The organism is Winogradskyella vidalii (genome assembly GCF_013403955.1).
GTDB lineage: Bacteria > Bacteroidota > Bacteroidia > Flavobacteriales > Flavobacteriaceae > Winogradskyella > Winogradskyella vidalii.
Genome location: NZ_JABFDG010000003.1, coordinates 1 through 57,671 on the forward strand (window position 1 = coordinate 1; position 57,671 = coordinate 57,671).

General features: G+C 33.9%; 45 protein-coding genes (1 of these 45 running past the window's edge). 15 read left to right on the forward strand and 30 right to left on the reverse strand.

Features of this window, described 5'->3' with window-relative positions; translation table 11 throughout:
* Positions 1-50: 50 nt before the first annotated feature.
* Both HM982_RS08975 and HM982_RS08980 read right to left on the reverse strand, forming a co-directional pair.
* Positions 51-5,783 (reverse strand): T9SS type B sorting domain-containing protein, encoded by a 5,733-nt coding sequence (locus HM982_RS08975; RefSeq protein ID WP_179352825.1) that lies wholly within the window; start codon positions 5,781-5,783, stop codon positions 51-53.
* A 226-nt stretch (positions 5,784-6,009) separates the two neighbouring features.
* Positions 6,010-6,960 carry an endonuclease/exonuclease/phosphatase family protein gene (locus tag HM982_RS08980; protein ID WP_179352826.1) on the reverse strand — a complete coding sequence of 317 codons (951 nt, stop codon included), beginning with the start codon at positions 6,958-6,960 and terminating at the stop codon, positions 6,010-6,012.
* 73 nt (positions 6,961-7,033) lie between these two features.
* Here HM982_RS08980 and hflX point away from each other — a divergent pair, with 73 nt between their 5' ends.
* Positions 7,034-8,245: a GTPase HflX gene (gene hflX / locus HM982_RS08985; protein ID WP_179352827.1), complete on the forward strand. Its 1,212-nt coding sequence runs from the start codon at positions 7,034-7,036 to the stop codon at positions 8,243-8,245.
* Positions 8,246-8,259: 14 nt separating this feature from the next.
* Entirely contained in the window at positions 8,260-10,530 is a 2,271-nt protein-coding gene (locus HM982_RS08990) for a transglycosylase domain-containing protein (RefSeq protein WP_179352828.1), read from the forward strand.
* 72 nt (positions 10,531-10,602) lie between these two features.
* Here the strand turns inward: HM982_RS08990 and HM982_RS08995 are convergent, their stop codons facing one another.
* The 14 genes from HM982_RS08995 to HM982_RS09060 form a co-directional block, all read right to left on the reverse strand.
* Positions 10,603-11,538, reverse strand: a complete 936-nt coding sequence (locus HM982_RS08995) for a DUF3078 domain-containing protein (protein WP_179352829.1) — start codon at positions 11,536-11,538, stop codon at positions 10,603-10,605.
* 207 nt (positions 11,539-11,745) lie between these two features.
* The gene (locus HM982_RS09000; RefSeq protein ID WP_179352830.1) at positions 11,746-12,252 is read right to left on the reverse strand and encodes a DUF2480 family protein; all 507 of its coding nucleotides are present in this window, start codon (positions 12,250-12,252) and stop codon (positions 11,746-11,748) included.
* Positions 12,253-12,273: 21 nt separating this feature from the next.
* Entirely contained in the window at positions 12,274-14,109 is a 1,836-nt protein-coding gene (locus tag HM982_RS09005) for an ABC transporter ATP-binding protein (RefSeq protein WP_179352831.1), read from the reverse strand.
* Between the two features lie 12 nt (positions 14,110-14,121).
* Positions 14,122-14,448, reverse strand: coding sequence for an iron-sulfur cluster assembly protein (locus HM982_RS09010; RefSeq protein WP_179352832.1), 327 nt, complete (start codon positions 14,446-14,448; stop codon positions 14,122-14,124).
* 92 nt (positions 14,449-14,540) lie between these two features.
* Complete coding sequence (locus tag HM982_RS09015) at positions 14,541-14,963, reverse strand: SufE family protein (RefSeq protein WP_179352833.1); 423 nt, start codon at positions 14,961-14,963, stop codon at positions 14,541-14,543.
* Between the two features lie 33 nt (positions 14,964-14,996).
* Entirely contained in the window at positions 14,997-15,818 is an 822-nt protein-coding gene (locus HM982_RS09020) for an META domain-containing protein (protein ID WP_179352834.1), read from the reverse strand.
* A 50-nt stretch (positions 15,819-15,868) separates the two neighbouring features.
* Positions 15,869-17,083, reverse strand: coding sequence for an aminotransferase class V-fold PLP-dependent enzyme (locus HM982_RS09025; protein ID WP_179352835.1), 1,215 nt, complete (start codon positions 17,081-17,083; stop codon positions 15,869-15,871).
* Positions 17,084-17,237: 154 nt separating this feature from the next.
* On the reverse strand, positions 17,238-18,551 hold the full coding sequence (gene sufD / locus HM982_RS09030; protein ID WP_179352836.1) for a Fe-S cluster assembly protein SufD: 1,314 nt from the start codon (positions 18,549-18,551) through the stop codon (positions 17,238-17,240).
* Between the two features lie 145 nt (positions 18,552-18,696).
* Positions 18,697-19,449: a Fe-S cluster assembly ATPase SufC gene (gene sufC / locus HM982_RS09035; protein ID WP_179352837.1), complete on the reverse strand. Its 753-nt coding sequence runs from the start codon at positions 19,447-19,449 to the stop codon at positions 18,697-18,699.
* Positions 19,450-19,453: 4 nt separating this feature from the next.
* Positions 19,454-19,861: a hypothetical protein gene (locus tag HM982_RS09040; RefSeq protein ID WP_179352838.1), complete on the reverse strand. Its 408-nt coding sequence runs from the start codon at positions 19,859-19,861 to the stop codon at positions 19,454-19,456.
* A 66-nt stretch (positions 19,862-19,927) separates the two neighbouring features.
* On the reverse strand, positions 19,928-21,376 hold the full coding sequence (gene sufB / locus HM982_RS09045) for a Fe-S cluster assembly protein SufB (protein WP_179352839.1): 1,449 nt from the start codon (positions 21,374-21,376) through the stop codon (positions 19,928-19,930).
* Positions 21,377-21,415: 39 nt separating this feature from the next.
* Entirely contained in the window at positions 21,416-21,811 is a 396-nt protein-coding gene (locus HM982_RS09050) for a four helix bundle protein (protein WP_179352840.1), read from the reverse strand.
* A gap of 35 nt (positions 21,812-21,846) precedes the next feature.
* Positions 21,847-22,176 carry a HesB/IscA family protein gene (locus HM982_RS09055; RefSeq protein WP_179352841.1) on the reverse strand — a complete coding sequence of 110 codons (330 nt, stop codon included), beginning with the start codon at positions 22,174-22,176 and terminating at the stop codon, positions 21,847-21,849.
* 135 nt (positions 22,177-22,311) lie between these two features.
* On the reverse strand, positions 22,312-22,551 hold the full coding sequence (locus tag HM982_RS09060; protein WP_179352842.1) for a hypothetical protein: 240 nt from the start codon (positions 22,549-22,551) through the stop codon (positions 22,312-22,314).
* Positions 22,552-22,857: 306 nt separating this feature from the next.
* On the opposite strand from HM982_RS09060, the gene thiL reads away from it, so the two are divergent.
* Complete coding sequence (thiL, locus tag HM982_RS09065) at positions 22,858-23,910, forward strand: thiamine-phosphate kinase (protein WP_179352843.1); 1,053 nt, start codon at positions 22,858-22,860, stop codon at positions 23,908-23,910.
* On the opposite strand, the gene HM982_RS09070 is transcribed toward thiL, so the two are convergent.
* The 3 genes from HM982_RS09070 to HM982_RS09080 form a co-directional block, all read right to left on the reverse strand.
* Positions 23,894-24,124 (reverse strand): hypothetical protein, encoded by a 231-nt coding sequence (locus tag HM982_RS09070; protein ID WP_179352844.1) that lies wholly within the window; start codon positions 24,122-24,124, stop codon positions 23,894-23,896. The two genes, thiL and HM982_RS09070, sit on opposite strands and share 17 nt — an antisense overlap.
* Before the next feature lie 82 nt (positions 24,125-24,206).
* On the reverse strand, positions 24,207-24,449 hold the full coding sequence (locus HM982_RS09075) for a hypothetical protein (RefSeq protein ID WP_179352845.1): 243 nt from the start codon (positions 24,447-24,449) through the stop codon (positions 24,207-24,209).
* A gap of 79 nt (positions 24,450-24,528) precedes the next feature.
* A complete protein-coding gene (locus tag HM982_RS09080) occupies positions 24,529-25,305 on the reverse strand; it encodes an alpha/beta fold hydrolase (RefSeq protein ID WP_179352846.1) in 777 nt (258 codons plus the stop codon).
* Between the two features lie 93 nt (positions 25,306-25,398).
* Between HM982_RS09080 and HM982_RS09085 the strand changes: the two genes are divergently transcribed.
* The 3 genes from HM982_RS09085 to HM982_RS09095 all read left to right on the forward strand — a co-directional run bounded on the left by HM982_RS09085 (position 25,399) and on the right by HM982_RS09095 (position 29,700).
* Positions 25,399-26,952 (forward strand): serine hydrolase, encoded by a 1,554-nt coding sequence (locus HM982_RS09085; protein WP_179352847.1) that lies wholly within the window; start codon positions 25,399-25,401, stop codon positions 26,950-26,952.
* The gene (locus HM982_RS09090) at positions 26,953-28,248 is read left to right on the forward strand and encodes a branched-chain amino acid transport system II carrier protein (protein ID WP_179352848.1); all 1,296 of its coding nucleotides are present in this window, start codon (positions 26,953-26,955) and stop codon (positions 28,246-28,248) included.
* Positions 28,249-28,362: 114 nt separating this feature from the next.
* Positions 28,363-29,700 (forward strand): aspartate kinase, encoded by a 1,338-nt coding sequence (locus HM982_RS09095; RefSeq protein WP_179352849.1) that lies wholly within the window; start codon positions 28,363-28,365, stop codon positions 29,698-29,700.
* Between the two features lie 71 nt (positions 29,701-29,771).
* Here the strand turns inward: HM982_RS09095 and HM982_RS09100 are convergent, their stop codons facing one another.
* The gene (locus HM982_RS09100) at positions 29,772-31,064 is read right to left on the reverse strand and encodes an aminopeptidase P family protein (RefSeq protein WP_179352850.1); all 1,293 of its coding nucleotides are present in this window, start codon (positions 31,062-31,064) and stop codon (positions 29,772-29,774) included.
* A 339-nt stretch (positions 31,065-31,403) separates the two neighbouring features.
* Here HM982_RS09100 and HM982_RS09105 point away from each other — a divergent pair, with 339 nt between their 5' ends.
* From HM982_RS09105 to HM982_RS09125, 5 genes are all read left to right on the forward strand, one after another.
* Positions 31,404-33,020: an aspartate:alanine exchanger family transporter gene (locus HM982_RS09105; protein ID WP_179352851.1), complete on the forward strand. Its 1,617-nt coding sequence runs from the start codon at positions 31,404-31,406 to the stop codon at positions 33,018-33,020.
* Between the two features lie 201 nt (positions 33,021-33,221).
* Positions 33,222-33,884 carry a succinate dehydrogenase cytochrome b subunit gene (locus HM982_RS09110; protein WP_179352852.1) on the forward strand — a complete coding sequence of 221 codons (663 nt, stop codon included), beginning with the start codon at positions 33,222-33,224 and terminating at the stop codon, positions 33,882-33,884.
* 12 nt (positions 33,885-33,896) lie between these two features.
* A complete protein-coding gene (locus HM982_RS09115; protein ID WP_179352853.1) occupies positions 33,897-35,909 on the forward strand; it encodes a fumarate reductase/succinate dehydrogenase flavoprotein subunit in 2,013 nt (670 codons plus the stop codon).
* Positions 35,910-35,919: 10 nt separating this feature from the next.
* Positions 35,920-36,666, forward strand: a complete 747-nt coding sequence (locus HM982_RS09120; protein WP_179352854.1) for a succinate dehydrogenase/fumarate reductase iron-sulfur subunit — start codon at positions 35,920-35,922, stop codon at positions 36,664-36,666.
* A 114-nt stretch (positions 36,667-36,780) separates the two neighbouring features.
* Complete coding sequence (locus HM982_RS09125) at positions 36,781-38,553, forward strand: MutS-related protein (RefSeq protein ID WP_179352855.1); 1,773 nt, start codon at positions 36,781-36,783, stop codon at positions 38,551-38,553.
* Between the two features lie 68 nt (positions 38,554-38,621).
* Here HM982_RS09125 and HM982_RS09130 read toward each other — a convergent pair whose 3' ends face one another.
* The 5 genes from HM982_RS09130 to rplU form a co-directional block, all read right to left on the reverse strand.
* On the reverse strand, positions 38,622-39,635 hold the full coding sequence (locus tag HM982_RS09130; protein ID WP_179352856.1) for a phytase: 1,014 nt from the start codon (positions 39,633-39,635) through the stop codon (positions 38,622-38,624).
* Between the two features lie 6 nt (positions 39,636-39,641).
* Positions 39,642-42,473, reverse strand: coding sequence for a TonB-dependent receptor (locus HM982_RS09135; protein ID WP_179352857.1), 2,832 nt, complete (start codon positions 42,471-42,473; stop codon positions 39,642-39,644).
* Between the two features lie 155 nt (positions 42,474-42,628).
* Entirely contained in the window at positions 42,629-44,200 is a 1,572-nt protein-coding gene (locus HM982_RS09140; RefSeq protein WP_179352858.1) for a tetratricopeptide repeat protein, read from the reverse strand.
* A gap of 145 nt (positions 44,201-44,345) precedes the next feature.
* Positions 44,346-44,606, reverse strand: a complete 261-nt coding sequence (rpmA, locus tag HM982_RS09145; RefSeq protein WP_013869859.1) for a 50S ribosomal protein L27 — start codon at positions 44,604-44,606, stop codon at positions 44,346-44,348.
* A 42-nt stretch (positions 44,607-44,648) separates the two neighbouring features.
* The gene (gene rplU, locus HM982_RS09150) at positions 44,649-45,293 is read right to left on the reverse strand and encodes a 50S ribosomal protein L21 (RefSeq protein WP_179352859.1); all 645 of its coding nucleotides are present in this window, start codon (positions 45,291-45,293) and stop codon (positions 44,649-44,651) included.
* Positions 45,294-45,595: 302 nt separating this feature from the next.
* Between rplU and HM982_RS09155 the strand changes: the two genes are divergently transcribed.
* The 3 genes from HM982_RS09155 to HM982_RS09165 all read left to right on the forward strand — a co-directional run bounded on the left by HM982_RS09155 (position 45,596) and on the right by HM982_RS09165 (position 49,638).
* Entirely contained in the window at positions 45,596-46,915 is a 1,320-nt protein-coding gene (locus HM982_RS09155; protein ID WP_179352860.1) for a M16 family metallopeptidase, read from the forward strand.
* A gap of 13 nt (positions 46,916-46,928) precedes the next feature.
* Positions 46,929-49,004, forward strand: coding sequence for a M16 family metallopeptidase (locus HM982_RS09160; RefSeq protein ID WP_246296687.1), 2,076 nt, complete (start codon positions 46,929-46,931; stop codon positions 49,002-49,004).
* 220 nt (positions 49,005-49,224) lie between these two features.
* Positions 49,225-49,638: a cation transporter gene (locus tag HM982_RS09165; RefSeq protein ID WP_179352861.1), complete on the forward strand. Its 414-nt coding sequence runs from the start codon at positions 49,225-49,227 to the stop codon at positions 49,636-49,638.
* Between the two features lie 117 nt (positions 49,639-49,755).
* Here HM982_RS09165 and HM982_RS09170 read toward each other — a convergent pair whose 3' ends face one another.
* The 3 genes from HM982_RS09170 to HM982_RS09180 all read right to left on the reverse strand — a co-directional run bounded on the left by HM982_RS09170 (position 49,756) and on the right by HM982_RS09180 (position 54,617).
* Positions 49,756-50,118, reverse strand: coding sequence for a hypothetical protein (locus HM982_RS09170; protein WP_179352862.1), 363 nt, complete (start codon positions 50,116-50,118; stop codon positions 49,756-49,758).
* A 182-nt stretch (positions 50,119-50,300) separates the two neighbouring features.
* Positions 50,301-51,743, reverse strand: a complete 1,443-nt coding sequence (locus HM982_RS09175) for a DUF5689 domain-containing protein (RefSeq protein WP_179352863.1) — start codon at positions 51,741-51,743, stop codon at positions 50,301-50,303.
* A 78-nt stretch (positions 51,744-51,821) separates the two neighbouring features.
* Positions 51,822-54,617, reverse strand: coding sequence for a TonB-dependent receptor (locus HM982_RS09180; RefSeq protein ID WP_179352864.1), 2,796 nt, complete (start codon positions 54,615-54,617; stop codon positions 51,822-51,824).
* Positions 54,618-54,755: 138 nt separating this feature from the next.
* Here HM982_RS09180 and HM982_RS09185 point away from each other — a divergent pair, with 138 nt between their 5' ends.
* Positions 54,756-55,814 carry an endonuclease/exonuclease/phosphatase family protein gene (locus tag HM982_RS09185; RefSeq protein WP_179352865.1) on the forward strand — a complete coding sequence of 353 codons (1,059 nt, stop codon included), beginning with the start codon at positions 54,756-54,758 and terminating at the stop codon, positions 55,812-55,814.
* Between the two features lie 83 nt (positions 55,815-55,897).
* Here the strand turns inward: HM982_RS09185 and HM982_RS09190 are convergent, their stop codons facing one another.
* Both HM982_RS09190 and pbpC read right to left on the reverse strand, forming a co-directional pair.
* Entirely contained in the window at positions 55,898-56,341 is a 444-nt protein-coding gene (locus tag HM982_RS09190; protein WP_179352866.1) for a hypothetical protein, read from the reverse strand.
* Between the two features lie 53 nt (positions 56,342-56,394).
* Positions 56,395-57,671, reverse strand: the 3' portion of a protein-coding gene (gene pbpC, locus HM982_RS09195; RefSeq protein WP_179352867.1) for a penicillin-binding protein 1C. Its footprint extends 1,072 nt past the window's final position; 1,277 of the gene's 2,349 nt are visible here — the last part of the coding sequence; its start codon lies off the right edge, out of view — the gene reads right to left on this strand; its stop codon occupies positions 56,395-56,397.

The following is a 57,671-nucleotide window of genomic DNA, read 5'->3' on the forward strand; positions in this document are numbered from 1 at the left end:
CGCTATAATAGAGAGTTTTTTCATTATAATAAGTTGAATCTGTTAATTTATTATCTGTTAATATATACCCAAGCACTCTTAGATTTTGTACCACCTTCGTAAACAACCGTATAGAAGTAAGTTCCTACTGGCAATTCTTCACCATCATTAGTTTGTCCTTCCCATTCGTTTGTATAATTGTCTTTTGAATAGACAAGTGTTCCATATCTATTAAATATTTCTAGTTTAGTTACATTGAAGCTACTTAAATCAAAATAATCATTTTGTCCCGGTGATACGCCCGGTGAAATACCTTCAGGGAAGATACAAGACTCGGCTTCTTCTACGGTTTTAGTAATTTCATTTGTACAACCAGAATCGTTAAATTCTATAATAGCTGTATAATCACCAGGTAAAAGAACGGTATCTAAAGTTAATCCACTTCCAGGTATAGAAACGCCATCGAGTTCCCAACTTACAGAAACATCAGAAGCTGTAAAGTTTTCAGGACTTATACCGATAGTAATAGGAACAGTTGCTTCAGGACAAACAATATAACTATATTGCTCTTCATCAAAAGTTGCTAATGGTGGAAGGTTAACTTCTATATCAAAAGATGTCGTCTCGTAACAACCTGTTGCTGTATCTTCTACTCTTATGAAAATTGTTTGACCTTCACTTTCGTATGGACTAACTAAAGCATTAGTTGCAGTGTTAGCATTTTCTTCAGACGTATAGTAAGTTACTGTTAAGCTTGTGTCTGTTGTAACTTCAGTACTTATAGAGTTTAAATTAAATTCCGTTAGTCCATCAATTGCTCCATCTAAGTCATCACAAACTCTTAATGGCTCTGGTTGATTTATAACAGGTGTTGCATTTAATATTAATTCTACCTGAGTTAATGCAGGACAACCCAAATAACCATCAGCTGCTGCATTAGCATCTTCGATTCTTATAATTAATGTTTCACCAGCAGATTCGTAAGGTGAAGTAACTGCGTTAATGGCTTGATACGCATCATTAGTATTCGTGTAGTAGCTTAAAACAAAGTCTTCACCTAAGCCTATAGAAGTTGTAAGTGCATCTAAGTCATATGTTCCAACACCTTCTCCAGATTCATCACATAAATTAATTTCTTGAGGTTCTACTGATGGAGCCTCATTATATAAATTAATAATAATATACTGAGAATCTGCACTAGAACCGCATTGATTATCAGTTGCTGTTACATAATAGTTATCAGATTCTGTAACAACTAAAGTAGATGACGTTTCTCCTTCTATTATGAATCCATCTCGATACCATACGAACTCATCTGCAAAAGGTGAATCAGCTATAAGTGTCACGGAATCATACCCACAAACACTTGCTTCTTGTATTAATGGATTGTCTGTGTCAACTAATAAAACGTCATCACTTGTAATCTCGGCTGTAATCTCAGCTTCAATTGTACCATTGTCTGTATCATCTATATTGGTTTGGTCTATAGTAATATTACCAGCACCACCATTAAAGTTGGTTACGAGTAGTAAATAGATTTCACCTTCAATAGCATTAGGAATAGATAAGTTCTCTATTGATGCTCCAGAATAACTACAGTCAACGATATTTCCAAAAGGATAAAAACCGGTGTCTGGTACATTAGAGAAAGGACAAGTAGGACAATCTTCTAATAGTATATCTGTACAACCATCTTCCACGGAATCAAAAGGGCCCCAAATTACGAAATCGACATCTAAGCCAACACCGGCATCATTTGTTTGCTCAATTTGAATATCAATAGGTCCAGATTCTCCAACTTGGATGATATTCCATGTTGGATTTGGTATAGATCCTAAACAAGCTACAGGTCCTGTACTAGGAATACCAACTATATTAGGCGTAGTCAATGCACCGCCTAAAGCACAGAAGTTTTCTGCGTTATCACAAACAGTATTTGTTGGTGCAGGTCTAATACAAAGATCAAATGTTGAAGTTTCAGGATCACTACCACCACTAAATACTCTTACGTAATAGGTATTACCTACAATTAAGTCTGGTGTTACAGCAGTTTCATCTCCAGAACAATATATTTCAGTTAAGTTACCACATTCACCTTCGTAAAGCCCATGACTTAAATCAAATATACCACCTGTAATATTCAATAATGAGATGATTTGTACTTCATTAAGTGCTGTAAACTCAAACCAAACATCGTCATCTGGGTTACCTGGACAACTACCTGCTGGTACTCCTGAAGGTGTAGCCGCTAAAATAGTTCCTGGTGTTGTAGATTCACAGTTTGCATTTGTATTAACTACCGCAGTTATAGCGCCATCACAGTTGTCATTTTCCGGAGGACAAGCTAAAAGTTGATACGTTTGGCTATTTATAACACAATTAATGTCTTGATCATTACTTACAGATATAACAACATCTTGCAAAAATGGAAAAGGTCCCATTTGATATGTGCCGCCTGCTTCAGTAACTGGTATAGCATCTCCATCAATATTGTTCGTAATAGTCAGTGATGTCGCATCACCTAAACTATCTATGGTAATATCAACTAAGAATTGTTCACCATTATCACAATCATCAATAACTGTGAAGGTTGCTTGTGGGTTAATACAAGTAGCACAAGACACGGTATAATTAATACCTCCATCCATAGGGCTGTTTCCGCCAGCACAACTAAATACTCCATCAGAGCTGACATAGAAAGAAATTGTATCACCAGTAGATTGGAAAGTAAGTCCCGCAATGTTTCCTGCATTTCCGTAGTTGTCATCTCCAGGAGCATAGCCATCAAACGGTTCACCATCTGAGTCTAAAACAACTAATTCATCCCAGCCATTTTCAACATAACCTGAATTAAAGGTTAAGTTAAGTGGTGTGCCGTCTACACTAGTGTATGTAAGAATAGTAGGGGTTGTTGCTCCACCATCGTCATAACATGTATCTAAAGTTAAAGGACCGTCTGTAGCACAATCAATATAAGTCTCTACACAAAACTCTTGTGTTAGAGAAGAGCTTATGGTTGTACAATTAATGTCGTCATCATTAGCAACTGTTATTACTACATCGGTAAGGTTTGGATAAGGACCAAAAGTATATAGGTCTGGAGTACTTACATTTTGGTCGGCACTACCTTGGTTATCACTCAGTGTCATTGTTGTAGCACTACCTAAGTCTGTTAAATCAACTTCAACAAAAAACTGAGGGCCGTTGATACAATCACTTACAACATCAAATGCAACTTCTGGGTTAACACATGTGGCACAAGATACGGTATAGTTAATACCACCACCCATTGGAGAGCTTCCTTCATCACAACTAAAAATACCATCTGAATTAATATAAAATGAAATCGTATCACCAGTAGATTGGAGAGTAATTCCACTTACATCACCAGCATTTCCGTAGTTGTTATCTTCAGGAGCGTAACCTTCAAAAGGTTCACCATCTGAATCTAAAACTACTAATTCATCCCAGAAATTTTCTACAAAACCTGAATTAAATGTTAGGTTAAGTGGTGTGCCATCGATACTTGTATAGGTAAGAATATTTGTATCGTTACTTGAATAACAATAATCTAAGGTAAGTGGCCCGTCATTAACACAGTCAATATAGGTTTCAGTACAAATCTCTTGTGTTAGAGAATTACTTATAAGTGTACAATTAACATCATCAACATTAGCTGCAGTGATTATTACATCAGTTAAGTTAGGATAAGGGCCAAAAGTATACACGTCTGGGGTACTTACGGTTTGGTCTGCACTCCCTTGGTTGTCGCTAAGGGTCATTGATGTTGCACTCCCTAAATCTGTTAAATCGACTTCAACAAAAAACTGAGGTCCATTAAAACAATCGCTAACCACCTCAAATGTCGCTTCTGGATTAACACATGTAGCACAAGAAACGGTATAATTTATACCATCGCTACTTCCAGAAGCACAACTCACAGAGCTGTCTGAATCAATTTGAAACGAAATCGTGTCACCAGAAGATTGAAAAGTTAAACCGCTTAAATCACCACCATTATTATCTGCATAAAGAGAATCTCCATTTGTGTCAAACACTAATAGGTCATCACAACAAGATTCAATGTCGCCAAAATTAAATGTAAGGTTCAAAGGCGTACCGTCTAAACTTGTAAATGTAAAGATGTTAGTGTCATTATTATCGTAACAATAATCTTGTGTAAATGGCCCTGCAGTACAGTCAATACTAAAATCAGTTTGAGGTGTTGTTAAAAATGTTAACGGTCCTGCAAAATCTGAAGTTTCACTTGTACAAATAGCTTGTACATAGAAATCGTATTCTGTATTTTGCTCTAAACCACTTAAATTATATGGGTTTGTTGTTACGTTTTCAATCATGACTCCAGAACCTGGCGTGAAGCCTACTGGTCCCCATTCTATATTCCATGATGTAGCTGTTCCGTTTTCTGACCAACCTAAATCGGCAGTGCTTTCAGTAAGATTGGTTGCTTCTAAATTAATTGGGAATGGACATGTTGGCCCTTCCTCAATACAAACATCAGCCGAACCACTTTGAGCATCACTCCAAATAATAGCGTAATAAGTCTCTCCAGGAGTTAAGCCTCCTATAACACCAGAATTATCACCTGCATTTAAGAAGTTATTGTTACATTCTGAAACTTCAGTTCCGCCACAAGAATCAAACACTTGTAAACCAATACTAGAAGCTTCGCCATCAAAATTAATGACTACTGATCCAATTGTTGGGGCAGTAAAACTTACCCAATAGCCGTAATTTGCAAAGGCATCACAAGAAGGATTATTTCCACTTTCAACTAAATCTTCAGCAATACTAAAATCAAATGTCGTTGGCGTTGCGCTATCGCAATCTGCTTCTACGGTCATCGGTAATGCAGAAGCACAAGACCCACCTGGAGTTTGTGTGTTAAATGTTATTGGCCCTACAAGACTTGAAGTGCCAAGGCTTTCGCAATTAGAAATAATATAAACATCATAAATAGTTCCTAAATCTAAGCCTATGAAATTAAATGAAGTAGTCGTTAGTCCTGCCTCTAAAGTTCCAGAACCAGGAGTAAAACCAGAAATTCCCCATTCTAAATCCCAAAGTGTTTCAGATCCACCAGGATTCCAACTAATATCTCCTGTAGTTTCCGTTATGTTTGCCAAAACAATATCTGTTGGCTCTGGGCATAAAACTTCAAAAATATTAATATCATCAAAACCAAAACCATCATCAATAACAGAACCATCAGACCCAAAAGCTATTCTTAAGATGACATTAGATTCACCAGCTAATCCTGTTAATGCATGTCTTGCAATAACCCAAGCATTAGTTCCATCTGTAGCTGTTCCTGTCCAACCTTCTTGTTGTCCGCCAGGGTTACCGCCAATAGAACCATCATTATACCAGTTATTTGGGTCGCCATTTGCACCAACATTATTCCATGTGCTTCCACCATCTATTGAAGACTGAAGTACTGCTCCGTCATAACTATTCTCAGCATCATACCAGATGCTCAATTCAATTGAAGGCGCTGCTAAGGATGAAAAATCAAACACTGGACTGGTTACCCAAGAGTTTTCACCAGTGTTATAAGTTCCTGAGAGATTGGTTACCCAAGCGTTTGATCCAGAAGCAGCACTATTAATAATAGCACCATCAGGAGTTCCTAAGGCCCAAGTACCATTAGTTGAGTTGTCTGCCACCCAACCACCATCACCAGACTCAAAATCTTCAGTGTATGGAAAAGTAGTTATTTGTGCTTCAACAGTAACTGTAGTAACGAGTGAAAGCAAAAATAAAAATAGAGTAATCTTTTTCATTATTAAATAGGTTTGTTAGAATTATTCAAAGCACTTGTAACTAGTTGGTTACAAGGGGTTTTGTTGGTGTTTTAAAAAAAAAGGTATTGTAAAGTGCAAGGTTGGCGTTGGTTATACGACTTAACTATGCGAATTCGAATATATAAAAAATGCCTATTAACAAGAGCTTAACAATATTATAATAGATTAACTACCGTTATAATCGACAAAAAGAACCGGCTGGTTTTTAGGAGGACTTCAATTGAATAAAAACAGGGAAATGATCACTGTAACCACCCTTATATTTTGGGCCAACAAAGGTTCTAAAAGGTTGCCCTTTAAATTTACCGGTATGTTGCGTAAGAAATTTACTATTAAAAACCTTAGCATTACTAAACATTAAACTTTTATTATTAGGATCGAAAAAATTGGTAGAAAATAAGATTTGATCAAATAACTGCCACTGAAAATTATGACTAGAACTCCCATTATCATAAGACCAAACGGTTTTAAAGGGGTTAAAAAGACGACTTACATCTTCTAATAACTTAATGCTTCGGCAATTAGGGTTGTCGTTAAAATCTCCCATTACAACTATTTTAACATTTGGGTTCGTGTTTTGTAATGATTTAATTACAGAATTGACCACATTTGCTGCTGCCAAACGCTTAAATTCAGTTTTATTGATTCCTTCTCTACGTGATGACCAATGGTTAACAATGACACTAACATCTTCGTTGTGAAGTTTACCTTGAACTAGTAAAATATCTCTTGTATAATCTTGTTCGCCATTTTCGCGTTCTAGATATACTGAAAAGGTTTCAGAATGGTTCACCTTAAAAAAATCACTTTTATAAAGTAATGCCACATCAATACCTCTTTCGTCTGGGGAGTCATAATGAATATAACTATAGTTTTCGTCCTTGAGATTCGGACTGTGCACTAAATCTGATAATGCCTTTTTATTTTCAACTTCGGCTAAGCCAACTAATACAGGTGCTGTATCATTGTTTTCATTCCCTATTTTAGAAATGACAGTGCCTAGTTTTTCTATTTTATTTTGATATCGTTTTTTAGTCCATTTTTTTCTAGATGTAGGTAAGAAGTCATTATCATTTATTGAAGGATTGTTTTCTATGTCGAATAAATTTTCGATATTATAGAACGCAATAGTGTAACTAGTAAGTGTATTATTCATATGGGTTAAATATAGGTTTTTAAACATTATATTGGAAAAATGGATTTGCTTAACTTTGTACTTTACTTTATATATGATAGAAAAAAAGAATATAGAATTAGAAAAGGCGGTACTCATCGGTGTTATTACACAAAATCAAGATGAAGAAAAGTCTGAAGAATATCTTGATGAACTCGATTTTTTAACCTTTACGGCAGGTGGTGAAGTGGTAAAACGTTATACCCAGAAAATGGCTATTCCTAATCCTAAAACTTTTATTGGGACGGGGAAAATGCAAGACGTTGCCAATTTTGTGAAAGAAAATGATATTGGTACAGTAATTTTTGATGACGAATTAACGCCAGCTCAAGAACGAAATATTAGTAAAATACTAAATTGTAAAATTCTCGATAGAACCAATCTCATCCTCGATATTTTTGCGCAACGTGCACAAACGAGTTATGCAAGAACTCAAGTAGAATTGGCACAGTGTGAATATTTACTACCGCGGTTAAAAGGTATGTGGACACACCTTGAGCGTCAAAAAGGGGGAATTGGAATGCGTGGACCTGGTGAAACAGAGATAGAAACCGACAGACGTATTGTACGTGATAAGATTTCATTACTTAAATCTAAGATTAAAACCATAGATAAACAACAAGCAGTACAACGTGGTAACCGTGGTAAAATGGTTCGTGTAGCGTTAGTAGGGTACACTAATGTTGGGAAATCTACCTTAATGAATGTGATTAGTAAAAGTGAAGTTTTTGCAGAAAACAAGCTCTTTGCAACCTTAGATACTACCGTCAGAAAAGTAGTGATTGGTAATTTACCTTTTTTAATGAGCGATACCGTTGGGTTCATTAGAAAACTACCAACACAATTGGTAGAGTCTTTTAAAAGTACTTTAGATGAAGTTCGTGAAGCTGATTTGTTACTTCACGTTGTAGATATTTCGCATACTAATTTTGAAGAACACATCGATTCTGTAAATCAGATTTTAGATGAAATTGATAGTAAAGACAAGCCAACCATTATGGTCTTTAATAAGATTGATGCCTACGAAGCAGAACCTTTTGATGAAGACGACTTAGTTGAAGAACGCACCAAAGCTAACTATACTATTGAAGAATGGGAAAAAACGTGGATGAATCGTATGGATGGTAACGCTTTATTTATTTCAGCATTAAATAAAGAGAATATGGACGACTTTAGAAAACGCGTGTATGAAGAAGTCAGAGATATTCATGTGACGCGTTTCCCATACAATCATTTCCTATATCCAGACGTTGAAGATATAGTGTAAAACCCCTAACTTTTATGAGTGCATCTCAATCGCGTTTTAAAACATCAATTTTAAAGTTGTTAAACAATAAATGGATAAAATGGCTCGCTATTTTAATAGCAGCCATTTTATTGTTTTTAGTAGGTTTATACATCAGTATTTATATTGGTTTATTTGGAAAAGTGCAAACCATTGAAGATATCAGTTCTATAAAACAAGAGCAAGCCACACAGCTTCTAGATAAGGACGAAAAATTAATCGGGAAGTATTACGTCTACGATAGACAACCTGTAAAATTTGATGATTTACCGAAACATCTTCTTGAAGCTTTAGTGGCCACAGAAGATTCTCGTTTTTATCAGCACGATGGTATTGATAATATAAGCTTAATGCGTGTGTTTGTGAAGAATTTAATTCTTCAAGATAAATCTGCAGGTGGTGGCAGTACGATAACGCTTCAACTCGCTAAGAATTTATACGGTAGAAAAAACTATGCGTTTTTCAGCATGTTGATTAATAAATTTAAGGAATCTATCGTTGCTAAGCGTATTGAAGAAGTATATTCTAAAGACGAAATTTTAACCTTATACCTCAATACGGTTCCATTTTCAGATAATACCTATGGTATAGAAAGTGCATCGCTAAAATTTTTCAATAAATCAGTAAAAGATATTTCTATAACCGAAGCGGCTACTTTGGTCGGCACATTAAAGGCAAATAGTTATTACAATCCAAGAGCACATTTAGATAGAAGTAAAGGTCGTAGAGATGTTGTTTTAAGTCAGATGAAAAATTACGGTTATCTATCGGAAGATTCTTTAAAGTATTATACAGACCAAGACCTCAAATTAGATTACCGTTCTTTTAATCACGATGTAGGTTTGGCGCCTTATTTTAGAGAAGAAGTTAAAAAACAATTGCAATCTATTTTAGATACTTTAGAAACACCAGATGGTGAAAAGTACGATTTGTATAAAGACGGTCTTATTGTACATACCACTTTAGATTATAAAATGCAGCAATTAGCAGAGGAAGCCATGCAAGACCATATGAGCAAATTACAAACTGCTTTTGAAAAATCTTATGGTACAGCGGCACCTTGGGAAACCAATTCTAGACTTATAGAAGCTGAAATAAACAAGTTGCCACAGGTAAAAGCTTATAAAGAAGAAGGCTTGAGTGACCAGCAAATTAAAGATTCTTTAAATGTGAAACGTCCTGTAGATTTATTTAGTTGGGAAGGCGATACTTTACATACAGTTTCGGCAATAGATAGTTTAAAGCATTATTTAAAATTGTTAAATACGGGTATGCTGTCTATAGAACCTACAACAGGTGCTGTACGGACTTACATTGGTGGTATTGATTACCGTTATTTTAAATACGACCATATTTCACAAAGTGAACGTCAAATAGGCTCAACCTTTAAACCTTTTGTGTATACCGCAGCTGTGGATGATGGATTAGACCCTTGTACGTATTTTTCATTAAATAAAGTGACTTACACTGATTACGATGATTGGACGCCGAGTAATTCTGGTGATGCTGAAGACGACCCTTATATAAACTATACCTTAGAAAAGGCTTTGAGTAATTCTGTAAATACCATTTCCGTTAAGGTGTTAGAGGAAGTTGGTATTGAAAAGGTGATTGAGCAGGTAGAAAAACTAGGTATCACTAAAGAAATGCCAGAAGAACCGTCTTTAGCTTTAGGTGTTGCAGAAATTAATTTAAAAGAATTAACAGGTGCTTATGCCAGTTACCTCAATAATAGTAAACCGGTAAAGCCTTATTATATCACCAAAATTGAAGATAAAGCAGGAAATGTCATCGCCACTTTTGAATCTGAAATTGCAGAAGAACAAGCCTTTAGTGATTATACAAGACAAGTGCTTTTAGAAATGATGCAGTCTACCGTAAATAAAGGAACCGCAACCCGATTGCGTAGTACTTATGGTTTAACCAATGCTATTGCCGGAAAAACAGGAACCACACAAAATAATAAAGATGGTTGGTTTGTGGGCTTAACTCCCAATTTAGTAACCATCACTTGGGTTGGGAATGATAATCATAGTATTGGATTTAAATCTACAGGAATGGGACAAGGTGCCAATTCTGCCTTACCAATATTTGCTAAATTCTATCAGAAGTTAAATGCAGATAGTGATTACAAATCTATAACAGGTGCTCAATTTGAAAAACCTTCTGCTAAAGTATTACGTGATTTAGATTGCGAACCCACTAAGCGTGATGGTTTTCTTAAACGTTTATTTAAGCGGAAAGAGAAGAAGAAAAAGTTTAATTAAAGTCCGTTACAGCATAAAAAAACCTGCCTAAATTTAATCTAGACAGGTTTTTGGGTTTTATAAATGGTTGAATTAAAACGCGTACGTTAAACCAACAGTATAGTAAGATTGTAATTTGTTGTCTACAGAATCAAAAGTTTCAGTAGTGTTTCCTAAAGTGTTGATAGAATAATCTAAAGCTTCTTGCTTGTTGCTACGTAAACCAAAGTCAAAACCAACACCAATCATTTTCCATAATTTATAGCTAAACGAGTTAGTCCATGTGATGTTAGATAAGTCTGAAGACTCATAGCTTTGGAATGCAGATAGGTTTGTTTTAAAGTGGATAGCACCAATTTGTCTTGTATAATCAGCTACGATTTTAGCACCTAAAGAAGATTCAAAAATTGTATCATCATCAGCAAAAACAAAGTTGTAGTTTATTGGATGAGCGACTACAATTAAGTTTTCAATCGGTGTCCATGTTAGACCAACACCAAGGTCTAAATATCCTGGGTCATTAAAATTATCTAAAAGAGTCGTTCTGTATTCTGCTAAACCAGAAACAGCTAATGTTTTAGTAATGTTTCTACCATATAATGATGAGATATTAAACACATCTGTAGTCGATTCAAAATCGTCACTATCATTAGGGTTGTCTTTATCGTCTAATTTTACCCAAGCTAAATTGGTTGTTAATGAGTTTCTCCAAAAATACTTGTCTTCAATTTTATTGGCAAAAGCATTAAAAGTAATTCCAATATTTCCTGAACTGTTGTTTGGTGTTCCTTGTCCGTACCACTCATTAAATTCAGATAAGCTACCACCAATAGTACCAAAAGCACCTATTCTCCAGCCCGGTAAAGCGTCAATTTGTTTTTGTATTGCATCTGCTTCACTTTGAAACTTGTTCGCTTCAGCTTGTAATTCTGCTTTTTCAGCTTGTAGTTCTTCTTTCGTTTGAGAAAAACCAAAAGTCACAGCTAGTAAAAGACCAGCAGATAAAAATAACTTCTTGTTAATATTCATAATAAGGTAAATTTTAATTTTTTTAATGTTACATCTATTATTAGATACATGAGATAGAATAAAGTCACAATTTATTTATACAATAAAAATATATATCAAGCGACGCCTAAACCATTATCAAGATATCAGGCTGTAAAATTATTTGGTTTCAATAGATAAGCCCAAATAAAAAATAGAATTTAATATAATTTTATGATTTTAGTAAGGCTAACGTTTTTTGAATAAAGGCACTGATGAGCAAGCTTCACCAAACATAATAGATTTAGCAACGGGCTTTAATTTTTGAGCCAATAAGACCAAAGCATTAGCTGGTACTGGTTTATTAGAGCAGCCTTTAATAATTACAGGAAAGCCTTCATATTCGGAAACATCTAGGTTAGAAATAATATGTGCATAGAGTAAAGATTCTAAGGTTTCTAAGGTGCCAATAACTGTTTGTTGACTATAGCTTTCAAGCTCTACGGCAATTAGCATATACGCCCAGTCAGGAACAATGGCATCCGTAGAACAGTGCAAAGCAACAAAACAATCTTGGTATTGGGACCAATTGTGCGCCTTAACATATGCTCTAAAATCTTTTTCTCTAAGGACAAAGCCTTCCAATAACCAATCTTTAATATCAAAAGAGATTCGTTTTCCTTTAGGATAGTAATCTTCTAAATCAATAACTCTTAGTTTGCTGTTTGCTACTCTATTTATAATTTCTTCTGCCATATATAGTATAAAGATAAAAATTTACTGATAGCCTTCTGCTTGTAAGGTAAACAATTCGGCATACAGGTTTTGGTTGTTCATGAGCTCTTCATGAGTTCCAATTTCTAAGGCTTTACCGTGTTCTAAGACTAAAATTCTATCGGCTTGGCGTACCGTACTAAAACGGTGCGAAATAATAATGCTAGTTTTGCCTTCGGTTAAACCAATAAAGCGCTCAAATACGTCGCTTTCTGCTCTTGCATCTAAGGCAGAGGTCGGTTCGTCTAAAACCATCACTTCTGCATTTTTCATATAAGCTCTTGCTAAGGCTACTTTTTGCCATTGCCCACCCGATAATTCTTGACCATTAGAAAAGCGTTTACCTAATTGCTGATTGTACCCTTTTTTTAATTCTGCAACCACTGCACTAGCTAAACTTAATTCTGCGGCATTTTCAATTTTAGATTGGTTTTTTAATTCATTAATGTTTCCAATGGCAATATTTTCTTTAACGGTAAATTCATACCTGAAAAAATCTTGAAAAATCACCCCAAAATATTCTTGATATTCAGCAATGTTGAAACGGTTAATATTAACACCATCTAATGTTATTTCGCCTGAAGTTGGTTCGTAAAAACGCAGTAATAATTTAATTAAAGTGGTTTTTCCGGCGCCATTCTGACCTACAAACGCGAGTTTCTCTCCTGCTTTTAAAGTGAAGGTAATACCTTTTAAAATTTCGACATCAGAATTAGGATATGCGAAATGAACGTCCTTAAATTCAAAGCCTGTTTTAATTTCTTTTGGTAACTTAATGTCTTCTTTCGCTTTTGAAACAAATGAAATATCTATAAAATCGAAATAATCCTTAAGATATAAAGCGCTTTCCGAAATTCGTGTAAACTTAGAAAAGAAGTCTTGAAGGTTTTTCATTAAGCGATTAAACGAACCCGATAAAAAGGTGAGTTCTCCTAGGGTTATTGCTCCCGAAAGTACGCGGTAAATAATAAAGACATAAGCACCATAATAACTAATAGAACCTAAGACGTTAAATAAAAACCCAAGTGCAGAGCGTTTAATCGCTAAGGTTTTATTGAGCTGATAATATTCTTCCGATAAGTTTTGAAAACGCGTTACAATAAAATCCGTTAAGCCAAAAAGTTTAATTTCTTTAGCGGTTTTATCGTTAGCACCTATAAAACGTAAATAGTCTAATTCGCGACGTTCTGAGGTCCAGCTTCTAGCTAAAGAATATTGTTGTTGGCTAAAGCGTATTTCGTTTATAAACGAGGGAATAATGCTCAGCACTAAAAGGATAATTAAATACGGTTCAAAATAGATTAAACCGGCGACTAATGTGGCAATGGAAATACTACTTTGTACCTGCGAAAGCACGTTAGACATTAAACCAACACGACCATTGGTTTGCGTTCTGGCGCGTTCTAACTTGTCGTAAAATTCCGAATCTTCTAATAAGCTAATATTAATCTGATTGGTCTTTTTTATAATACTTATAGAGCTTGTAATATTATATTCATCGCCCAATAAACCATCGGTTAATGAAATGGCTCTGCTAATTAAATCCGAAAGAATGATTAATGCAAACTCGGTACCAACGTAGGTCCAAAGGGTATAATAATCTGGATTGTCTAATGAAATTTGTAGTATAATTTCATCGATGATTAATTTTCCAACCCAAAGAATAATAACAGGAAGTACCGCGCCTATTAATCTACAGAATGCAGATAATAGAAAAAGCTTTTTATTGACTTTCCAAATTTCTTTAAAAAATCGAGGAATATAGATTAAAGCATTAAAAGACGATTTGAAATTAGTTTTCTTATCGTCTTTTAAAGATGTGATTTTGCGTCTTGGCATTTAATGGTTTTATTAAAGCATACCAAGCTCTAACTTGGCTTCTTCACTCATGAGTTCTTGAGACCATGGTGGGTCAAAAGTGATTTCTACTTCGGCATCCTTAACTTCGTTGATAGATTTTACTTTTTCTTCAACTTCTAACGGCAGTGTTTCAGCTACAGGACAATTAGGTGTTGTTAAGGTCATTAGAATTTTTACTTCTAAATCCTCATTTACAAAAACATCGTAAATTAATCCTAATTCGTAGATATCTACCGGAATTTCTGGGTCGTAAATTGTTTTTATAACTCTTAGGATTTTTTCACCTAATACTGCTGTATCTATAGTTGGTTTGCTCATCTGAAAATTTATTTTTAGTTCCCATACAAATGAGAATTTGTTTTATTGTTGTGCTGTTTTATTGTGCCGATTTAAGACTCAACAACAAACAATTAATTCAATTGTGTTTGATACGCAATAGCGTACATTTTTAGTTGTTTTATCATACTTACTAGACCATTAGCTCTAGTTGGTGATAAATGTTCTTTTAAGCCAATTTTATCAATAAAATCAGTATTCGCTTCAATGATAGCTTTAGGATGCTGATTAGAAAACGTACGAATTAAAATCGCAATAATTCCTTTAGTGATAATGGCATCACTGTCTGCGGTAAAGTTTACTTTGTCGTCTTCCATATTGGCATGAACCCAAACTTTACTTTGGCAGCCTTTAATAATATTAGCTTCAGTTTTATATTTCTCGTCTATTATGGGTAAGTCTTTACCTAAGTCAATCATGTATTGGTAACGCTCTTCCCAATCTTCAAACATAGAAAACTCGTCAATAATTTCGTTTTGTACTTCTTCTATAGTCATAGTCTGATTCTTTGTTGCAAAATTACAAAATCGTTAGGGCTTTACGAGATTTTCTTTTATGGATAACACTTTATTAACTAAAGCTCCAATGGTTTCTGGTGGATTACCATGGTCAAAAGCAGGTGTCATATATTCTACATCACCAATAATAATTACTAATGTAGCATGTGCTGCACCATCATATTGATGTGCCGTAGATGGTGCTTTTACATCTTGAAGTGTTTCTACATCTATGGCTTTAATCAACTCGCTAATAGTATTCCAATCTTCGACATCAACCTGATAAGTGCTTGTTTTTTGTAATCCTTTATCTTTTGAAACTACAACTCGTGATTCTGAAACGAGAACAAAATCAAACGTGTTTCTTGAAGACGCCTGGTATTTTACAGCTGTTTCATTACTAGCAGCCACTTTATTGTTTTTTTTTGAAGTAGTAGTCGTTGTGATTCCTTTTATTAAAACCGTATCATCTTCTAAAAATGAAATGGTGTTATCTTCAATAGAAACTGTATTAACCATTCTTAAGGACTTTAAGAAGTGATTTTCTAAACCGCTAATTTCTTTTTGACATAATTTTTTAGAAGCACCTATGCCTTCAAATGAAATCTGATTTCCTTCAATTGCATAGGAGCCAAAAAAACTATTACATCCTCCAAAACCATTGACTTTGTTTGATGTTTTATCAAAAGAAATTATCAGTTTTGAATCGTTTAGATTGTTATTTCCGACCTGGGTAATTTGATAGGTTTCAGAAAGTGCCTCTTTAATTTGTTGTTGTTTTGCCATCGCTTTTTTAGACGAGTCACAAGAACTTAATGTCGTTATAATTATAAATAAGCTAAGTAAAAATTTCATTGATGACGTGTTTAGTGATCTGTTATAAGTTACACTTTTAATGCCAAAGTTTACGACAACATCATAATCGCTTTTTTAAGTGCTGTAATAAAAGCATCAATTTCTTCTTTAGTATTATAAAACATAAATGATGCTCTAATGGTTCCTGGAATATTATAGAAATCCATTATTGGTTGTGCACAATGATGGCCAGTACGCACGGCGATGCCCATTTTATCTAAAATTGTTCCAATATCATAAGGGTGAATGCTATTTACATTAAAAGAAATTACAGATGTTTTCTCTTTAGCCGTACCGTAAATTTTTAAACCTTCAATTTTAAGTAATTCTGTTGTACCGTAATCTAATAAGTCATTTTCGTATTCAGCAATGGCATCAAAACCAATAGCATTCATGTAATCTAAAGCGGCACCAAAAGCTATGCCACCACAGATGTTTGGTGTTCCTGCTTCAAATTTATGTGGCAAACCGGCGTAAGTAGTTTTTTCAAACGAGACTTCTGCAATCATTTCGCCACCACCTTGATATGGTGGTAACTTATTAAGCCATGCTTCCTTTCCGTACAACATGCCAACACCTGTTGGGCCACACATTTTATGTGCAGAACACACATAAAAATCAACATCCAAAGCTTGAACATCGGGCTTTATATGCGGGCAAGATTGCGCGCCATCCACTAAAACTGCAGCTCCAACAGCATGTGCTTTCTCAATAATTTTTTCAATGGGATTGATAGTTCCCAAAGCATTTGAAATATGATTGACAAAAACCAACTTCGTATTATCATTTAAAAGGGCTTCATATTCTGAAAGAATTAATTCGCCATTGTTATTCATAGGAATAACTTTCAAACTTGCACCTGTACGTTCGCAAAGCATTTGCCATGGCACAATATTACTGTGGTGCTCTAAAGCTGAAACAATAATTTCATCGCCTTTTTTTAAGAGTGACGAAAAACCGTTAGCCACTAAATTAATACCGTGTGTAGTACCAGACGTAAAAATAATTTCGTGACTATGCTTGGCATTAAAATGGTTCTGAATTTTAAGACGCGACTGCTCATAGGCATCCGTAGCTTCTTGACTTAAGCTATGCACACCTCTATGAATATTGGCATTGTAATTTGTGTAATAATCTACAATGACATCAATAACCTGTTGAGGGGTTTGTGATGTAGCTGCATTATCGAAATATATGAGTGGTTTCCCATTAACTGTTCTGTTTAGAATAGGGAAGTCTTGTCTTATGTTTTTTACGTCTAACATTTATTTCTTTAAATTTAAAACCTCAAAGGTTTCAGAAACCTTTGAGGTCTGAATTGTTTCAAAATCTCAAATAGAACTTAACCTATTACAGGTCTAACATTCGCTTTTATTTATTATTGGGGTGAAAATTATGACATTTCTAGACTTGTATTAATTATAAGTCAAACCCAATACTAACACCTAATTTTTCAGCAATAATCTTAGTAATTCTATCTTTAAGCTCAGGTATTTTTACAGAATCTAATACGGTATTACTAAATGCAAACATTAATAAGGCTTTAGCTTCCTTTTCAGGAATACCACGAGAACGTAAGTAAAACATGGCGCTTTCATCTAACTGTCCAATAGTACAACCATGCGAACATTTTACATCGTCTGCAAAAATCTCGAGTTGAGGTTTGGTGTTGATGCTCGCTTTATCACTTAATAAAATATTATTATTTGCCTGAAACGCATTGGTTTTCTGTGCTAGTTTTTCAACAACAACTTTACCGTTGAAAACACCAGTTGCTTTATCATCAAAAATACCTTTATAATCTTGGTGACTTTCGCAATTAGGTTCTATATGGTGCACTAAAGTGTTGTGGTCTACATGTTGTTTATCGCCAATAATAGTGATCCCCTTCATGGTAGAATCTATACGCTCACCATTTTGGTAGAATTCTAGATTATTTCTTACCAATTTTCCACCTAAAGCAAAGGTGTGCACTTTGGCTAAGCTCTCTTGTTTTTGATTGATAAAAGTGCTATCAATTAATGAAGCGTTTTGTCTATCATTTTGAATCTTGTAATAATCAACAATTGCTCGTTTGTTGGCAAAAATTTCAGTTACCGAATTCGTTAAAACAGGATTATCTGTTAAGCTTTGATGACGCTCAATAATCTGAACATGTGCATTTTCATTAACTATAATTAAGTTACGCGGTTGTAACATTACAGCAGCTTCGTTTCCTGTTGAAAAGTGTATAATTTGTATGGGTTTGTCAACCACCTTATTTTTTGGGATGTTGATATACGCCCCTTCGTAAGAAAACGCGGTGTTTAAAGACGATATCCCATTTTTTGAAGCAATTTTATTGAAATAATTATCAATAATCACTTTGTATTTTGGCTTGGTTAAAGCGGCAGACATTAAACAGACATCTAAACCGTCATGTGTGGTTTGCGATAAATGTGATGCATATTTTCCGTCGATAAAGATGATTTTATATGCATCAATATCATGAGAGAAATAAGGTTTTATATCTTTAAATTCAATGTCATTTTCAGATTTTGGAAACACACTGTAATCGTGTTTTAAAACCGAATTTAACGACGTATATTTCCAATCTTCTAATCGCTTAGAAGGAAACCCTTCAGCTTCAAAAGTCTTTATAGCTTCAGTACGTATATCATGGATTGTTGAGTTCACATCTACTGTGTCCTCAAAGGCCATAAACGACGATACTAATTTTTCTTTTAATTCCATTCTTGTTCGGTTTTCAGTTTTAATCGCTATTTAAAAAGAGGGATTAAATCTGTTTACTATTTTATATTAAAATTTTGAAGAGCGTAACGTAATCAGTCTTTTTATATTACAAATTAAGACTCAATACATTGGCTAGCGCATAAGGCTAAGCGCCAACCTCTTCTTTAATCCAATCGTAACCTTTAGCTTCTAACTCGTGTGCTAATTCTTTAGTGCCTGATTTTACAATTTTTCCATTTAATAAAACATGGACGTAATCGGGTACGATATAATCTAAAAGACGTTGGTAGTGTGTAATTACGATTACAGCATTATCTTTAGATTTTAGCTTATTAACACCATCAGAAACAATACGAAGGGCATCGATGTCTAAACCAGAATCTGTTTCATCTAAAATGGCTAATTTTGGTTCTAACATCGCCATTTGAAAGATTTCGTTTCGTTTTTTCTCACCACCAGAAAAACCTTCGTTTAATGAACGTGATAAAAACTTACGGTCAATTTCTAACATTTCAGATTTTTCACGAATCATTTTCAACATGTCTTTAGCAGGCATGTCTTCTAAACCTTTAGCTTTACGTGTTTCATTAATTGCTGTTTTCATAAAGTTAGTTACACTAACCCCAGGAATTTCTACAGGGTATTGAAAAGACAAGAAAACACCTTTGTGTGCGCGTTCTTCTGCTCCTAATTCTTCTATATCTTCACCTTCTAATAAGATAGAACCTTCGGTTACTTCATACTCTTCTTTTCCTGCAACTACAGAAGCTAAAGTACTTTTGCCAGAACCATTTGGTCCCATAATAGCATGAACTTCACCTGGTTTAACTTCTAAGTTAATTCCTTTTAATATGGCTTTATCCTCTATACTTGCGTGCAAGTTGTTTATTTTTAACATAGTCTTATTTTGCTAATTTTATAACGTCTTTTGAACTTGGGTCAGGTGCTTCTACCTGTAATATTTCTTTTATTTCTACACGATATGGCCAACCTTCTTCGGCTTCTGGTTTTTTAAATTTTCTAACACGTACCGTTACGGGAACCATATCTGTTGCTTCTTTTTTGTAAGCTTGTGCTTGCTTGTCTAGTGCGTGCATATTGTTGTCAATTACCACACCATAGATTTCTGATTGTGTTTGTAATACAGCAGCATCGGCATAATATACAAAGTCACCTTTAATGGTGATAAAACCATCATTTTGGTCATAAGACTTTGCACGGTTTTCTTCCAAGTCAACAGCTTTTTTTGTTTCGTTTTTACAAGCGAACATTACTAAAGCTAAAATGATGATAAGGTTGATTTTTTTCATGATTATAATCCGTAAAACGGAAATCTTATTAATTAAACTTTGGTTTACTAACGATACTAGGATAGGTTAACCTACACTTCCTTCTAAACTAATTTCTAATAATTTTTGAGCTTCAACAGCAAATTCCATTGGTAATTTATTCAGGACTTCTTTACTAAAACCATTAACAATTAATGCAATAGCTTTTTCGGTATCTATTCCTCTTTGGTTACAGTAAAATATTTGGTCTTCACCAATCTTACTGGTTGTTGCTTCGTGCTCAATCATAGCACTTTTGTTTTTCGCTTCGATATATGGGAAGGTGTGTGCACCACATTCATTGCCCATAAGTAAACTATCACATTGCGAGAAATTACGTGCATTTTCAGCTCTAGAGTTGATTTGTACTAATCCACGGTAAGAATTTTGAGATTTACCTGCTGAAATTCCTTTAGAAATAATCGTTGATTTAGTGTTTTTACCTAAATGAATCATTTTGGTCCCTGTATCGGCTTGCTGGTAATTATTAGTTACTGCAATAGAATAAAATTCTCCGATAGAGTTATCGCCTTTTAAAACGCAAGAGGGATATTTCCAAGTTACAGCAGAACCGGTTTCTACTTGTGTCCAAGAGATTTTTGCATTTTTCTCACAAAGCCCTCTTTTAGTTACAAAGTTAAATACACCACCTTTTCCTTCGGCATTTCCAGGGAACCAGTTTTGTACAGTAGAGTATTTTATTTCAGCATCATCCATTGCAATTAATTCTACAACAGCAGCGTGTAATTGGTTTTCATCACGACTTGGCGCCGTACAACCTTCTAAGTAAGAGACATAACTGCCTTCATCTGCAACGACTAAAGTTCTTTCAAATTGACCTGTGCCAGCTTGGTTGATTCTAAAATAGGTTGACAATTCCATTGGGCAACGAACGCCTTTTGGGATGTAACAAAATGAACCATCACTAAATACAGCAGAATTTAAAGCCGCATAAAAATTATCTTTTTGTGGAACAACAGTACCAAGATGTTTTCTTACTAATTCTGGGTGTTCTTTTATGGCTTCAGAGATACTCATAAAGATAATCCCTTTTTCACCTAGAGTTTTTTTGAATGTTGTTGCTACAGATACTGAATCTACCACGACATCCATAGCGACACCGGCTAACTTTTTTTGCTCATCTAATGAAATGCCTAATTTTTCGAAAGTAGCTAATAGTTCTGGGTCAACTTCGTCAATACTATCGTATTTTGGTTTGTTGTTGGGGGCAGAATAATAAGAAATGGCCTGAAAATCTGGCTTTTCGTAATTGACGTTCGCCCAATCTGGTTCTTCCATTTCTTTCCAAACTTTAAAGGCTTCCAAGCGCCATGCCGTCATCCACTCTGGCTCTTCTTTCTTTTTTGAAATAGCAATGACTACCTCTTCATTTAGGCCATTAGGAAATGTATCAGATTCAATATCTGTAAAAAAACCGTATTCATACTCTTTGGTTTTTAATTCTTCCCTAAGGTCGTCTTCTGTATATTTACTCATAATTCAATTCTGAGTTTAAAATTTTAAGTTCAAAGTTAGCTAGTCTGCTTTGTACTTGCTTCCCTTTAAATCACTGTTTTTTAAATAATTCATAAACCCTCCAATCATTCTACTCAAAATCATTGTTTGTTCTTTAAGGGTATTGAATTTTGTGTTATCAATATAATCTCTATCTAATACTCTGTACAATTGTGACCTTGTTTCTCCACAAGATGCTTTGGCGATAGATAGAAATTGAATAAATTCTTTATTTCCATTTCTTTCAAATCCTTCTGCAATGTTATCCATGATTGAACCTGAAGAACCATCTATTTGGGTATAAAGTTTGTAATCTGTTCTTGATTTCGTAGCGTTAGCAATTTGATTAATATCGTTACATAAAACCCGTGCTAATTTCCATATTTCTAAATCTTCAAATTGTTTTATGGTTGCCATAACTTTGAATTAAGAATTTTAAATTTTGAATCCTTTTACAAGGAAAAACTTTCTCCACAACCACAAGTACGATTTGCATTGGGGTTGTTAAAAACAAATCCAGTTCCATTTAAGCCACCAGAATATTCTAGGGTAGTGCCAATAAGATAGAGAAAACTCTTTTTGTCCACAACGATTTTAATCGCATTGTCTTCAAACATTTTGTCGTCTTCAGCTAGGATTTTGTCAAACTTTAAATCATAAGATAAGCCAGAGCAGCCTCCACTTTTAACACCGACTCTAACATAGTCTGTGCTTGGGTTGAAGCCATCGTCAGTCATAAGTTCTATGACTTTCTTTTTTGCTTGTTCAGAAACTTTAATCATATTCTATAACTAGATTAATTCTAAATAGAATGCAAATATACAATATAGGAAGTGTTAAACCATACGTACTAACATTATATTAGTATATGGTTTAATTGGTTGTAGCTATAGCTGTTAAAGTTAAGAGTAAGAGTGTTATATCGCTATTTTAGTTTTAGGTATACGCCTTGTAAGCCTATATAGTTCTTGTAGGGTATTTGTGATTTGGCGATTAGAGACCGTATGATTTTGAAAATTGCCATGTTTGTCTGTAACCACAACGGTATCGCAATGCGTACAAGTTATTTCAATGGAGTGATCTAAATTAGTTTTGGATCGTACATAGTTGTGTCCAAAAACAGCGCAGGGTAAAATCTCTGTAGAAGTAGGTTTCATAATTTAATTGTTTTAGGGGGTGACAATTTATATAAAACCCATATAACTACAGGTCAAAATACCTGCTTTTTCGATGAAATACATCTTTTTTTTGTTTTTTTTAGATTAGTCTAAATTAGATATTTCATTAAGTGTATGGTAAACAGTTATTTATGTTGGTTTTGGTTTTGGAGTTTTTTGTTTTATATCATTTGCTATGTCTTTAGGGGGCAATAGGTTGACTCTATAGTAGATGATTTTAGGTTCTCTTATAAATAATGCTGTAATTTTATATATTATTCGAAAAAAGCATAATATTTTTGCAATATGATAGAAGACAAAAATCCACAACGTACGCCATTGAGTGAATTAGGAGAATTTAAACTCATTGACCACCTGACAAAACATTTTAAAGTGAGCCAGAAATCTACTGTTAAAAGTATTGGTGATGATGCAGCCGTTTTAAATTTTGGTAAAAAACAAGTAGTCGTTTCTACCGATTTGTTAGTAGAAGGTGTTCATTTTGATTTGAGCTATGCGCCATTGAAACACTTAGGATATAAGGCTGTTGTGGTTAATCTTTCAGATATATATGCCATGAATGCTGTGGCGACTCAGGTTACAGTTTCAATTGCAGTCTCTAATCGTTTCCCTTTGGAAGCGCTTGAAGAATTATATGCAGGAATTACAACGGCTGCAAAAATTTATAATGTAGATGTTATAGGAGGTGATACAACGTCATCTACTTCAGGCTTATTAATTTCTGTTACTGCTATTGGAACTGTAGAAAAGGGTGACGAAGTTTTAAGGTCTGGTGCTAAACCTAATGATTTGTTAGTAGTAACTGGCGATGTTGGTGGTGCTTTTATGGGCTTACAAGTTTTAGAACGCGAAAAGGAAGTTTTTAAAGTAAACCCTAATAATCAACCGGATTTATCGATGTATACTTATATTATAGAGCGTCAGTTAAAGCCTGAAGCTAGAAAAGATATTGTAGAGTTGTTAAAAGAGCTAGAAGTAAAGCCAACGAGTATGATTGATGTTAGTGATGGTATTTCTTCTGAAATTATTCATTTGTGTAAACAGAGTAAAGTAGGTGCTGATATTTATGAAACTAAGATTCCGTTGGATCCACAGGTAATTTCAACTTGTGAGGAATTTAATTTAGATAGTACTACGATTGCTTTAAATGGTGGTGAGGATTATGAGTTGTTAATGACAATAGCGCAAGACGATTTTCCTAAAATTAAAGGCAATCCTAATTTAACGGTTATTGGTTATATAACAGAAGAAGACAGAGGTATGCATCTAGTCACTAGAGCAGAAGAAAAAATTCCGATTATAGCAAAGGGTTGGAACGCACTTAAAAATCAAGCATAACAAACTTTTGGCTTTTTTCCAGACGTTTGTTGTGAACACGATTTAAAACGTTATTGATTTCTTTAAATTTTGGTGTTAAGGGAATAAATTTGCCATTGGCATCAATGGTCATTTCAGTTTTACAATTTTTACACTTGTATTCTTTGACGTGGTAGGTTACTTTTTTGGAGACTTTGTAATCATGACCAAATAATGAGCAGTATACGTTTTTCATTAACTAGTTTTCTTAGAGGAATTAGCATTCTTATATAGGGATTGAAATATAAGAAAAATAGTTGCTGAAAAGTTATTAACATTTAGCAGATCGACGAAGTGAGCATTTTTTGCTTTAAACGCATCGTTCTATTATTATACACACGTTCTAAGGCCGAATTTATTTCTTGTCGTTTCTCCGTTAATTCCGTAAGTTGTCCGTTACTGTTGGTAGTTAGTTGTTTTTTACAACATTTACAAGTGTACTCTTTTACGTGGTTGGTTACCTTTTTGGTTATTTGGTAATTGTGACCAAATAAATCGCAGTATAGTTTAGTAGGTTTCATAATTAGGTTTGTTTACAATTTATTTCTTAATCTGAAAGCTAAACTTATAAAAAAAAACTAATTAAAGCGTTTAAGAGGTTTAATTTTCGATAAAGCGCAATAAATTGTAAGTTAATTCTGATTTGTTTTCAATATAACTCATATGTCCCTCAGAAAGAGTTGTGTAGCTTATGCTTGTATTTCTAATTTTATGAATCAATTCTTCGGCATTTACTAATCCATCTTTTTCGCCAATTATAATTAACGTTTTGCCTTCTATGCGTTTTAAAATTTCAAACCGATTTGGTCTTAATGCCATGCCCTCTTGTGCGGCAATATAGCCTTGTACTGGCGTTTTTAAAGCTAGCTGAAGTGCGGTATTAAATTCTGCGTCATGTTTTAATTTACTTTCAAGACTAAATAAATTGGAAAAAGACATCTTTACTAACGCTTTATAGTTGGTGTGTGCCATTTTACAAGCACGTGCTCTAATTGCTTTTCGTTCTTGGTTGTCAGCTTCAAACGTTGAGTTCATTAGACAAAGTCCATTAAACAATTGCGGTTCTTTTTCGGCCAAAGCCAAGGCGACGTAGGCGCCCATGGAGTGCCCTATAAAATGTGCTTTTGTAATTTTAAGATGATTTAATACCGCCAAAACTGCTTCTGCCATTGCTTCCATGGTGTGCACGTATCCCAAGCATTCAGTTTTACCATGTCCTAATAAGTCAATAGATACTATTTGATGGGTTTTAGATAATTCGGGAGTTATTTCTTTCCACATGTCAGTTGTTTCAAGAAAACCATGAAGTAAAATAATGGGTTCACCTTTACCTTCTACTGTAAAATGAATGTTACAGTTTTTGTAGTCTAAATTCATAGTTGCAAAGATATATCTTGAAATTTCTTCTAGGCATTAATCGTTGTAACATTTTAGTATCTTTGGAGGCAATCAAAACTAAATTTTTATTTCATGTTTTTAAAACGGCTATTTTCTCTCATTCTGTTCTTTTTTGCTTTAGTTATCAATGCTCAAATTGAAGAGGAGCAACTCGATATCTTAATTGAAGAAACTTTAACAACTTTTAATGTGCCTGGTATTTCTGTAGGTATCTTAAAAAATGGTGAGATTATTTATTCCAAAGGTCATGGTGTACGCTCGCTAACGAATAAAAAAGATATGAACGATGAGACCCTGGTTGGAGTCGCTTCAAATAGTAAGGGATTTACTTGTTTTGCATTAGCAATGATGGTTGATGAAGGAAAACTAAATTGGGATGATAAAGTAAGACAGCATATTCCAGAATTTCAGTTACACGATGCATGGGTTACCGAAGAATTTACAATTAGAGACCTAGTAACGCACCGCAGTGGTTTAGGTTTAGGTGCTGGAGATTTAATGTTTTTTCCAGAAGGCGGTGATTTTACCATTGATGATGTTATAGCTAATGTTAAGTATTTAGAGCCAGAAAGTTCGTTTAGAAGTGAGTTTCAGTATAACAATAACATGTTTATTATTGCGGGTGAGGTTCTTAAACGTGTCAGTGGTTTATCTTGGGAAGAATTTATCGAAACTAAAATTTTAAAACCCGTTGGCATGGTGAGTAGTAAGGCGTCATACAACCGTGTCACTGATAAATCTAATATTATTGATGCTCATACGATGGCTGATGGTGAGCTAGTTCAGATTCCGCATGATTGGAGTGCACTTGCAAATCCTGCTGGAGGTATTATGAGTAACGTTACTGATATGTTAACTTGGGCAGCATTTTTAATGAATGATGCAGTAACAAAAGAAGGTGAGCGTTTATTGAGTGAAAAGCAGTTTCATGAACTTTGGCAATTGCAAACGCCATTACAGGTGTCTTCAAGCGATTCTTATAATTCTAATTTTAAAGGCTATGGTTTAGGTTGGTTTGTGGCAGACGTTAAAGGCGGTCATAAACAAGTGTATCATACAGGTGGGTTATTAGGAACAGTGACACAATTTACTATGATTCCTGATTTAGATCTAGGAATTGTAGTCTTAACCAATCAAATGAATGGTTCGGCTTTTAGTACCATAACAAATACAATTAAAGATGCTTATTTAGGATATGAAAATCGAAATTGGTTAAAACGCTATGGGAAAAGAAATGCCGATTATATTATATATAACGATAGTATTAAAACCGCTGTTTATAATCAGGTTAAAGCAGCTAAAAAATTAAAATCATTACCAAAACCAGAACAAATTGTAGGCACTTATACCGATAATTGGTTTGGTGATGTTATTATTTCTCATGATTCCAAAAAAGGCTATACTATAAAAAGTAAGCGTTCTTCAAGATTGTTTGGTGAATTATTACCATTTAATGCGACGACTTTTGTGGCGAAATGGAATGATAGAAGTTATGATGCTGATGTGTATGTGCAATTTACGTTCAATGAAAAGGGAGAAGCAGTTTTTGCAACCATGAACTATATTGCGCCAATAACGGATTTTAGTTTTGATTTTGGAGATCTAAAACTAAAGAAAACAGAGTAAGTGAACATTCAAAACAAAGAACTTTTAATAACCAGTTTTGGGCTCTTCTCCTTATTTTTTGGCGCCGGAAATTTATTAATTCCACCATTATTAGGTTATAATGCTGGAGATGATTGGTTTCTTGTGACTATCGGTTTTGTTATTACAGCTGTTGTTGTTCCTATTATTGGTATCCTAGCTCATGCAAGATTACAAGGCACATTATTTGATTTTGGAAAAAAAGTCTCTAAAAGCTTTAGTTTAATTTATTGTGTCTTAATTTACATCATTGCTGTTGCTATACCATCTCCAAGAACAGCTGTTGCTACGCATGAGATTGCTGTATTTCCTGTTTTTGGAACCAGTCCACTGCTTACGAGTTCAATTTACTTCACTTTGGTGTTGATTTTTGTGCTTAACCGGACAAAAATTCTCAACATTATCGGTAAATTTTTAACACCATTTATTGTGATTCTTCTGTTGGCTGTGATTGGAATTGCCTTGGTTTCTTCAGAATTTAATACAGGTGTATCGCAATCTGAAACACCTATTATTACAGGTTTTTTAGAAGGCTATCAGACTTTTGATGCGATAGCTTCTGTCGTCGTTGGTGCTGTAATTATTGTGTCTTTAAATTTTAAAAATATGGCAGTTGAGGCCTATGATTCTAAAAGACTGTTAATTAGAAAATCTGGTTTTATAGCTGGTTTAGGGCTTTTTGTTATTTATGCCGGATTGATTGCTGTGGGTGCTTTTTTTAGTTCTGATATTTCTATAGATTCAGGTTTGAGTAGTGATATGCAACGTGCTAATTTATTACGAGGTATTAGTATTGCCTCTTTAGGTGAATTTGGAAATACCGTGCTTAGTGTTTTAATTTCATTAGCCTGTTTAACAACTGCTATTGGTATAGTTGCTGGTACAGCTGATTATTTTAAAAGTTTATTTAAGGACTCAAAAGTGGTTTATGTTGTTGCAGCAGTGTTAGCTTGTGTGTTGGGCGTGGTAGTTGGTCAACTAGATTTTAATTCTATAATTCTGGTTGGTTTTCCTGTTTTGTTGTTCATTTATCCAATTACTATTATTCTTATTTTGCTTAATGTTTTGCCCGAGCGATTGGCGACACCATTAGTGTTTCGAGTGGTTGTTGTGGTTACGGTTTTGTTTAGTATTCCAGATGTTATTGGTTTTTTAAGTCCTTCCACTAGTTTGGCTACGATAACAGGTTATATTCCTATGGCTAACTATAGTTTAGGTTGGATTTTACCTGCGTTCACCGCATTTATCATAACTTCATTTATGCCTTCCAAGAAGTAAAAGACAGTTTAATTTGTTATATAATTAACAAACTGTGTAAATAATAACTAATTTTTTAATTTTTATGTTTATTTCAAATGGCACTTATACATTTGTATTATAAAATTAAAAATTATGTTAGTATATAAGTTTGGAGGTACATCTGTAGGTTCTGTAGTTAACATGAACCATGTCAAAGAAATTATAAACACCGAAGGGAAACGGATTGTGGTTTTATCGGCAATGTCTGGTACGACGAATGCTTTGGTAGATATTTCGAGTTTAATTGAGGCGAATAAAGCTCAAGAAGCTAAAGAGCATATTAAACAATTAAACGCGACTTATAAGAAAACGGTTTACGACTTAATTCAAGATAAAGATTTACATGACGTCGTAGTTCAGTATGTAAATTCTATTTTTTCAGATTTATTAGAGGCTGTTGACCAATCGTATTCAGAATCACTTCATAATACAATTCTTGCAAATGGTGAATTACTTTCTACTTTTATGTTTAGTAGATTGTTAGAGCAAGAAGGACTTAAGGTTGCTTTGTTGCCAGCTTTAGAATTTATGCGAATTGATAGAGCTAATGAGCCCGATAATTTTTATATCAAACAAAATTTAGAGCGTTTAATGCAAGAGGCCAATGAGGCTGATATTTATATTACGCAAGGCTTTATTTGTTTAGATGCCGATGGTGCTATTACTAATTTACAACGTGGTGGTAGCGATTATACGGCAACTATTATTGGCGCTGCGATAGAGGCTGAAGAGGTGCAAATATGGACTGATATTGATGGTTTCCATAATAATGATCCACGTTATGTGAATGACACACAGGCACTGTCGCATTTATCTTATGATGAAGCTGCAGAGTTGGCTTATTTTGGTGCTAAGATTTTACATCCACAAACTGTAATGCCAATGCGTGCTTTAGATATTCCATTGCGATTAAAAAACACGATGGACCCTGACGCTCATGGAACATTAATTACGAATAAAATTCATGGTGAAGGAATAAAAGCTATTGCGGCAAAAGACAATATAACAGCGATTAAAATTAAGTCTGTAAGGATGTTATTAGCGCATGGATTTCTAAAAAAGGTTTTTGAAATTTTTGAGAAATATGAAACCTCTATAGATATGATTACAACGTCTGAAATTGCTGTATCATTAACCATTGATAATATTACGCATTTAAAAGCGATTGTAGAAGAATTAGAAAAATTTGCAAAAGTAGATATCGATGATTATATGAGTATCATATGCTTGGTGGGAAATCATATTATTTATCACCCAGATACTCCTGAATTGTTTCAAGTATTGCAAGATGTTAATGTACGTATGATTGCTTATGGCGGTAGTGATAACAATATATCTTTGTTGGTGAATACAAGTGATAAATTAGAAACTTTACAGAAATTACAGCGCTATGTTTTTGAAGATGGTACGGTGTCTGTTTTGAAAAATTAATGTTATATTTTGAGTATAAAAAAAGCCAAAACATTTATTTGTTTTGGCTTTTTTTAATTTAAAAGATGAATTTATGAATTCATAAGGTCCTCAATTTCATCAGCTTCAATAGGAATATTGCGCATCAGATTAAAAGGTGTGCCATCATCTTGAATAACCACATCATCCTCTAAACGAATCCCGAAACCTTCATCAGGAATATAAATACCAGGCTCAACAGTAAATACCATGTTGGTTTTCATTGGCTCATGAAGTATACCGTAATCATGAGTGTCTAATCCCATATGGTGTGAAGTCCCGTGCATAAAATATTTTTTATAAGCAGGCCAATCTTTATTTTCATTTTGTACATCGGCTTTGTCTAGTAAACCAAGGCCTAATAATTCCGAAGTCATTAATTTTCCAACTTCAACATGGTAATCAGCCCAAATAGTGCCAGGAACTAATAATTTTGTAGCTTCATTTTTTACCCGATTTACAGCGTTATAAACCTCTTTTTGACGTTTAGAGAATTTTCCAGACACCGGAATTGTTCTACTCATATCACTTGCATAATTTGCGTATTCGGCTCCGATATCTAAAAGAATTAAATCGCCAGCTTTACACGGCTGATTGTTTTCAATATAATGCAATACATTGGCATTGTTTCCAGAAGCTACAATTGGTGTGTAGGCAAATCCTTTAGAGCGATTGTTTAAAAATTCGTGCATAAATTCGGCTTCAATGTTATATTCATGAACGCCAGGTTTTACAAATTTTAAAATTCTACGGAATCCCTTTTCGGTAATATTACAAGCTTCTTGTATAATGTCTATTTCTAAAGGGTGTTTAACTGAGCGTAAACGCTGTAGTATAGGATTACTTTTTTCAACTTTATGCGCTGGAAATTGTGCTTTTACTGCTTTGTTGAAACGGTCTTCTCGAGTTTCAGTAGCGTTACTTGCACGGTAATGCTCGTTGGTGTTAATATATATCGTGTCTGCTTGCGCCATGATTTCTTTCATGATTTTATCAAAATCTTGAAGCCAGTACACGGTTTTTACACCAGATGTTTCAAACGCCTTTTCTTTAGTTAGTTTTTCACCTTCCCAAACGGCAATATGCTCGTTGGTCTCCGTTAAAAATAAAATTTCACGGTGTTTTGGATTTGGGCAATCTGGGAAAAGTACCAAAATGCTCTCTTCTTGATCCACGCCACTTAAATAAAATATATTTCTATCTTGTTGAAATGGAATTGTGCTATCTGCACCAATTGGATAAACGTCATTAGAGTTAAAAACAGCTAAACTGTTGCTAACCATCTTGTCTTTGAAGTTTTTTCTGTTGTTTATAAAGAGGTCGGAATTAATTAATTTATATTTCATGCTTGTAGAATTTTAATTGAAATACAAAGCTAAGGTTTTATTTAGCGAATACTTAAAATACAGGTTTTGGATCTATTGCTTTTAACATTTTAAAAGAGGGAAGATTTTTCTAATTAAATTCAACGTATTGGAAAATCAATTTAATATTGTAATTTGTATTAAAAGAACGAAAAAAAATGCGATAACGTATTCGTTGTGTGTTTACGGGTGTTGAGAAGGTACGGATTTGGTTGTAGTCGGTATCAAATCTATGATTAATGATATTGGTCATAAAATTCAAATTAGTTACCCTATATTTTTGTACGCTTAAATAAAATTTTAATAAAAAAATTATTGTTTATGGAGCTTATTTCAGAATTGCTAGCCAAAGACTATTTTGTATTATTTTTAGTTATTGGTTTAGGAATTGCTCTTGGGAATGTTCGTATTAAAGGAATTAATTTCGATACTTCAGCCGTTATCTTTGTCGCTATTTTTTTTGGATATCTATACAACTTGTATGGTGTAGATTTTAATATTCCGCCCATTATACAAAGTGTGGGTTTGGTATTATTTATTTATACTATAGGTATGCAAGCAGGTCCTTCATTTTTTAGTTCGTTTAAAGAACAGGGCACTAAATTAATTGCTCTTGCAGGTATTACAGTCGCTACAGGTGGTATTACGGCAATATCCATTTCTTATATCTATGATGTAGATATGAATATGATGAGTGGTCTGTTAACAGGTGCATTAACTTCTACACCGGGTTTAGCAGCCTCTATTGAAGCTTCTCAGTCACCTTTAGCATCAATTGGTTATGGTATTGCTTATCCTTTTGGCGTTTTGGGCGTTATCTTATTTGTAAAATTAGGACCGGCTTTATTTCGGGTGAATATCAAAAAAGAAGAAGAAAAATTTGAAGAAATATCAAAATCCAATACGCCACTTGTCATTAATAAAAACTTAATTATCTCTAATGAAAATGTTAACGGCAAAACGATTAAAGAGTTAAGAATTCGTTTTATGACAAAGGCTAATATTTCACGTATAATGAAGCCTAATCAACTTCCTACATCGCCAACAAGTGCTACTGTTTTAGAAACAGGAGATATTATAAAAGCCGTAGGAACCGTAAACGCATTAGATCGCATAGAGATTTTATTAGGAAAAGTTACTGATGTAAAAATTCCTCGAAGTGGTACTTATGACATAAAATGGTATGTGGTAAGCAATGATGCTGTTGTAAATAAAACGATTAGAGAATTAAATCTCTTAGATAATTATTCAGCAACTATTACAAGGATAAGAAGGTCTGGTATTGATTTGGCGCCTCATCCGACTACCCGTATTAAATATGGTGATAAAATTTTAGTGTCTTCGTCTAAAGGAAATGTTCCTGCAGTTACACAGCTTTTTGGAGACAGTCTAAAAAGAATTAGCGAAACCAGTTTTTTACCTGTTGCATTTGGTATTGCTATTGGTATTTTAATTGGCGCTTTTGCCATTCCTTTAGGAAGTATTAATCTTAAATTAGGACTTACAGGAGGTGTGCTTATGACGGCTATATTTTTAAGTTGGAAAGGAAAAGCTCTTGGTGTAATTTGGAATTTATCAGGGCCTGCAAACCAAATATTACGTCAATTAGGACTCTTATTGTTTTTAACACCTGTTGGTTTAAGCGCCGGACAAAGTTTAGTGATGGCGATTGAAGAACACGGTGCTGTTTTGCTTCTTTTTGGGGCACTTATTACACTTATTCCAATGCTTATGACTGTTCTTGTTGGGCGCTTCTTAATGAAAATTAATTTTTTATCCGTTTTGGGGGCTATAACAGGAGGAATGACATCAACGCCAGGATTAAGTGTGGCTGATTCAATGACGGAATCTGATGCACCTCAAGTGGCTTATGCAGCAGTATATCCTTTTTCTTTAGTACTAATTATAATTGTTGCAGAAATTATGGCTATGTTATAATTGAAGTGCTAGGTATGTAAAGGGCTATCAGTACCAATTAATGGGTTTAGGCTTCGATTATCTAACAAAATAGGTGTCTAGTAATAAGAGTATATGGAGCTAATTAAATTCATTCTAAATAAATTATTTAAAGCATAGTGATGTTGTTAAAAACCCATTTGCTGTGTATCTTTGTTAAACATAAAACTAATCAGAACAACAATGAGCGGAATTCTAAATTCGTCGATAGGAAGGAAGATTGCCATGGCACTCTCGGCTTTATTCCTTATTTTTTTCTTAATTATTCACTTAGCAGTTAACATCACCTCACTTTTTAGTGCTGACTTGTTTAACGAATTATCCCATTTTATGGGAACCAATCCGTTAGTGCAATTTGCTTTACAACCCGTTTTAGTTTTTGGTGTCATTTTTCACTTTGTACTTGGGTTTGTTTTAGAAGTAAGAAATAGAAAAGCTGTAGGAACCATTAGCTATAAGAAAAATAATGGTGCAGCAAACTCTACTTGGATGAGTAGAAACATGATATACAGTGGACTTGCTATTTTAGCATTTATTGTACTTCACTTTATCGATTTTTGGGTTCCAGAAATCAATCATAAATATATAGAAGTATTACCAGAAGATCCAACACGATACTTTGGTGAATTACAACATAAATTTGTACCTGTGTGGCGTGTTATAGCCTATATTGTTGCTTTTATCTTCTTATCATTGCACTTAATGCATGGTTTCACGTCATCTTTACAGTCAATGGGAGTTGCTTCTAGTAGAAAGAAATTCTTTAAAAACTTTGGCTTAGCATATTCAATTATTATTCCTTTAGGTTTTATAATTATTGCATTATTTCACCACTTTAACCATTAATCTTAAATATATATGGCTTTAGATTCAAAAGTACCAGAAGGTCCAATTAAAGATAAATGGACAACTTATAAAGATAATATTAATCTTGTAAACCCTGCAAACAAACGTCATATCGACATCATTGTAGTAGGAACAGGATTAGCCGGAGGTTCTGCAGCAGCAACGTTAGCAGAATTAGGTTATAACGTAAAAGCATTTGCTTATCAAGATTCACCGCGTAGAGCACACTCTATTGCAGCACAAGGTGGTATTAATGCAGCTAAAAATTATATGGGAGATGGTGATTCTAATTACCGTCTTTTTTACGATACTGTAAAAGGTGGCGATTACCGCTCACGTGAAGCTAACGTATACCGTTTAGCTGAGGTATCGGGTAATATTATTGACCAGTGTGTGGCTCAAGGTGTTCCCTTTGCACGTGATTATGGTGGATTATTAGATAACCGTTCTTTTGGTGGGGTATTAGTATCAAGAACATTTTATGCTAAAGGACAAACCGGACAACAATTATTATTAGGAGCGTATTCTGCAATGAACCGTCAGATTGCTCGTGGTAAGATTGAGATGTTTAACCGTCATGAAATGCTAGACGTTGTTAAAGTCGGCGGAAAAGCGAGAGGTATTATTGCTCGTAATTTAATTACAGGAGAAATAGAACGTCATTCAGCTCATGCTGTTGTTATAGCAACTGGAGGTTACGGAAATGTATATTTCTTATCAACCAACGCTATGGGCTCTAATGCCACTGCAGCTTGGAAAATACATAAAAAAGGCGCGTATTTCGCTAATCCTTGTTTTACACAAATTCACCCAACGTGTATTCCACGTTCAGGAGATTACCAATCAAAATTAACGTTGATGTCAGAGTCATTACGTAATGATGGTCGTATTTGGGTGCCTGCAAAAATAGAAGATGCTAAAGCTATTCAACAAGGAAAATTAAAACCAACACAAATTGCTGAAGAAGATAGAGATTACTATTTAGAACGTCGTTACCCTGCCTTTGGTAACTTAGTACCACGTGATGTCGCTTCTAGAGCAGCAAAAGAACGTTGTGATGCTGGTTTTGGTGTAAATGCAACTGGTGAAGCTGTTTACTTAGATTTTGCTTCTGCTTTTGAACGTTATGGTAAAGAGCAAGCTAAAATACACGGAATTAAAAATCCTTCGAAAGAAGAAATTATAAAATTAGGTCAAGGTATCATTGAAAGTAAATATGGAAACTTATTTCAGATGTATGAAAAAATCATTGCTGAAAACCCATACGAAACACCAATGATGATTTATCCTGCAACACACTACACCATGGGTGGTGTTTGGGTTGATTATAACTTAATGACGACTGTTGAAGGTTTATATTGTATTGGTGAAGCAAACTTCTCTGATCACGGCGCCAACAGACTTGGAGCTTCTGCTTTAATGCAAGGTTTAGCTGATGGTTATTTTGTGTTACCTTACACTATTGGTGATTATTTATCTAATGATATTAGAACCGGAAAAATTCCAACAGATACACCAGAGTTTGACGAAGTAGAAAAAGAAGTTAAAGACAGAATCGATTTCTTTATTAATAATAACGGCACAAAATCTGTCGATCATTTCCACAAACGTCTTGGAAAAGTGATGTGGGACAAAGTAGGAATGTCTAGAAACGCCAAAGATTTAACGGCAGCGATGGCAGAAATCAAAGCCATTCGTGAAGAATTCTGGAAAGATGTTAAAGTTCCTGGAACAGCCGATGAAATGAACGTAGAATTAGAAAAAGCGGGTCGTGTGGCGGATTTCTTAGAATTAGGAGAATTGTTTGCTAAAGATGCTTTAGAAAGAAATGAATCTTGTGGTGGACACTTTAGAGAAGAGTCTGTTGAGCTTGATGGCGAACAAAAAGGCGAAGCAAAACGTAATGATGAAGAATACGCTTTTGTATCGGCTTGGGAATATAAAGGAGAACCAGCAGATGCGGTTCTACACAAAGAAGAATTAGAATTTAAAGATATTGAACTAAAACAACGTTCATACAAATAAGATTGACATTATGAATTTAACACTTAAAATTTGGAGACAAAAAGACTCACAAGATAAGGGTCAAATGGTCGATTATAAAGTAACTGATATTTCAGAACATATGTCTTTCTTAGAAATGATGGATGTTTTAAATGAACAATTAGTAAATACAGGTGAAGAACCTGTTGCTTTTGATCATGATTGTCGTGAAGGAATTTGCGGAATGTGTTCTTTATATATTAACGGTGAAGCTCATGGTCCAGACCGTGGGATTACTACTTGCCAGTTACACATGCGTATGTTTAACGATGGCGATACCATTACAATAGAACCTTGGCGAGCAGCAGCTTTTCCTGTAATTAAAGATTTAATTGTAGATAGAATGGCTTTTGAGCGTATTCAACAAGCCGGTGGTTATATTTCTGTAAACACTTCTGGTAATACACAAGATGCTAACTCACTTCCTATTTCTAAACACGCAGCAGATGAGGCTATGGATGCAGCAACTTGTATTGGTTGTGGTGCTTGTGTAGCAAGTTGTAAAAACTCTTCTGCCATGTTATTTGTAGGTGCCAAAGTATCGCAATATGCATTATTACCTCAAGGTCAAGTTGAAGCTGCCGATCGTGTTAAAAACATGGTAGCTCAAATGGATTTGGAAGGTTTTGGTAACTGTACAAACACTGGTGCATGTGAGGTAGAATGTCCTAAAGGAATTTCTTTAGAGAACATTGCGCGTATGAATCGTGAGTTTATGTCAGCTAACATTAAAGGTTAAGAATAAAACATAACAACTTCTTAAACAGAAGACGTTAAATGATATATAAATCCCAAGCACAATTATGGCTTGGGATTTTTTCTTTTCTTATATTTCAATTTTATTTATAGATCTATGCAAAATCCAGCGTCTTTTTACAAAGAGCAATTAGAAATACATCAAACAGCTTCTAAACGTATATTTAAACAGTTGAGTCTGTATAGTATACTCAGACTTACCATTTTTGTGCTTACAGGAGTTGGAATTTATTTTACGTTTCAAAATTGGCAAATAGCTGCAGGAATTGCTGTAGTTGGTATCGCTAGTTTTTTGTTTCTATTATCGCGTTATACCGATTTAAAATCGAAACGCAACTTACACAAGCGATTAATTGTTATTAATGAAGAGGAATTAAAGATAGCAAAAGGTGATTTTTACGACCGACCAGATGGCGAAGAATTTCAAAACCCGAAACATTTTTTTAGTCTTGATATTGATTTATTTGGGAAAGGGTCTTTCTTTCAATTTATTAATAGAACAGCAATTAAAGAAGGAACTAAAAAACTAGTAGACCATTTACTTTCTAACGATATTAATCATATTAAACCGCGGCAAGAAGCCATTAAAGAATTAGCGACACTACCTAAATGGCAACAAAACTATACCGCAGTAGCTCAGGGCGTAGAAATTGAGCACTCTGCAGAGTCTATTATTACATGGTTAAAAAATTATAAACCGTTTTTAGGAAAAACACAGTATATCTTAACGATAGGTTTTAGTATCGCGTCTTTGGTAATTTTAGGTTTAGGAATTACGGAAATTATTCCTATTTCGGTTATTGGTTACTGGTTATTATTAGGGCTAGGCATTACAGGCATATATTGGAAAAAAATTGATACACTTGCACAACATACCGGAAGAGCCAAGGATACTTTTAAGCAATATGCATTATTACTCGAAGCTATAGAGTCAGCTACCTTTAAATCTGAATTATTAAAATCTAAACAAAAGCTAATTCAGTCCGAAGATCAAAAGGCTTCTGAAATATTTTCAAAGTTCTCTAAAGCGCTCGATGCTTTAGATAATAGAAATAATTTAATCTCTTTGGTGCTTGGTAATGGGTATCTATTACTAGATATACGTTATAGTTATGCTGTTGAAAAATGGATTACCAAATATGCTAATAAGGTAGATGATTGGTTTGAAGTTGTAACCTTTTTTGATGCTTATAATAGCTTTGGAAATTATGCGTTTAATCATCAAGATTTTACCTATCCGATTTTAACAGACGAACCGGTTACAATTTTAGCAGATGGCTTAGGACATCCATTATTAAATTCTGAAAAGCGGGTTGATAGTAATTTAAAACTTGAAGAAGAACAATTCTTTATTGTTACAGGTGCTAACATGGCCGGGAAAAGTACCTTTTTACGAACGGTGGCGCTTCATATTGTTATGGCTAATGTTGGATTGCCTATTTGTGCTAAACAAAGCAAATACAAGCCTATTAAATTAATTACAAGTATGCGAACTACAGATTCATTAACCGATGATAGTTCGTATTTCTTTAGTGAACTTACACGCTTAAAATTTGTAGTAGATACCATTGAAAATGATAAGAACTATTTCGTTATTCTAGATGAAATCTTAAAAGGAACCAACAGTACAGATAAAGCTATTGGCTCTCGTAAGTTTGTTGAGAAACTAGTAAAACAAAATGCTACAGGCATCATCGCCACACACGATTTAAGTCTTACAGAAATTGAAACCGAACTAGAGGCTGTAAAAAATTACTACTTCGATGCAGAAATTATCAATGACGAACTCTTTTTCGATTATAAATTGAAACAAGGCGTTTGCCAAAATATGAATGCGAGTTTCTTATTGAAGAAGATGGAAATTATATAATATAAAAAAGCCTTTCCAACATACAGGAAAGGCTTTTTAGTATTATAAAAGCTTTGTTTAATACGTCTTTATTTTAGTTTTAATGAATCTACCGCATGGTAGAAGAAATCTTTTTCGTCATTCATAGACACAAACAAACCATTCGGGTATTTTTCACCTAAAGCTGTCGTAACAATATCACAACCATCCGTTTCAATAGTACCTAAATTCAGAGTTTTTACATAGCTATTATCACTGCGTTTGTAAAAGTTAAAGCTATGGTCTTGTTGGTTAGAGACAATAATAAACCCTTCGCCATTTGGATAGGTTGCTATAGCGATACCTTCAATATCATCTTTAAAGTCTTCACCACCAAACATGGCGATTTCTTCATTTCCCATTTTAGGGTCCGCATAGAATTTTCTAATACCAACACCTTCATCAGAGCAGTATACAAAGCCCAATTCATCATCAACCGCAATGGCTTCAATTTCTTTTGTGCCACTAAACTTTCCTACTTTTCTTAAAAGGTTAGCATGCACACCTAATGAATCTGCTTCTAAACCATATTGGTGTAAATAACCTTCCGTAGGCCCATTTTTTCGACTTACAAATACTGAAATAGCATTAGTTTTTGGATTTTTGTACAATGAGACACCCATTGGTCGTTTCATTTCTACATCAGTTTCATCTACAAAAACTTTAAATCCGCCGTTGTCTAAGGGCGTCATATCTGGAATCGCATACACGCGTATTTGGTGTTTTTCTCTTTCTGAGAAAACCATAATATCGGTTGCTGTAGAATCGTTGATTTTAAACCCGTATTCTACATCAACATTATTTGGATAAGCAATACCTGTAAGGCTTTTGTCTTTTATGATTTTTCCGTCTAAATCAAAAGCATAGACACCACCATCAATTTCATCTTTATTGGTTCCAAAAACAATACTTTGTTCTGGGTTGTCTTTATTAATCCATATGGCAGGATCATCACTGTCGTGTGGTAATTTTTCGGTGACTAAAGTTGGTGCAATTTCTGGTAAACCATTACCACATGCTGCCATAACTACGGCAACTATTCCTAAAATTATTACTTTTTTCATCTTGTTTTATTTTTTAAATAGGTCGTATTTTAAACCAAAAGTTAAGCGTTTTTCATAGTACTCCATTTGCATAGTTCTACCTTTTACACCTTGGAAGTAGCGTAATGGTTGGTTAGTGATGTTATTTAAATTAACATATAAACTAAGATTTTCACTAAGTGCAACATTGGCGTTAAAGTCTAAGAAAAACTGTTCGTCGTAATAGCGATCTTCAAAAGCATTTCCACCAATTTCATCAATATAAGAATCTGAATAATTAGCAGATAAACGCAGACTGAATTTTTTAGCAGCATAACCTAAAGAGGCATTATACATGTTAGGAGAGGTTTGAGGTAAATCTAAATCTACGCGTTCTTCGCCATCTTCGTTTCTAATTCCATCAGTACTAGAAGTAAGATAGGTATAGTTTAAATACACACTAAAGTTTTTAGCAAAACCAGGTAAGAAATCTAAACGACGTTGAAACGAAAATTCAGCACCAAACACAGACGCATCATCACCATTAAGCGGTTGATATACTTCATAGCCATCTTCATTTTCAGTTTGAAAAGTGTAAACAAAATCTTTAATGTCTTTGTAAAATAATCCTCCAGAAATAATACCAACAGATTTAAAGTAGTGCTCTGCCATGATATCAAAGTTCATAGAGGTTGTAGGGTTAAGTTCTGAGTTTCCTATATAAATCTCTTCGTCCTCATTACTAATTTCTTGATAAGGCACTAAATCCACATAATTTGGTCTTGCTAAAGTATTGGTCCAAGCAAATCTTAAGATTGTGTTGTCTGTTACATCATATTTTAAATGTAATCCAGGTAAAATATTAGAATACGAGTTTTTATCATTTAAAGTCGTAATACCTGAAACATCACCTTCGGTATCAAATTCTAATTCGTAACCTTCACTTTCAATAGACGTATGTTCTAATCGTATACCAGCTAATATGCTGAATTTGTCTGATAAATTTTGAGTTAACATCGCATAACCAGCATACACATTTTCGTCCACATCAAAGTTTCCAGTAATATATTCTTCAGGTAAATCTTCGCCTTCAAATAAATCGGTATTATTAAGATTTAAACCTCCTATAAACTCTGGGGTAGCAAAGTTCCCGGTTTGGTATTGACTTCCTGCTAAAAAATCAGAATTAGAATAGTCTTTTGTAGGTACCATTCCTAAAAACTCTAAGTTACCAGTAACATCATCAAATTCTGAATAATCATTATCGGTATATTTATTTTTTACTCTTGTTTTTGCGCCAAATTTTAAGAAGCCGTCCTCTCCGTCTATTATTGATAATGGGACTTGAGCATTAACAAAAAAGTTAAAATCTTTTTCTTCGGTATATTGATTTTCTTCGGTTAGTTCGTCAAATTCAAAATCTTCAAAATTACCTTCTCCTGCCACGGGTGTGTATAAAGGTTTGTCTTCGTTATTATTAAACATAACAGAATATTCACTTTCATAAACTAAATAGCGTTCGTTTAAACGTTCTTCTGATGCTTTAGAAAAAGCGGCCATCCAATCTAATTGCACATCACCAAATAAATGTTCGCCACCAAGGCTATAATTTTGCATTCTTTGGTCTTCTAAACGTGTGTTTTGATTTCGGTTGTTGTCTATACCAGCCTTAGTTTCGCGTTTAGCTTCTGTAGGAAACATGGTTAGGTTGCCATTGACCACTTGAAAATCGCCTAATTCAATATCTTCGCCATCTAAAATGCCATGTTCTAATACAAATCTGTTTTCTCTGTCGTCTCTCCAGTTGTAAATAGATTTAAAGAAAAGGGTATTATTATCATCTAATTTATAATCGAAATTAGCGGAAAAACTTCGTCTAATACGTTGCACTTTGTATTCTCTAATTTCAAAAACATTGGCATAAGGATTTACTTCTACTTCTTCCAAATTATCTTCGTCACCAGCATTATATTCAAATTCATCGGTCCACTCAGCTTCCACATTATGGCTTCCAAAATCGTTATCATTAATTGACGCAGCAACAACCCAGCCGAATTTATCGTTTTTAGAACGGTCACCTACTAAGAAGGAGCCATTTAAAATTCGTTTATCAGAAATAAAATTGATACCTGAACCTGCAGAAGCAGATAAACGAAAGCCTTGTGGCGATGTTTTGGTAATTAAATTGATAGAACCACCAAGGGCATCTGCATCCATATCTGGTGTAACAGCTTTGTTGACCTCAATGGTTTGAATCATATCAGATGGAATTAAATCCATTTGAATATTACGATTATCGCTTTCTGCCGAAGGAATACGACTACCGTTTAACGTTACCGAGTTTAGTTGTGGTGATAAACCACGTACAATAACATCTCTTGCTTCCCCTTGGTCCATTTGCATGGTAATACCAGGAATACGCTTTACAGCTTCTCCAATGTTAGCATCTGGAAATTTACCAACTTGGTCGGTAGATACAATATTAGAAATGTTCTGTTTGTTTTTCTGTGTGTTTAATGCTCTAGATTGGCCACCTAGTCCAAATCCTGTAACTAATACCTCGTCTAGAGAGGTGTCTTCGGCACTTAGTGTGAAATTTAGAATAACCGTTTTGTCAGCCGTAACTAAAACATCAGAAGTAGTATCTGCGTAGCCTAAGTACTTTACAGTGATAGTTTGGTTACCTTCAGGAATATTTAGTAAGGTGTATTTACCATTAAAATCGGTTACAGTGCCTTTATTTAAAGTTTCTATAATAACAGTAGAGCCAGGGACGGTTAATCCGTTTTCATCGGTTATAACCCCTTGGATATTTCCGGTTTGTGCATAGCCCAAAATAGGGATGACAAGTAATAGCAATAAGTAAAAATAATGTTTCATTTTAAGTCGGTTTTGTTTCTTACAAAGCTAGACTCATAGGCTTTTTTAGAGCTAAAGTATGTGTTATGAAAACGTAACAATCGCAGTAAAATAGCTATATAAGATAGCAACATTTACATTCAGTTAACATTGTAAAAAGATTCAAGATATATAGGTTATAGATTTAGTAAAAAGTCTTGAAGGTCATCTTTAGAATCTAGTGGTAATTTTTTACGAAGTCTATAGCGTGCAATTCTTACACTATCTGGAGTGATATGTAGAACGTTTGCGATTTCTTTTGAGGTTAGATTTAGCCTCAACAACATTGTAAGACGTATTTCTGAAGCTGATAATTGTTCTGAAGCCTTAGTTTTTAATTTTTGAAAGTAATGTGGATGGATTTGGCAGAAATAACCCATGAGTTCTGTCCATTCGTTATGATTAGATAAGTCGTCATCTATTTCCTGTACCAGGGCTTTTAATTTAGATTTTATTAAAGCTATATTTCTGTCTTTTAGATTTATAAGCGTTTTTGATACATCAGAAAGCATTTTGTTTTTATGCGCTATATTTAAGCTATAGTTTGTGAGTGCGGCTACTTTAATCTCAATTTCTCGTTTTAATGTGGCTTCTTCTACTGTTTTTTTATCTAAATTAACTTGAAGTAATTGTTGTTGGTATTCTAATATATGTCGCTCATGTTTTTTTCGCTTTTTCCAATAGATAAAGCCTAATATTAAAGCTAAAATGATTGACCCTGTACAAATTAAAATGATGTACTGCGTAGCTTCTGCAATCTGATTTTGTTTGTTTAACAAGCGTAATTCTGCTTCTTTCTCTTTTAAAGCGTAGAGTACCTCTAAGGTGCTAACCACTTCTATATTTTTTCGTTTTAGTTCTTGTTCATTAACAACACTTTGATGGTTGAGATATTTATAGGCTTGCTCAAAATTTCCCATATCGGCGTAGGTTCTAGAAAGGTCTTTATAGGCACTTTCTATTTGTGAAGCATTACCGGTTACTTGCGCTAGTTCTAAAGCTCGATTGGTGTATTGAATCCCTTTTTCAAAATTCCCAGTTTTACTATTAACATCACCTAAATTATTAAGTATGTTTATGCGCACATCAGACGTACTATTTTTAGCAAATTTTAGCGCTTTTTTAAAATGTTCGTAAGCTAGATTAAACTGTTCTAAATCTTCATAGATGCTTCCTATGTTTTCATTAGTTATAGCGAGTCCTGTGCTATCATTTAATAACTGATAAGTTAACAGGCTTTTTTTCTGATGTTTTAAAGCTTTTTCATATTGCATTTGTTTTTCTGCAATACTACCAAGTATAGCATGCACGTCTGCTACACCTTTTTGGTAATGAAACGCTTCTGAAATTTGAAGGCTATTTTGAGCGTGTTTTTTAGCATCATTAAATTTTCTTAAATCTAGATGTATATGGGCTAAGATGTTTTCTACATGTACAAATGAAGTGTCTTTGGCCTTATGGTTATCTTTAAAAGATTGGTAGTTTTTAATTGCTTCACTGTACAGTCCAAGTTGAGTGAAGAAATCGCCTAGTTTTACATATGTATTTGCTATTACAGCGGCGTCTTGAGAATCTTTAGCATTTTTTAATTGCTGTTTTAGCAATAGTAATTTTGCATCTACGTCATCAATACTATTGGTTGTAGTTTGAGCATAAGCTATTATACTATTAGCACAGATGATAAGAAAAAAGAACTTTAATTTAGTCAAAACGATAGTAGTTATAATAAACTTATAAAATAACGTAACGTATATTAATTAAAGGGCAATGTTTTGTGATGCTTATGTTATGAAACAAAAAAAGCATCTAAATATAATAATTAGATGCTTTTAATTTTTTAGTAAGAAATTGTTCTTAAGCCTCAAAAGGCTCAATAGAAACATAAGACTTGTTGTCTTTTTTCTTAGTAAATTTTACTAGACCGTCAACTTTAGCGTGTAAAGTGTGATCTTTTCCTTGATATACATTTTCACCAGGATGGTGCGTGTTTCCACGTTGTCTTATGATAATGTTTCCAGCAATAGCAGCTTGTCCACCAAAAATCTTAACGCCTAAACGTTTTGATTCTGATTCTCTACCATTCTTCGAACTACCAACTCCTTTTTTATGAGCCATGATCTAAGGTTTTATATTGTTAATAAATAATGCAACTGAAAATTACTTTTCAATTCCACCGTCTAATCTGTCTTGTAATTCTTTTAATTCGTCCCACTTACCATCTGCAGCTAATTTAGCTTGTTTTGGCCAAGTTTCAGTAACGATGTGTGATAATCTTGAACTAGCTTCAGAAAGGATGTTACTCAATTCTTCAGGTTTAGCATCTGCAACTTTAGCAAAAGTGTCTAATCCAGCATTAACCAATGCTTCAGCAGCTTTTGGTCCTGCACCTTCAATTTTCTTTAAATCGTCAGCTTTACCAGTTGCTTTTTTAGGAGCCGCTTTTGGTTCTGCTTTTTTAGTTGCTTTCTTCGGTGCAGCTTTTTTTGCTCCAGAAGTAGTAATACCTTCAATTACGATTTCAGTTAAAGATTGTCTGTGTCCGTTTTTTACACGGTAACCTTTACGTCTTTTCTTTTTAAAGACAATTACTTTGTCACCTTTAAGGTGCTTTAAGACTTTTGCACTAACCTGTGCTCCGTCTATAGCTGGGGCGCCTAAAGTAGTTTTGTCACCATCTCCTATTAAAAGTACATTGTCAAAATCAACATTTGCACCTTCTTCAGTAGATAAACGGTTAACAAAAACTTTTTGGTCTTTTGCAACTTTAAATTGCTGCCCTGCTATCTCTACAATTGCGTACATAGCGTAACGTTTTTATTAATTTGTTTGTTAATTAAAATGCTTTCTTCTCAGAAAGCGGATGCAAATATACTCCTAATTTCTTAATGTACAAACGTTTTCGGGGTTTTCAGATCCTTTTTCATTAAAATTTTAAAAGTGAAAGTGATACTGCCAAAAAATAGCGACTTGCTGATTACCAAGTTTTCACATTTAATTATGTTAAAAAAACAAATCATTCCTTATTTTTGTGAGGCTCTTTGTAACAAATTACATCTAGTACAGACTAACACTTAAACAATCATTTATTTAAAAACAAAATTACAATGAAAAACTATTTACTGGCTTTAGCTTCTTTGTTATGTATTGGCCAACAGGCAATAGCACAAGAGGTTGAATTTAAAGAATTTGACTTAGACAACGGCCTGCACGTTATCATGCATCAAGATAATACAGCACCTGTTGTTATTACTTCTGTAATGTATGATGTAGGAGGGAAAGATGGTGACAGAGAGCGTACAGGATTTGCACACTTTTTTGAGCATTTATTATTTGAAGGTTCTGAAAATATTGGTCGTGGTGAGTTTATGAAGATCATACCTGCTAACGGTGGAACTTTTAATGCTAATACATCACAAGATAGAACGTATTATTACGAGATTTTTCCATCTAATAAATTAGAATTAGGATTATGGTTAGAGTCTGAGCGTATGTTACACCCGGTTATTGATCAAGTTGGTGTTGATACGCAGAACGAAGTTGTAAAAGAAGAAAAGCGTCAGAGCTATGATAACAGACCTTATGGAGGGCTTCTAAAAACGATTGGTGAAAACCTTTTTAAAGTTCACCCTTATAAAGATGAAAACATTGGGAAGTTAGAGCATTTAGATGCGGCTACTTTAGAAGAATTTAATGCGTATTTTGATAAGTATTATGTACCAAACAATGCGGTATTAGTTATAGCGGGTGATATTGATTACGATAAAACAAAAGAACTAGTTGAAGATTATTTTAGCGCTGTTAAAAAAGGACCAGAAGTTGTACGCGATTTTCCAAAAGAAACACCAATAACAGAAACAATTAAGGCAACAACTTACGATAAAAACATTCAGATACCAGCGATTATTGCAGCATACCGTTTACCTGGTCAGGCAACAAGAGATGCTTATGTCTTAGATATGATTTCTAGTTATTTAAGTGGTGGTAAAAGTTCGGTACTTTATAAAAAGCTTATCGATGAGAAGAAGCAAGCACTAACCGTTCAAGCGGTTAATATTGGTCAAGTTGATCATAATATTTTTGCATTATTTGCATTGCCATTAGGCGATGTAAGTTTAGAAACTTTATTAGCTGAAATTGATGAAGAAATTGTAAAAATCCAAGATGATTTAATTTCTGAACGCGATTATCAAAAACTTTTAAATCAATTTGAAAGTCAGTTTGTAAGCTCTAATTCTAGTGTTGCAGGTATAGCGAGTTCTTTAGCAACTTATTACTTATTATATGGTGATGTAAATATCATTAATAATCAGTTGGAGACTTATAGGTCTATTACACGAGAAGAAATCCAAGCAGCAGCTAAAAAATATTTAAGTCCTAATCAACGTGTGGAAATTGAATATTTACCAACACAAGATGAAAAATAAGAGGTATAAAAACATGAAAAAAGTATTTAATATGAACACCAAAATAGTAGCGTTTTTCGCATTATTTATAATTACCATAGGTGCCAACGCACAGATAGATCGATCTCAGCCACCAGTAGCTGGTCCAGAACCTGAAATTTCAATAGAGAAACCAGAAGAGTTTACTTTAAAGAATGGATTAAAAGTTCTTGTAGTAGAAAACCATAAATTACCACGAGTATCGTATTCATTACGAATAGACAATAATCCTATTGCTACAGGAAAAAAAGCTGGTGTAGAAAGCTTAATCGGTAGTATGATGGGTAATGGAACTACTTCAATCTCTAAAGATGAATTTAACGAAGAGGTAGATTTTTTAGGCGCTAACCTAAATTTTGGATTTAGTGGTGGTTTTGCAAGTTCATTAACCAAATATTCAGAACGAATATTAGAATTAATGGCAGATGCTGCAATCAACCCATTATTAACTGAAGAAGAGTTTGACAAAGAGAAAACCAAACTTATTGAAGGTTTAAAAGCTGATGAGAAAAATGCTGATGCCATTGCAGGTCGTGTAGGTTCTGCCTTATCTTATGGAACAAAGCACCCTTACGGCGAGTTTGTAACTGAAGAAACGATCAACAATGTCTCTTTTGGAGATGCACTTGCATTTTATGAAAAATACTTTAATCCCAATAATGCCTATTTAGTGGTTATTGGCGATGTAAAGGTTAAAGATGTAAAAAAACAAGTTAAAAAATATTTTAGCCCTTGGACAAAGTCTGTTGATGTAAATTCAACAGTAATTAAACCAAAATCAAATGTACAGTACACACAAATTAATTTTGTAGATGTGCCAGATGCAACTCAATCTAATCTTTCAATTACTAACAATGTAGAATTAAAGATGAATGATGAAGATTATCATGCAGCTTTAATTACCAACAACATCTTAGGTGGTGGCGGTGAAGGTTATTTATTTAAAAACCTTAGAGAAGAACATGGTTATACTTATGGTGCGTATTCTAGATTAGGAGCAAATAGATATGGAGCTTCTCGTTTTAATGCAACAGCTAAAGTTAGAAATGCAGTAACTGATAGTGCTGTAGTTGAAGTTTTAAACGAAATTAAAAGAATTAGAACTGAGCCAGTAGATGAGCAACTTTTAAAAGATGCTAAGGCAAAATACGTTGGTAACTTTGTGATGGCTTTAGAGCGTCCACAAACGATTGCTAACTATGCTTTAAACATTGAATTAAATGATTTACCAGAAGATTTTTACACCACTTATTTACAGAAAATAAATGATGTTTCTGTAGAAGATATCACAAGGATTGCTAATAAGTATTTCATGGCTGATAACCTTAGAATTATTGTTGTAGGAAATGGTGCTGAAGTTTTAGATAACCTTGAGAAAACAGGAATCCCAATTATGTACTTTGATAAGTTTGCAAATCCTGCTGAAAAACCAGAATTTGAAGTTAAACTACCAGAAGGGGTAACTGTAACATCAGTATTAAATAAATATCTTGAAGCTGTTGGTGGAAAAGAAAAGATTGATACTGTAAACTCTCTTTATTTAAAATATGAGGCAACTGCAATGGGGTCTACTATTGTTAGCGAAGAAAAACGAATGGCAGGTAAACTTGCTAATACTATTTTAATGAATGGTAACCCAATGATGTCAACTGTAACAACTCAAGAAGCAACAACGATGAATAAAAATCCGCTTCCTGAAAATATGGCAAATGATTTTAAATCAATGGCAGGCTTATTTACAGAACTTAATCTTTTAAATTCAGATACGGTAAAAATCACTGGTATTGAACAAGTAGATGGTAAAGATGCTTATAAAGTGCAGGTGCCTGGTGAAGTGGTGTCTTTAGCTTATTTCTATGATGTAGAAACAGGTTTAAAAGTAAAAGAAGTACAAACAACTTCTATGCAAGGCCAAACCCAAAGTCAAGAAACTTTTTTAAAGGATTATAAAGATTTTGATGGATTAAAATTCCCAGCGATTAGAGAAGGTTCACAAATGGGACAAGTTATTACTTTTAATATTTTAGAAGCAAAAATTAACGAAGGTGTTACAGAAGCTGATTTTAACTAATCACCTCTAAGACATACCAAATAATTAAAAACCGAAGTGAAAGCTTCGGTTTTTTTATGCGCTAAATTGTAAGGATTTAAGTCCTAAAAGAGAAATTTGCTGTTTACCAAGTGTATTCTTACAAAGAGTTTAAGAAAGTATCACAAAATTCGTTAATTATCTCGTTAGAAACGGCAATATTTCTTAGATTTAACCCAATTTCAAAAATAATAATAGTTATATGAATACATTAAAAACATTAAGCATCGTGGCCATTATGGTTTTGGCTTTTACGGCTTGTAAAAATGAAACTCAACCTGAAGTTAAAACTGTAGGTATGGAAGTTGCAGAAAGTACTGATGTTTCTAAGACACTAGATCCAAATGCAACTTATGCAAAAGTTGAATTTGGTATCGATGGAATGACCTGTGCTATGGGTTGTGCTAAAACGATTGAAAAGAAAATGGCTAAAATGGAAGGTGTAAAATCGGCAAAAGTTGATTTTGATTCACGTATGGCAATGGTAGAATATGATGAAGCTAAAGTAACACCAGAATCTTTAGAAGCGACTGTAACTAAGGTGGCAGAGATTTATAAAGTAAAAGATATGCATCAAGTGGATGACTTTAGTAAAGCAGAAAAGAAAGCTGAGTAAATTCAGATAAAATTGTAAATGATAAAAGCGCTATCCTCAAGGATGGCGCTTTTTTTATAACAGACTTATCTAAAACATTAAGAAAACCTCTTGCATGATTAAATTTATTCTTTAATACTAAACAACTTGTAATAGAATAAACGCCATTGCAAAGCAACCTATAGGGATAAGCCATAGTAAATATATAGACGTCTCATTTGGCTTAGATTTAGCATTTAAAATGGTTCTTTTTTTGCCATTGTAACGCATCCAGTTTTTAGAGACTATAAAGAGTGCTACTAATGTAAATAAAACCCAAAACTTGGTAGAAGACATCATTTGCATTTTCATCTGTTTAGCAAATGCCATAAAGAAGGCAGCCAATACAAATACAATAGAAATTTCAAGCACACTAATATAGAGTAAAGCTATGTTGATGCTTTTTCTACCAAAGGCTTTTTTATAATGGTTGAATAAAGTAATGTAAATATTGTCTAACATAAAAAATAAAGCTTTTTTAATAGCGGTTTTAAATATAGTGATTTAGTATAAATAAGAGTGATTTGTAAAAGTTATTTAGTTACGCTTATAAGTAAATAAGGTTAATTTTAAACCTATAATAACGATACAAAAAAAGACTGCCCTTACAGGCAGCCTTATAATATATTTTAAGAGAAAAATCTCTATTGTGCTAAAATCTGCACATTGCTTAAATCTATAGTCGTAGAAATTGAAGCGTCATCACTATCATATACAAAAGCTAAAACAGCATTACCTGAAATCATTGAAATATCAATTAAACCTGTAGCATCATAAACGTTGTTAAAGAAACCTGTGTTTTCTGGTAAAGCAGCAATTTCTGCAGCTCCTATTTCTGTCCATGTAGCATCATCAGGATTGGTTCCTGAAACGAAATCATTAGAATAATAAGCTTTTAATGGCTGTCCATTACTAAAAGCATCTGCAATTTGTAATATAAGACGCTCGTTATCATTAGCATCAAAATCTATTGAAGGAGATATTAACCAACTAATCATTTCGAAAATGTCATCATTATCATCATCATAAGCAGAGCCTCTTACATAGCCTTCACCTTGATAGCTACTAGCATACCATTCATTATTGCCAAGTGTGTTGGTAACTTCCCAAGCACCTAAACCGCTATCAAAACCTTCATCAAAAACAACATCAAAATCATTAATATCATCTAGGGTACAACGACTAGAATCAAATTGAACGTCATTTAAATTATTTAGTAAAAATACTAAATCATCACCACCATAAGATTTTAAGACAACAGCAGAAATACTTCCTCCATTATCATTTGGTGGTAAAGGTGTGTTGTAAAAGTTAGCAAAAGAACTAGTTTCTAAATAGAATGTTGAATAACCAAATCCTTCACAAGCTTGAAGTGTTCTTAAGGTATCAAAATCCTCTGTTGGATCACCGTAAGTCATATTTTCTAAAGTTTCTGGAAACTGAACATTGTTTGAAGTTACAAACATACCTACGTGACTTGCATTAATTTGAGAAAGACTAAGTTCTAAAGGCACTATAGTTTCTGTAGTTGCAGATCTAAAAATATAATCACTAACTTGAACTTCTGTAAATTGTCCTACTTCATCTTCATCTGTTTTTCCTCCAATAGAAATTACTTCGTTAGCATTATAACCAACGTAATTACCTGAAAGAAGAATATAAACTTCACGACCTTTATTAAATTGGTTATAAGAATCTACTTGGTTTAACATTACTCCGATAGCAGCAGTTGGATTTTCTGGGGCGTCTTGCATGTAAAACTCTTTGTAAAAGTTTCCTGTTGCATCAGAAGATGATACGTATCCTTTTACTAATAAGCTATCTGATAACTGTATAAAATGGTCATAGTCAAAACCAGTCTGACCATCTTCGTAAGTTTCGTAAAGTGCTTTTAAATCAGAAATAGAGATTTCCGTTAAATCAGAATCATCTGACTCTAGTTTAGCAAGGAGTTCTTGTAAATTTTCATTTTCTTCATCTCCTAAACTGTTAGGAATTGTGTAGTCGTCATCTTGAACACAAGACGTAATAGCAACAGAAGCTATTAAGACTAGCATTAATTTTAAAGATTTAAGTGCTTTATTCATAACTTTTTTGTTTATAATTATTGAATTTATGAAATTTATACATTCCATAATTGTAATATTTTTATTAATTTTTTTTTTTTAGAATCTAACGTTCAAGTTAACAAAATAATTGGCGCCACGTCCGTACCAGTATTTTGAACCAAATTTTGGTGTTCCATTAGCATGGTCATCTCTTAGCTGAGTGTAATTAGCATTTCTACCTTGTTCAAAACCACCTGTTTTATAGATTTCGTCTAAGATGTTACCAACACTTGCAAATAAGCCAATATAATAATCACCTACTTTCCAAGACTTACCACCAACTAGGTTGACAACCATATAGTCACTAATCTTTTCTTGTTTTAATAATTCTGTCGCTAATTCTTCATCATAATCATTTAAAGGAAGTCCGTCAGAATCTAAGTAGAAATTTTCTGTTCTAGTTAATGCATTTACGTCAATGTAAGCATTAGAAAAGAAGTTAGCTGTTGCACCAAACCACCAGAAGTTAGGGTCTCTATATTCAAAACCAATAGATGATGCTCTTTGTGGGCCTCCTGCAAGTTTGTAATCTTTTAAATTAGCTTGTCCAAAATCTAAAGAACCATTTGAGCCATCATTTCCAAAGAAACTAGCTGAGGTTAAATATAAATTAGGATTATTATCATAAGTATATTGACCAATTGAAGCGGCACCTTTTAACTTAATGGTTGGTGTTACTTGAGCTTCGATACCTATTTCTACACCTAAGTGTTTTTTATCGATACCTTGTAGAACTTCTTGTACAAACGCAGAGGTGTCGTTGTCTTCAATATCATTTCCACCACTAATACCATCAGCATAGTAAAACCCAACTTCATTGGCATCTTCTATTTTGGTGTAAAATCCTGTGATTTTAGCATTAACAATCGGTGATCTAAAAATATAACTCGCATCAAAAGATGTTACGATTTCTTCACTAATATTATTAACTACAGAATGATTTTCTCTAGAGTTAGAGAATGTATTACGTAAATTAGGAGCTCTTGTTATGTAACCTCCATTGAGGTCAATTAAGTGTTTACCAGAAATTTTATAAGTAAAGCCAGCTTTAGCGCCTACACCAGTAAATGTAAGTTCGTCTCCTTTACCATAAGAAGTCGGCGCACCAGAAATAGTACCATCAAATCTACCATGCTCCCATAACCCTTCTCTTTGGTATGTAGTGTTTGTAATATTACCAGACAAATAGAAATCAAACTTATTATACTTAAACTGCGCCTGTGCATAAGCAGAAGCCACCTCAGCATATAAGTTATAGTTGTATCTGTATTTGTCACCTTCGCCTACTAGACGATCTGGATTTCTGTTGTCATATTCAAAACCATCAAAAGAATCGACGTTTAATAAACCAACATTAGACCCTAATAAATCAATAACTTCACCAAAGTTTTCTGATTTTAGGTTTTTGTAGTTAACGCCACCATTAATAATGATGTTATCATTAATCTCAGATGTAAATATAGAATTAACGGTTAATTGTGTGTCATCTACACGATCTTCATACAGAGCATAAGCCGAACTAATATCACCGATGTTGTTAGTAAGGTTGGCATCTAAAATACGATTCCAATCTATTTGACCATCATTTATAAATTCTTGTTCAGCTAAATAAGCGCCAGCATAATCTGGTCCATCAGTATCTGATAAAGCATAACTAGGTAAATCTTGGTAATATGCAGGACTTGGGTTTCCACCTCCAGAGTAATCTAATCTACTGTTTCCTAATTTACCAAACTGGTAACCTACATTAGTATTTAATCTTGTCTTAGATGAAATATCCCAGTAATGGTTTAACATAAAAATAGGTTCTTCTACTTCTTTAATACGAGAGTTACGTTGCTCACCATCTAATTCACCCCAATATTCATTATACCTAATTCCTTTAAGGTCATAAACCTCTTGTGTATTTGGTGAAGATTTTCCTCTTCGGTTAGGTGTGTAAATCGAAGTAAAGTTAATACTATGTTTATCGTTGATTTTCTTTTCTATTGAAGCAAAAAATGAATTAGAGTCGTATAAACTAGCATCTTGATAGCCTTCTTCTCCCCAGCGTCTTCCTAACATAAAAGCAAAAGACCAACCATCATCTAATAAGCCAGAAGCATAACTTGCCATTACACGATTAGTATAACTTCTATTAGAAGAAGAATACGTAATACGTCCTCCTTTTCTATAAGAAGAAGCTCTTGTAATAATATTAGATGAACCTAAAACACCACCAAAATTGTAGTCTGAAGGTGTAAGCCCAGTAGTTAACACTTGGTTACGCATCATATCATTTAATCCGCCCCAATTACTCCACTGTGGTCTCCCGTTGTAAAGCTTATTCATTTCAATCCCGTTCATTAATACAGAACCATTTTCTGAATCTAAACCTCTTAGCTTAAAGAATGAAGAACTAAATTCAAAAGCTGCAGTTCTTTGAAACACATCCATTGATGAAGAAAGAAGTCCAGAGATGTTATCTGCACCACTTGTGTCATCATTTAACTCATCATCAGAAAGTGTAATTGTAAACATATCCTGTACATCTGTGACATCAATATCTAAAGTCATGTCCGTAATATCTACGGTTTGGCCTTCATTGACGATAATAGGATAACGTTTTGTCTCGTAACCAGGTTTAGAGATTTTTAAAACCTGTTCTCCTAAGGGAACGTTGTTAGAAAATGTAAATTCTCCTAACCCATTGGTTAAAGTTGATTGTTGTGTTTCTTCGATTGTAATAGTTACATCAGGAATTGGTTCCGAAGATGCAGCGTCTTTTACACTACCTTTAACAATGGTGTTTTGAGCCAGCATTGTTAAGGAAGAAAAAACTCCAAATAATAAAATAAGTAAATTTTTTTTCATGCCTAATTTTAAAGTTAATAGCGTCTGAGCATTAAATAAAGGTTATTTAAGGCGAGCAAATTTACATTATTTATAATAAATATCTACTTTTGGCCTGAGATTTGTAATCTTGTTAATGTTAATTTAATATACTACTAAATGAAAAGTTTTAAATGCCTTTTAATTTTAACTTTCTTTTTCGCAATCATAAATGTTAATGCGCAGGAGAAAAAAAAATATAAAATACATACCGTTGCTTTCTACAACTTAGAAAACTTATTTGATTCTATTAATGACCCTGTTAAATATGATGAGGCTAGTCCGATCATGGAAATGAGTGCTGCTAATAGAGCTGAGGTTTATGAGAAAAAAATAAAAAATATGGCAAAAGTGGTTGCTGATATTGGTTCTCAAGACACAAAAAATTCACCTGCAGTGATAGGTGTTTCAGAAGTTGAAAATAGACAAGTCCTCGTCGATTTAATTAATGACCCACAATTGTTAGATAAAGATTATGGTATTGTTCATTACGATTCACCAGATAAGCGTGGTATTGATGTTGCACTACTTTATCAGAAAGCCCTTTTTAAAGTTTTAGACTCTAGTTCTCATGAATTATTTATTTATGACGATTTAAGCCGTGATCGTGTATTTACCAGAGATCAATTGTTAGTTAGCGGTGAGTTAGAAGGTGATTTAATTCATGTAATTGTTAATCACTGGCCATCACGAAGTGGTGGAGAGGCCAGAAGCCGTTCTAAAAGAGTAGGTGCTGCAAAACTTAATAAGCGAATTATTGATTCTTTACAGTCTAATGATCCTTATGCTAAAATAATTACCATGGGCGATTTAAATGATAACCCAACAAATGAAAGTGTAAAAGAGATTTTAAAAGCTGAGCGTAAAGAAAATAAAGTTGGTTTTAAAGGCATTTACAATCCAATGGAAGAATTTTTTAAGCAAGGTTTAGGGTCTAATGCTTATAGAGACTCTTGGAGTTTATTTGACCAAATATTATTCACACAACCATTTTTAGAAAAAGACTATTCATCATTTCGTTTTTATAAAGCAGGAATCTTTAATAAGTCTTATTTAACAAATAAGCGAGGACGTTATAAAGGTTATCCTTACAGAAGTTTTGCTGATGGTGGATTTTCAGATGGATTTAGTGATCACTTCCCGGTTTATATATACCTTATTAGAGAGGTAACAGAATAACAACATTAGCTCTTAATAATAGAGATAAAAAAAGCGTCTAGAACTTATGAGTTTAGACGCTTTTCTTATTAATGGTCATTATTTTAAGAAGCAAACCAAAGCCCCCAAGGAATTTTAGCTAAAACTAAAACTAAGGCTAGTGTATAAAAAATAGCGAGTAGTTTAAATTTTGGTTTAGAAGTTAATTTCTTTTTGTGTTTTGAATATCCAATTGTAACTAGGGCTACGGCAATAATCATGGTAAGTGGATGCTCTATAATAAGATTTCTTAGACCTGAATTTTTCATCACTTCTCCCATACCACCAACTTGTTCTATGACTGAGAAATAATCTTTCATAAAAAATAATACAATACCAATTAATAACTGAATATGCATTGTAATTAAGGCGAAAAGCGAAATTCTAAAATCTTTAGCATCAAATTCTTTATCGCCAAAAAACTTAATAAGTGCATTTAATGTAGCTAGGACTAATACTAGTAGTACTAAATAAGCCCATTTTGAATGTATAAACTGAACAATTTCCATAACAAATAAGTTGATTTATTTATGCAAACATAAGGATTTACGCTTGAATGTAATTACTCCGAAATCGTAATTTTATGTTTTAGCTCATTTCCAAGCGCATCTGTTACCGTTATCATATGTTCACCCGAACTGGGTAAAATAGCCATGTCATGGATGTCTTTTGTGCTTCCTATATAATGATTGTCAATGTACCAATGCAACTCTAATTCAGGTTTAGAATGTGCTACTTTTAAAATTAATTCATTGGTTTTACCATCAAAACCTTTGGGTAAATAAATAGTGCTTTCTTGGTTGGGGTAAATAAATTCCATAGAAACTCCAGAAGATTCTGCACAATCCATTCTGTAAGGTGGTAAGGCCTTATAAAATGGATTTTTAGTTTTGTAATAATAGGCTTGCAAGGGAGGTAAAACAAACCAAGATTTATTAATAATATTTGAAACGCTTTCACAAGACGAATTAACTTGATATTGTCCTGCTGCATCTAAATGTACTAACCGATGAAAAGGACAGGGTCTCGTTTTTTGACCACTAGCTTGTATAAAACGCATTTCAGTAGCATCGCAAATAGAGGAAGCACGAAAACCACTTTTTTTACAAATGCTGACTTCTAGCATTTCGTCATAGGGTTTTGCAAACCAATCGCTTTTTGGTAGTAAATCAAAGATCTCAAATAAAATAGGTGCAGCTGTTTGTACACCAACTAAACCAGGTCGGCCTTCACCATCAGCATTACCAACCCAAACACCAACCACATAATCTTTGGTGGTACCAATGGCCCATGCATCTCTAAACCCAAAACTAGTTCCTGTTTTCCATGCAATGTCTTGTGAAGAATCATAAAATTGCCAGCTTTCATCACTTTCGGGCCGGTTAACTTGTTTCATGCTTTCAAACGTGAGGTAAATCGAAGCCGCATCAAAAACCATCTTTTCTTTACTAAGCTTTCCAAAGTCAACAGATTCACTTGCATTGAAAATAGGTGATGTAAATTCATGGGTGAAATATTGACTAGAGTTGGCATTAAAATGGTTTAAAGTTGAAGCCATACCGGCATAACTTTTGCATAAATCCCAAAGGTTACTTTCGGCACCTCCAAGGACTAATGATAAGCCGTAGTGGTTTGCATTGTATTTTAAATCTTTAAGTTGAAGTGCTTTGAGGTAATGGTAAAAACGGTCTAAACCAAATTCTTGAAGCATTCGTACTGCAGGTACATTTAATGAGCGCGATAATGCTTCGTTAGCAGGTACTGCACCATCGTAATTTTGGTCGTAATTCTCTGGTTGGTAGCTTCCAAACTGTGTAGGTACATCTGTAACTAGTGCAT

Coding starts and splice junctions, on each gene's coding strand:
- HM982_RS08975 (WP_179352825.1), bottom strand. CDS start 5,783: ATGAAAAAGATTACTCTATTTTTATTTTTGCTTTCACTCGTTACTACA.
- HM982_RS08980 (WP_179352826.1), bottom strand. CDS start 6,960: ATGAATAATACACTTACTAGTTACACTATTGCGTTCTATAATATCGAA.
- hflX (WP_179352827.1), top strand. CDS start 7,034: ATGATAGAAAAAAAGAATATAGAATTAGAAAAGGCGGTACTCATCGGT.
- HM982_RS08990 (WP_179352828.1), top strand. CDS start 8,260: ATGAGTGCATCTCAATCGCGTTTTAAAACATCAATTTTAAAGTTGTTA.
- HM982_RS08995 (WP_179352829.1), bottom strand. CDS start 11,538: ATGAATATTAACAAGAAGTTATTTTTATCTGCTGGTCTTTTACTAGCT.
- HM982_RS09000 (WP_179352830.1), bottom strand. CDS start 12,252: ATGGCAGAAGAAATTATAAATAGAGTAGCAAACAGCAAACTAAGAGTT.
- HM982_RS09005 (WP_179352831.1), bottom strand. CDS start 14,109: ATGCCAAGACGCAAAATCACATCTTTAAAAGACGATAAGAAAACTAAT.
- HM982_RS09010 (WP_179352832.1), bottom strand. CDS start 14,448: ATGAGCAAACCAACTATAGATACAGCAGTATTAGGTGAAAAAATCCTA.
- HM982_RS09015 (WP_179352833.1), bottom strand. CDS start 14,963: ATGACTATAGAAGAAGTACAAAACGAAATTATTGACGAGTTTTCTATG.
- HM982_RS09020 (WP_179352834.1), bottom strand. CDS start 15,818: ATGAAATTTTTACTTAGCTTATTTATAATTATAACGACATTAAGTTCT.
- HM982_RS09025 (WP_179352835.1), bottom strand. CDS start 17,083: ATGTTAGACGTAAAAAACATAAGACAAGACTTCCCTATTCTAAACAGA.
- sufD (WP_179352836.1), bottom strand. CDS start 18,551: ATGGAATTAAAAGAAAAATTAGTATCGTCGTTTATGGCCTTTGAGGAC.
- sufC (WP_179352837.1), bottom strand. CDS start 19,449: ATGTTAAAAATAAACAACTTGCACGCAAGTATAGAGGATAAAGCCATA.
- HM982_RS09040 (WP_179352838.1), bottom strand. CDS start 19,861: ATGAAAAAAATCAACCTTATCATCATTTTAGCTTTAGTAATGTTCGCT.
- sufB (WP_179352839.1), bottom strand. CDS start 21,376: ATGAGTAAATATACAGAAGACGACCTTAGGGAAGAATTAAAAACCAAA.
- HM982_RS09050 (WP_179352840.1), bottom strand. CDS start 21,811: ATGGCAACCATAAAACAATTTGAAGATTTAGAAATATGGAAATTAGCA.
- HM982_RS09055 (WP_179352841.1), bottom strand. CDS start 22,176: ATGATTAAAGTTTCTGAACAAGCAAAAAAGAAAGTCATAGAACTTATG.
- HM982_RS09060 (WP_179352842.1), bottom strand. CDS start 22,551: ATGAAACCTACTTCTACAGAGATTTTACCCTGCGCTGTTTTTGGACAC.
- thiL (WP_179352843.1), top strand. CDS start 22,858: ATGATAGAAGACAAAAATCCACAACGTACGCCATTGAGTGAATTAGGA.
- HM982_RS09070 (WP_179352844.1), bottom strand. CDS start 24,124: ATGAAAAACGTATACTGCTCATTATTTGGTCATGATTACAAAGTCTCC.
- HM982_RS09075 (WP_179352845.1), bottom strand. CDS start 24,449: ATGAAACCTACTAAACTATACTGCGATTTATTTGGTCACAATTACCAA.
- HM982_RS09080 (WP_179352846.1), bottom strand. CDS start 25,305: ATGAATTTAGACTACAAAAACTGTAACATTCATTTTACAGTAGAAGGT.
- HM982_RS09085 (WP_179352847.1), top strand. CDS start 25,399: ATGTTTTTAAAACGGCTATTTTCTCTCATTCTGTTCTTTTTTGCTTTA.
- HM982_RS09095 (WP_179352849.1), top strand. CDS start 28,363: ATGTTAGTATATAAGTTTGGAGGTACATCTGTAGGTTCTGTAGTTAAC.
- HM982_RS09100 (WP_179352850.1), bottom strand. CDS start 31,064: ATGAAATATAAATTAATTAATTCCGACCTCTTTATAAACAACAGAAAA.
- HM982_RS09105 (WP_179352851.1), top strand. CDS start 31,404: ATGGAGCTTATTTCAGAATTGCTAGCCAAAGACTATTTTGTATTATTT.
- HM982_RS09110 (WP_179352852.1), top strand. CDS start 33,222: ATGAGCGGAATTCTAAATTCGTCGATAGGAAGGAAGATTGCCATGGCA.
- HM982_RS09115 (WP_179352853.1), top strand. CDS start 33,897: ATGGCTTTAGATTCAAAAGTACCAGAAGGTCCAATTAAAGATAAATGG.
- HM982_RS09120 (WP_179352854.1), top strand. CDS start 35,920: ATGAATTTAACACTTAAAATTTGGAGACAAAAAGACTCACAAGATAAG.
- HM982_RS09125 (WP_179352855.1), top strand. CDS start 36,781: ATGCAAAATCCAGCGTCTTTTTACAAAGAGCAATTAGAAATACATCAA.
- HM982_RS09130 (WP_179352856.1), bottom strand. CDS start 39,635: ATGAAAAAAGTAATAATTTTAGGAATAGTTGCCGTAGTTATGGCAGCA.
- HM982_RS09135 (WP_179352857.1), bottom strand. CDS start 42,473: ATGAAACATTATTTTTACTTATTGCTATTACTTGTCATCCCTATTTTG.
- rpmA (WP_013869859.1), bottom strand. CDS start 44,606: ATGGCTCATAAAAAAGGAGTTGGTAGTTCGAAGAATGGTAGAGAATCA.
- rplU (WP_179352859.1), bottom strand. CDS start 45,293: ATGTACGCAATTGTAGAGATAGCAGGGCAGCAATTTAAAGTTGCAAAA.
- HM982_RS09155 (WP_179352860.1), top strand. CDS start 45,596: ATGAAAAACTATTTACTGGCTTTAGCTTCTTTGTTATGTATTGGCCAA.
- HM982_RS09160 (WP_246296687.1), top strand. CDS start 46,929: ATGAAAAAAGTATTTAATATGAACACCAAAATAGTAGCGTTTTTCGCA.
- HM982_RS09165 (WP_179352861.1), top strand. CDS start 49,225: ATGAATACATTAAAAACATTAAGCATCGTGGCCATTATGGTTTTGGCT.
- HM982_RS09170 (WP_179352862.1), bottom strand. CDS start 50,118: ATGTTAGACAATATTTACATTACTTTATTCAACCATTATAAAAAAGCC.
- HM982_RS09175 (WP_179352863.1), bottom strand. CDS start 51,743: ATGAATAAAGCACTTAAATCTTTAAAATTAATGCTAGTCTTAATAGCT.
- HM982_RS09180 (WP_179352864.1), bottom strand. CDS start 54,617: ATGAAAAAAAATTTACTTATTTTATTATTTGGAGTTTTTTCTTCCTTA.
- HM982_RS09185 (WP_179352865.1), top strand. CDS start 54,756: ATGAAAAGTTTTAAATGCCTTTTAATTTTAACTTTCTTTTTCGCAATC.
- HM982_RS09190 (WP_179352866.1), bottom strand. CDS start 56,341: ATGGAAATTGTTCAGTTTATACATTCAAAATGGGCTTATTTAGTACTA.